Source organism: Neorhizobium sp. SOG26 (assembly GCF_003491345.1).
Taxonomy (GTDB): Bacteria; Pseudomonadota; Alphaproteobacteria; order Rhizobiales; family Rhizobiaceae; genus Neorhizobium; species Neorhizobium turbinariae.
The window spans coordinates 2,299,102-2,356,772 of the sequence record NZ_CP025512.1; the positions used below are offsets into that span (position 1 = coordinate 2,299,102).

Here is a 57,671-nt window from a genome sequence, read left to right on the forward strand (position 1 = left end):
ATCGGTTGCAGCGGATGACATGCCTACGCAGCCTCCCCGATCTTCACGCCCGTCGCCAGCTGGACGATTTCGTTCTCGTTCATGTGCTCCCCCGTAACCTCGCCAACGATCTGACCGGACCGCATCACGAGAATGCGGTCGCAGATGCCGATCAGTTCCGGCATTTCGGAGGACACGACGATGATCGAGCGGCCCTCCTCTGCCAGCTTGGCGATGAATTTGTAGATCTGTTCCTTGTTGCCGATATCGATGCCGCGGGTCGGCTCGTCGATGATGACGACCTTCGGATCGAGCAGCATCATCTTGGCGAGCAGCAGTTTCTGCTGGTTACCACCCGAAAGCTGCCCGGCGAGGATGGACTTGTTGCCGGTGCGGATGTCGAAATCGCGGATCGCCTGGTCGAGCGCCTGGGCTTCCTTCTTCGCATCGATCTGGAACATCCCGCTGAACTTGTTGAGCGAGGCGAGCGTCAGGTTGACGAGCAGGTCCTTGGCGAGAAGCAGGCCCTTGCCCTTGCGGTCTTCCGACAGATAGGCAACGCCGGCCTTGAGGCTTGTATGGACATCGGTGAAGCTGACGGGATGCCCGTTGAAGCGCACGCTGCCGCGCCCGGAGCGCAGGCCTACGATCCCTTCCATCAGTTCCGTGCGGCCGGCGCCCACGAGGCCGGCAAAGCCGAGAATTTCGCCGCGGCGAAGCTGGAAGGAAGCGTCATGGGCAAAGCCCGGTACATCAAAATGCTCGACCTCCAGCACGGTTTCGCGCACCGTCGCCGCCTGGCGATCGGGATAAAGCTTGGCGACATCGCGCCCGACCATCAGCCGCGCCATGTCGGACGGCTGCAGCTCGCTCGCTTCATGCGAGGCGACGAGCCGGCCATCGCGCAGCACCGTCACGCGGTCGGCGATTTCCTTCACCTCGGGCAGGCGGTGGGAAATGTAAAGGACACCGACTCCCTTGGCGCGGATGTCGTTGATCACCTTCAGCAGCGCCTCGGTCTCATGCGGCGTCAGCGAGGCGGTCGGCTCGTCGAAGATGACGAGGCGATGCGGCATGAGAAGCACGCGGGCAATCTGCACGAGCTGGCGCTGGGCAATCGAAAGGCTGGACACGATGGTGCGGGGGTCGAGATCGCCGCCGAGGCCGCGGATTGCCTTTTCCGCACCCTCGTTCATGGCGCGATCATCGAGCGAAAGCCCCTTCCGGATCTCGCGCCCCAGATAGATGTTCTGCGCCACCGTCAGGTCCGGCGCGAGAAGGATCTCCTGGTGCACCAGGACGATGCCGTGGTTCTCGGCGTCGACCGGCCCCGAGAAGCTTACAACCTCGCCATCCATGCGCATCTCGCCGCGGGTCGGCGGCTGGTTACCGGCAAGGATCTTCATCAGCGTGGACTTGCCGGCGCCGTTTTCACCGATGATGGCATGCACTTCGCCTGCACGCACGGTGATGTTGATGTCCTTCAGGACCTCAACCACGCCGAACGTCTTTGAAAGGCCCATCGCCTCCAGGAGCGGAGACCCGGCGGGAGCAGGAACGTCTTTCATCGTGGCTCACCCGCAACAGGGAAGGCGCGCGCGACGGCTCGCCCCGCGCAAACGTCACGGACAGACTCTGGCATATGAAAACGCACGCAAACTCCTCCCGGCCAAAAAGCTAGCGCAGTTTTTGAGGTACGTAAAGCAACAACTGGTCGTCCCTCCCCGCAAACCCTCACTTATCCGCAGGCGGGATGGGGAGACTGCGGGGTCTCCCGCAGCCTCCGTTTCCTGAACCGCTTAGACGTAGCGGTTGACGACGTTCTCCAGGTATTCCTGGCGGCCGGAGCGCGGCTCGGGATTGATGTTTTCCCGTTCCACCATGGCGGCGATGTCGTCCAGCTTGTATTCGCCACGCAGCATCTTCTGGGCTTCCGGGCTGTTCCAGCCGGCGTAACGCTCTTCGAGCGGCTTCGAGAGCGCGCCTTCCTCGACCATGCGGGCCGCAGCCTTCAGGCCGCGGGCGCAGCAATCCATGCCGCCGATATGGCCGATCAGCAGGTCCTGCGGATCGAGCGACTGGCGGCGCAGCTTGGCGTCGAAATTGGTGCCGCCGTTCTTGAAGCCGCCACCCTGCAGGATGTGGTAATAGGCGAGCGCCATTTCCGGGACGTTGTTGGGGAACTGGTCGGTATCCCAGCCGGACTGGTAGTCGTTGCGGTTCATGTCGATCGACCCGAAGATGCCAAATGCGTTGGCCATGGCGATCTCGTGCTCGAAGGAATGGCCGGCAAGGATGGCGTGGCCCTGCTCGATATTGACCTTCACTTCCTTGTCCAGCCCGTGCTTCTGCAGGAAGGCATAAACGGTCGCGACGTCGTAGTCATACTGGTGCTTGGTCGGCTCCTGCGGCTTCGGCTCGATCAGGATCGTGCCTTCAAAGCCGATCTTGTACTTGTATTCGACGACGAGGTTGAGGAAGCGGCCCATCTGGTCGAGCTCGCGCGACAGGTCGGTATTGAGAAGGGTCTCGTAGCCTTCCCGACCACCCCACAGCACGTAGTTGGAACCGCCGAGGCGCTTGGTGGCGTCCATGCAGGTCTTCACCGTCGCCGCGGAGAAAGCGAACACATCCGGATCCGGATTGGTGGAAGCGCCGGCCATGAAGCGGCGGTGCGAGAAGAGGTTCGCCGTACCCCAGAGAAGCTTCACGCCCGTCTCGGCCTGCTTCTTTTCAAAGTAGTCGACGATCTCGTTGAGGTTCTTCGTGTTTTCGGCAAATGTCTTGCCTTCGGGGCGAACGTCGGCGTCATGGAAGCAGTAGAAGGGTGCGCCGAGCAACTGGTAGAATTCGAAGGCGACATCTGCCTTCACCTTCGCCGCCGCCATGCTGTCCTCGAACCACGGGCGCTGGAAGGTCTGGCCACCGAAGGGGTCACCGCCCGGCCAGGTGAACGTGTGCCAATAAGCAACCGCAAAACGCAGATGGTCTTCCATCCGCTTGCCCGCGACGACTTCGTCCGGATTGTAGAAGCGGAAGGCGAGCGGATTGGTGCTGTCCGGGCCTTCGTATTTGATCTTCTGGATATCGCCAAAAAAGCCAGTGCTCATGATATTCCTCCTTAGATATCTGAAGTAGTTGGTCGCGGGTGTGGCCCCCTCATCCGCCTGCCGGCACCTTCTCCCCGCGGGGGAGAAGGTGGCCCCGAAGGGCCGGACGAGGGGGCTCCTAACTCAATGTCCAATCGTACGGATCGCGGGATAGGCGGCACGGTAGCGGGCATAGGCAGCCTCGTATGCCTCGCCATGGCTTGTCACCGGATCGATGGTTTCTTCCGTTTTCGGAGCCGAGCAGACGGCAACCGGATCGGCGCCCGTCGCCGCAATCAGTCCAAGGCGCGCTGCACCGAAGGCTGCACCGAAATCACCGTCGGCCGGAATATCGACCGGCACGCCGAGCGCCGTCGCAATCGACGCCAGCCAGTAGCGCGACCGCGAGCCGCCGCCGATGGCGGTGACGCGGGAAATCGACGTACCCGCAGACTTCAGCGCCTCGAGGTTGTCGCGAATTGCGAAGGTGACGCCTTCGAGCACCGCCTGGGTCAACACGACGCGGCTGCTTTCATGCCCCAGTCCGATGAACGAGCCGCGGATGACGGCGTCGTTGTGCGGTGTCCGTTCGCCGGAAAGATACGGCAGGAAGGTGACGCCGGTCGGCGCCTTCAGCGTATCGCCCAGTTCCTGCGCCAGCTCGGCGGCGGATTTGCCGGCGATATGCGAATACCAGTTGAGAGCATCCGTCGCGGACAGGATGACGCCCATCTGGTGCCAGGTCTTCGGCAGCGCATGGCAGAAGGCGTGGACCGCGCTCTCCGGCTTCGGCAGGTACGAGGCGTTGGCGGCAAACAGCACGCCCGAGGTGCCGAGCGACACGAAGGCATTCCCTTCGGCAACCGTACCCATGCCGCAGGCGGATGCGGCATTGTCGCCTGCCCCACCGGCCACGATGACATCGCCCGGGATGCCCCAGGCCGACTTCAGCTCACCACGCAGCATGCCCGCCTGCTCGGTACCTTCCACGAGCTTCGGCATCTGGTCTTCGGAAAGATCGGTTGCGGCGAGCAACTCGCTTGACCATTTGCGGGCGCCGGTATCGAGCCAGGAAGTGCCGGCCGAATCCGACATTTCGGAAATGTGCTCGCCCGTCAGCCAGAGGCGCAGGTAGTCCTTCGGCAGCAGCACCTTGGCCACCTTGGCAAAAATCTCCGGCTCGTTGTTCTTCACCCAGGCAAGCTTCGGCGCGGTGAAGCCGGGAAACACGATATTGCCGGTGAGTTTGCGGAAGATCGGGTTGGCATCGAGTTCCGCCGCCTCACGGAAGGAACGCGTGTCGTTCCACAGAATGCACGGCCGCAGGACCTTGTCATCGGCATCGAGCAGCGTGGCGCCATGCATCTGTCCGGACAGGCCGATCCCCTTCACGGCCGCGAGCTGCTGCGGGAACTTCGCCTTCAGCCCGGCGACTGCCTCTTCCGTCGCCCGGATCCAGTGTGCCGGATCCTGCTCCGACCAGCCGGAATGCGGGCGCGAGACGTCGAGCGAACCGCTGGCCGAGCCGATGATCTTCTGATCGCCGTCGATGAGCATGGCTTTGACACCGGACGTGCCGAGATCGAGACCAAGATACATGGTGTTTCTCCTAATCCTCCGCCTTCACGGCAGATTGTCCTTCAAGAATATGTCAATGCGGATGCGCTCCTGGGCCTCGATCACCGGCAGCCCGTCGGCCTTCGCTTTCAGCACGCGCACGGCGCTGCGCACCTCATGGCCCGCATCCTGGTTGAGAACGGCATCGATGATGCCCTCCCCGAGTGCGGCGCGGGTGGCGTCCGTCAGGTCATGGGCAACCACAACCGGCCGCGCCTCCAAAGGGACCTTGCGCAGCACGCGGAGCAAGCCGCGGTTACCGCCGCCGAGGCTGTAGATGCCGGCGATATCCGGCGTCACTTCGAATGCTTCGGAGACCTTTTCCTCGACGAGCGCGCTGTCGTCGCGGCCTTCGATTACTGGCAGAACGCGGAGATTGGGATAGGCTTCCGCCATGACCGCAAGAAACCCTTCAACGCGCTCGCGGTGGTCGCGCACCAGCATCGAGCCCGCCAGCACCGCGACCTTTGCCTCTCGGCCGCTCAGGAAGCGCCCCAGCAGGCTGCCGGCGGTGCGTCCGGCGGCAATGTTGTCGATGCCGGCATAATGATCACGCGACGAGGCCGGCAGGTCGGAGACCAGCGTTACCATCGGCACGCCCGCCTCGTTCAGCTTGGCGGCAATTTCCCTCACTTCCGGGGCGTCGATCGCCACGAAGGCGACGCCGTTCGGCTTGTCCGCCAGAACCTCTTCCAGTGCTGCCACGAGTGCATGCGGATCAAAATGCGGCACGGCGACAATGCGAATTTCGGTGCGTTCGGTCGAGGCGCGTTCGCTCGCCGCCACCACCTCGCGGCGCAACCCCTTCATGAAGGAGTTGTCGTAGTCCGGCAGGATGAAAACAAAGGAATAGGTGCGGCTCTTGGCAAGATTTGCGGCCGCCAGGTCGCGCACGAAACCGAGTGCGGCAATGGCCTCCTCCACCTTGCTGCGCGTCACCGCCCGCACCCCCGGACGTCCGTTCAGCACGCGATCGACGGTGGCGAGGCTGACGCCTGCGGATCGCGCGATGTCGTGGACTGTGGGCTTCATGCGTTCCTCCGCAGGAGGTGGTAGCGCAGAATCTGAGGTACGTAAATCAGAAAACTGGCCGGTTGGAACATTTGCAAAGAAAAAGGGCCGTCACTTGCGTGGCGGCCCTTCTCCGGCGGTGGAATGTGTTCTCGCGGTCAGTGGCCGCCGCCGCCCGCACCGGCGGGCCGAGCAGGCTTGGCGATCATGAAGACAAACAGGATCAGGCTGGCAAACAGCACTGTCAGCACCAGGAACACGTCCATGAAGGACAGGAGCCAGGCTTGCTGGGTGAGGATGCCGGAAAGCTTCTGGAGCGCCACTGCCGCGCCATCGAGCCCGAAGGAGTCGTAGTTCGCGCCGACGCTGTCGAGCCAGTTCATGGCGGCGGGGTTGCCGTAGTTCACGTGTTCTGAAAGCCGCGCATAATGCTGGTCGGAACGCTGGGTGAGCGCCGTGTTGATGATGGCAAGACCGACGGCGCCGCCAAGGTTACGGGTCAGGTTGAACAGGCCCGATGCACCCTGGATGCGATGCGGCGCAAGCGTGCCAAGCGCGATATTGCTGATCGGCACCATGCACATCATCATGCCGAAGCCGCGCAGCACCTGCGGCAGCAGGAGTTCATAAAAGTCCCAGTCTGCGGTGATCCCGGTCATCAGCCAGGTGCCGGCTGCAAACGCCGCAAAACCGATCGCCATCATCACCCGCAGGTCCATATTGTTCGACAGCTTGCCGACGATCGGCGCCGACACGAACATGGCGATGCCGGAAACGAACATGGTTTCGCCGATCATCAGCGAGTCATATCCCCGGATGCGCCCGAGATAGAGCGGGTAGAGATAGGTGAGGCCGTAAAGCCCGACGCCCATGATGAAGGAAAACAGCGAGCCGAAGGCAAAGTTGGCATTGCCGAAGGCGCGCAGTTCCACCACCGGGAACTCGACCTTGAACGCCCGCCAGAAGAAGACGACCGCGCCGAGCACGACGAAGACCGTCCCCATGACGATATGCTCGTCGCTGAACCAGTCCTTGTTGTTGCCTTCCTCCAGCACGTATTCGAGCGAGCCGAGGAAGACCGCCATGGAGGCCAGCCCCCACCAGTCGAACTTCTTGATGAGCTGCATCTGCGGCTTGTCAAAGTCGATCATCGTGAAGGTGACGGCCGTGACGATGACGCCCGGGATGATGTTGACCAGGAACAGCCAGTGCCAGGAAAAGGCGTGGCTGAGATAACCGCCGACCGTCGGGCCGATGGTGGGCGCAAGCGTTGCCACGAGACCGATCAGAGGCGAAACGATGCTGCGCTTGGATGGCGGGAAAATGGTGAAGGCTGCCGCGAAGACCGAAGGGATCATGCCACCGCCGATAAAGCCCTGAAGCGCGCGGTAGACGATCATTTCCTCGATGTTCGAGGCGGTAGCGCAGAGCGCGCTGGCGATCGTGAAGCCGGCGGCACAGATCGCAAACAGGTAGCGCGTCGAGATGATGCGGGCCAGGGTCCCCGACAGGGGGATCATGATGACTTCGGCGATCAGGTAGGAGGTCTGGACCCAGGCGATCTCATCCGAGCCGGCCGACAAGCCGGCCTGGATCTCGGCCAGCGATGCCGACACGATCTGGATGTCGAGGATCGACATGAACATGCCGAAGACCATCGCGAAGAACGCGATGAGCTTGCGGCGATCCATAGGTTGATCGTCGGGCATCGCCTGAGGCGCGCCCGCTACGGCCGTTGCCCCTGCCATGGCCGTTCTCCTTGGGTGTTAGTTCTGGGCCACGGCCGTGTTGCCGGGCGCCGTGCGCGTATCGACATCAACGACAACCGAGAGCCCTGCACGCAGGTGCTGACGTTCCAGGTCTTCCTTCGGGATCGAGATCCGCACCGGGACGCGCTGCACCACCTTGGTGAAGTTGCCGGTCGCATTTTCCGGCGGCAGCATGGAGAACACAGCGCCGGAGGCCGGAGCAATCGACTCCACCGTGCCGGTGATCGTGTGTTCCTCGTAGGCGTCGACATGGACGCGAACCTTGGAACCAGGCTGCAGATTGCCGATCTGCGTTTCCTTGTAATTGGCCTCGATATACAGCTCGCTCAGCGGAACCAGTGATGCGAGGCGCTTGCCCGCAGACACCAGATCGCCGGTCTGGACCGACAGGTTGCCGATCACGCCGTCATAAGGCGCCTTCAGCACCGTGAAGCCGAGGTCGCGCTGCGCCTGGTCACGTGCCAGTTCCTGGATGCGGATCGTATTGATCGCTTCGGCGCGCTGAGCCTTGAGGAGGCCGATATTGGCTTCGGCCGAGCTGACACCGGCCTGGCCGGCAACGAGGTTGGCCCGCGCCTGCTCCAATGCGACCTGCGCATTGTCGAGCGAGGCGGCGGTACCGACCGAGCTCTGCTGCAGGCTAGTGGCGCGCCTTTCATTGATCTCGGCGCCACGAACGGCGGCCTGAAGGGCACCTTCCTGCGCCTTCGCCTGGGCGAGTGCGGCTTCGGCGCCGGCGATCTGTGCATCGATGCGCGACACCGCAAGCTTGGCGGATTCGATTGCGGTCAGCGCCTTGCGCAGCGCCAGCTGGTAATCTTCGTCATCCAGCGTGACCAGCGGATCGCCTGCCTTCACCGCCTGGTTCTCGACCACGTTCACCTTGGCGACATAACCGGAAACCTTGGGAGAAATGACCGCAATGTCACCTTCCACATAGGCGTCGTCGGTGGAAACCATGAAGCGACCATCGGTCCACCAGCCATAGCCATACCAGCCGCCGGCACCCAGAACAGCAAGAGCGATAATGGGCAAGATGAAGCCGCGACGCTTCTTCTTTTCAGGGGCCTGATGCGCAGCGGGAGCCGCAACGGCGTCGGCTGCCGCCGGCTGCTCTTGCGCAGGCTCCTGCCGTGCCTCGGTCTCCGGACCAGCATTTTCCGTCTTTACAGCGCGAAGGGCGCTGGAATTATGAGAGGCCGTCATAGTCTCGATACCGTGTTTGGGAGCGTGATCAAATCGAACCGATCGGTTCAGTGACCTTGACATAGACCTTTCGATGCCACATATCAAGTCCAATCGAACCACGCGGTTCGAAAAGGTTAAAAAGGGCGCAACATGGCCAGCCAGAAAAGGAAACAAGAAAAAGCCGATCCCGTTCCAGCGGGGCGTTTCGCCGCGGGTGCGGATCCGGCCAAACGTGAGCAGATCATAGAAGGCGCCAAGGCTGTCTTCATGCGCCTCGGCTTCGATGCCGCCAGCATGAACGACATTACCCGCGAAGCAGGTGTCTCCAAGGGCACCATCTACGTCTACTTCGAAAACAAGGAAGCCCTGTTCGGCGCGATCGTCGCGCAGGAAAAGGAACGCATCACCCACCAGATGCGCGACATCCTCGCTGGCAGTGAGGAAGTCGAGGACGGTCTCTACCGGTTCGGCATGGGCTTCACGAGCCACATCACGGCTCCCCAGGTGATCGACGCGATGCGCACCGTGATCGGCGTCGTTGACCGGCTGCCGCGCCTCTGTCAGCACTTCTTCAATTCGCCTTCTCAGAACGTGCGAACCGTTCTGGAGGAATTCATCGAGCGCCATATCGAGCTCGGGAACCTGAAGGTGGACGACAAGGAGCTTGCAGCACGCCAGTTCATCGACATGTCGAGCGCGACCTTCTTCAAGGCGCGCCTGTTTGGCGACCTGCTGGACGTGCCGCCGGAACACGAACTTTCACGAGCAGTGAAGGGTGCGATACGCGTCTTTATGGCAGCATACGGCACGCATGACGCATCCGTGATCGCGAAAGTGCCCGAACCTGCCTGATTTCAGGCGGTCCAGGTACAACTTCATCTTGTTTTTCATCCTCCGCTTCCTAGATCGGGGCCGCATTTACGCGCTCTGATTGAGACAGGAGATATGGATGGACATTGCGGCGCTCGTAGCAGACCCGGCGGCCTGGGTAGCGCTCGTTACACTCGTGGTCATGGAAGTCGTGCTTGGCATCGACAACCTGATCTTCATTTCCATCCTGACGAACAAGTTGCCTCCCGAGCACCGGGAACGGGCACGCAAGATCGGCATCGGACTGGCGCTGATCATGCGCCTTGGCCTGCTGGGCACCGTCGCCTGGATCGTCAAGCTGACCAACCCGATCTTCGAGGCCTTCGGCCATGCCTTCTCCTGGAAGGACCTGATCCTGATCGCCGGCGGCCTGTTCCTCGTCTACAAGGCGACCAAGGAGATCCACCACTCGGTGGATGTGGTCGACCATAAGGAAGACCTGGTTGGCGCCGGCAAGGATGTCGCGCAGATGACATTCACCTCGGCGATCGGCCAGATCCTGGTCCTCGACCTCGTTTTCTCGATCGACAGCATCATCACCGCCGTCGGCATGACCCCTCACCTGCCGATCATGATCGTCGCGGTCGTGGCTGCCGTCACGGTGATGCTGGTGGCCGCAACACCGCTTGCCAACTTCATCGAGCGCAACCCGACCATCGTCATGCTGGCGCTCGCCTTCCTGCTGATGATCGGCGGCACGCTGATCGCCGAAGGGTTCGGCGTGCATGTGCCGAAGGGCTACATCTATGCGGCCATGGCGTTCTCCGCCGGCGTCGAAGCGCTCAACATGGTTGCACGCAACGCCCGGGCGAAGAAGAAGGCCGCGCAGGCGGCAAAGACGCTGCACTGAGATAGTGAGACGGTGGCGGCCGTTGCGTGACGGCCGCCACCGCTTTTTGACGCCAGCAACGTCCGTTTCCGGACATTCATCGGGCAAGCCTATCGACAGCGGAACTTCACGGGCAGATGGAAGTTGAAGAGCACTTCAACATGTTCGGCAGTTCTTGCCGATCCTGCCTGCCCGGAGCCGCATGACCCAGCCGCAGATTTTCGCCTTCGCCGTCATCGCTGCGATGATGGTCGTCTTCATCTGGGATCGCTTCCGTTATGACGTCGTCGCCTGTTGCGCCCTGATCGTGGCGGTGGTGCTTGGCGTCGTGCCGGCGGACAAGGCATTTTCCGGCTTTTCGGACGATATCGTCATCATCGTCGGCAGCGCGCTCGTGGTGAGCGCCGGCGTGGCGCGCTCGGGCATCGTCAACACCGCAATCAAGAAGTTCTTCCCGAACCTTGGCTCGGTCCACCTGCAGCTGGCGCTGCTGATGATCGTCGTTGCGGTCTTCTCCGCCTTCATCAAGAATATCGGCGCGCTGGCGATCATGATGCCGGTCGCTTTCCAGTTCGCCAAGAAGTCCGGCGTGTCACCTTCGAAATACCTGATGCCGATGTCGTTTTCGGCGCTGCTTGGCGGCCTGATGACGCAGATCGGCACCTCGCCCAATATTGTCGTGTCGCGGCTTCGCGAAGAGATGACCGGCACCTCCTTCACCATGTTCGACTTCACGCCGATGGGCGTGATCCTGACCCTTGTCGGCGTCACCTTCCTGATTTTCTTCCATTGGCTCGTCCCGAGCCGCACCAAGCAGAATTCCTCGATTGAGGATGCGATCGAGATCAAGAACTATACCTCCGAAGCCATGGTGCAGGCCGACTCCACGGTGCTGAATGGCCCGGTCAGCGAACTCCTGAAGCTCGGCGACGGCGAGGCGATCGCGACCGCCGTGCTACGCGGGACGGTGCGCATGTCGCCCTTCCCGGACCTCACCTTGCGGGAGAACGACATCGTGCTGCTCGAAGGCCCGTCCTCGGCGCTCGACCGCATCATCTCGTCCGGCAAGCTGAAGCTGTCCGGCAAGCCGCTCAAGCACAACGGCCAGCTTGCGGAAGACCTCATCTCGATCGAGGCGATCATCAGCCAGGACTCGCCGCTTAAAGGTCTGTCGGCGAAGGAGATGGCGCTTTCCTACACCCGCGGCGTCAACATCCTGGCGGTGAGCCGCCGCGGCGAACGCGTCAAGGAACGCCTGGGCTCGCTGACCCTCTCCGGCGGCGACGTGCTGGTGCTGCAGGGAACGCGTGAAAACCTTCCGCGGGTCATGCAGGACTTTGCCCTGCTGCCGCTCGCCCAGCAGGAAATCATGCTCGGCACGAAGCGCCGCGCCTTCATTCCGCTCATCATCCTGGCGCTCGCCATGGCAACGACCGCGGTCGGCCTGGCTCCGGTTGCCGTCGCCTTCTTTGCTGCGGCACTGGGAATGGTGGTCTTTCGGGTGATCCCGCTGGCCGATATCTACAAGTCCGTCGATGGGCCGATCCTGGTGATGCTGGCGGCGCTGATCCCGGTATCGGACTCGCTGAGGACGACCGGCGGCAGCGATTTGATCGCCGGCTGGCTCGGCGAAGCGGCGGCGAGCATGCCGGCCTGGGGCGCTCTTGGCCTGATCCTCGTCACCGCCATGGCCGTGACCCCGTTCCTCAACAATGCCGCGACCGTGCTGGTCATGGCGCCGATCGCCGCAAGCTTTGCGACCAATCTTGGCTTCAGGCCGGAAGCCTTCCTTATGGCCGTTGCGATCGGTGCCGGCTGCGACTTCCTCACCCCCGTCGGCCACCAGTGCAATACGCTGGTCTTCGGCCCCGGCGGCTACAAGTTCTCGGACTATCCGAGGCTCGGCCTGCCGCTGTCCTGCCTGATCGTGCTCGTCAGCATCCCCGCGCTGCTGTATGTGTGGCCCGTGAACTGACGGCGTGATTGGAGGGAGGGCTTCACCACCCGCCCCGCGACGACTTTTCCCACATAATCTTGACGCTTGCGCCTTATTATGGCCTAAGCCTGCGCCAATCCGCATTGTTGAAGACAGGCTGGCGCCATTGCGCCGCAGATAGAGCATTTTCCATGATTGCCACGAAACCCCGCGTCCGTATCGCACCGTCGCCCACCGGCGAGCCGCATGTCGGGACGGCCTATATCGCACTGTTCAACTACCTCTTCGCCAAGAAGCATGGCGGCGAGTTCATCCTGCGCATCGAAGACACCGACGCGACGCGTTCGACGCGCGAGTTCGAGGAAAAGGTCCTCGACGCGCTGCGCTGGACCGGCCTGTCCTGGGCGGAAGGCCCGGATATCGGCGGGCCCTACGGCCCCTACCGGCAGTCCGACCGCAAGGACATGTACCAACCTTACGCGCAGGAACTGCTCGACAAGGGCCATGCCTTCCGCTGCTTCTGCACGCCGGAGCGCCTCGAACAGATGCGCGAAGGCCAGCGCGCCGCCGGCAAGCCGCCGAAATACGATGGCCTCTGCCTCAACCTGACGGCTGAGGAAGTGACGGCCAAGATGGAAGCCGGCGAGACCTCGGTCATTCGCATGAAGATCCCGACCGAAGGTTCGTGCGACTTCACCGACGGCGTCTACGGCGACGTGTCGATCCCGTGGGACTCGGTGGACATGCAGGTGCTCATCAAGGGCGACGGCATGCCAACCTACCACATGGCGAACGTCATCGATGACCACCTGATGAAGATCACCCATGTGGCGCGTGGCGAGGAATGGCTGGCATCCGTGCCGAAGCACATCCTGCTTTACCGTTATTTCGGCTGGGAACAGCCGGTCTTCATGCACCTGTCGCTGATGCGCAATGCCGACAAGTCGAAGCTGTCGAAGCGCAAGAACCCGACCTCGATCTCCTATTACTCAGCGCTCGGCTACCTGCCGGAAGCGCTGATGAACTTCCTCGGCCTCTTCTTCATCCAGATGGCGGAAGGCGAGGAACTGCTCAGCATGGAAGAGCTGATCGAGAAGTTCGATGCCGACAACCTGTCCAAGGCCGGTGCGATCTTCGACATCCAGAAGCTCGACTGGCTGAACGGTCGCTGGATCCGTGAAAAGCTTTCGCCGGAAGAGTTCGTGTCCCGCACGCTCGAATGGGCGATGGAAAACAGCCGCCTGACGGAAGGCCTGAAGCATTCGCAGAGCCGCATTTCCAAGCTTGGCGAACTGCCGAACCTGGCCGGCTTCCTCCTTTCGAGCGATGTCGGCCTGACGCCGGCTTCCTTCGCGGGCCTGAAGACCAGCCCGGCGGAAACGCTGGAGATCATCAACACGGTTCAGGCCGATTTCGAAAAGATGATCGAGTGGAACGTCGAGTCGATCGACGCGGAACTGCGCAACGTCGCCGACAAGCTCGGCAAGAAGCTGCGCGTGGTAACCCCGCCGCTGTTTGTTGCCATGTCCGGTTCGTCACGGTCGCTGCCTCTGTTCGATTCGATGGCGATCCTCGGCCGCTCGGTCGTGCGCCAGCGGTTGAAGGTTGCCGCGACGGTCGTCGCCTCGATGGTCGGCGACGGGAAATAATGCCTGCGGAGGCAAGGCACTCCCTTCCCTCCGTCATTCCTGTGCTTGTCACAGGAACCCAGCTACGGCGCGTCTGCGCCGTAAGGAATGCATAAGGTCTCTCGCGCCCAAGAACTTGGGCGCACTGGATTCCTGTGACAAGCACGGGAATGACGGATACGGAGACGTTGGCCGCGCGGCACCGCCGCAACAGGATTTGAACGATGACCGAGAACACCACGACCGAAACCGCCCTCTCCTCCGATGCCACCCAGGTGCGCGCCCAGAAGCTTGCTATCCTGCGCGAAAAGATCGGCGACGTTTATCCGGCGCATTTTCACCGCACCATGACCAACGCGGAGCTGGCCGAGAAGTACAAGAACCTCGAGGCGGACGTCGAAACGCAGGATGTCGTGACGGTTGCCGGCCGTGTTTATTCCTCGCGCAACTCCGGCATGTTCATGGATATCCATGATGCCTCGGGCAAGGTGCAGATCTTCTCCCACAAGGACACCACGCCGGAAGAGGCACGCACTATGCTGCCGCTGATCGATCTCGGCGACATCATCGGCGTCACCGGCGTTGTACGCCGCACCAAGCGTGGCGAGCTGACGATCAACGCGCAGTCAATCATCATGCTGACGAAGTCGCTGCTGCCGATGCCGGAAAAGTGGCATGGTCTCTCCGACATCGAGCTGCGCTACCGCAAGCGGCACCTCGACATCATGACGAACGAGGAATCGAAGCTCCGCTTCCAGCAGCGCTCGCGCATTGTCTCCGGCATTCGCCGCTTCATGGAAGACGACGGCTTCATGGAAGTCGAAACGCCGATGCTGCATTCGGTTTATGGCGGCGCGACCGCCGAGCCGTTCAAGACGCACCACAACACGCTGAAGCTCGACATGTACCTGCGCATCGCGCCGGAACTGTTCCTGAAGCGCACGCTGGTATCGGGCCTCACCGACAAGGTCTTCGAGATCAACCGCAACTTCCGCAACGAGGGCGTGTCGACCCGGCACAATCCCGAGTTCACCATGATGGAATGCTACTGGGCCTATGCCGACTACGAGGACATCATGGACCTCGTGGAGCGCCTGTTTGCCCGGCTTGCCATGACCATCCACGGCACCACCGAGTTCAAGTTCGGCGACAAGGAACTGTCCTTCAAGGGCCCGTTCAAGCGTGTGCCGATGCCGGATGCCGTCAAGGAAGCGACGGGCATCGACTTTCTGGCGATCAAGACCGACGAGGAAGCCCGCGCCGCCGCCAAGGCTGCCGGCTTCGAGGTCGAGAAGGACTGGACCTGGGGCGAATGCCTTGCCTTCATCTTTGAGGAAAAGGTCGAGCCGACGCTCATCCAGCCGAGCCACGTCACGCATTTCCCGAAGGACATTTCGCCCTTCGCCAAGGAAGTGCCGGGCGAGCCGCGCCTCGTTGAGCGCTTCGAGACCTACTGCAATGCCTGGGAACTGGGCAACGCATTCTCCGAGCTCAATGATCCGGAAGAACAGCGCAAGCGCATGGTCGAGCAGCTAGAGCAGGCGCATGCGCGTGGCGAAAAGGACAAGCAACTGGACGACGAGTTCCTGGACGCGATCGACCAGGGCATGCCGCCGGCAGGCGGCCTCGGCATCGGCGTCGACCGGCTGGTGATGCTCTTGACCGACGCGCCGTCGATCCGCGACGTCATCCTCTTCCCGGCACGCCGGGCCAAGGCGGACTAGCTGTCCGATAAGTGAAACAAGAAAAGGCGGCTCAAGGGCCGCTTTTTTGTTTGTCTCTCAATGTGTGGGTGCAGGCTCTGCGGGATGTTCTGCGGCGGCTTCACCGCGCAGCTTCGCAAGCCAGGCAGCACCGGCGGCATCCGCCTCCGTTGACCCGTCCACCGGCTTGGGTGCAGCTTCGGCGTGTTCTACTTCCGGCTTTGGCGTGTCGGACTGCACGGCATCAGCCGCCGTCTGTTTCGACCAGCGTTTTCCGCCCTCGGCAGACGTGCGGGGTTCCGGCGCAGGCTCGGGTGCATGCGCGGCCTCGGCAGGTTCGTCTTCCGGTGCGGAATGCTCGGCGCCTTCCACAGCATGATCCTCCGCGGGCGCTTCTTGCCTGCCGCCAAAGAACATGCCGGTGATCGAGCTCAGGAAACCGCCGCTCTGCTTGGCAGCCACCTCTTCGCCATGGCCTTCGGCCGGCGCGTCATGGCCTGCCGCGGTGGGGGCCGCATCATGTCCGGAGGCTTCGCCATGGCCTTCCGTCTTGCCGTGTTCCTTGGCTTCGCCGTGCGCATCGCCGTTTGGCTTGGCGCCATGAGCGGACGCGGCTCCATGACCATCCGCGGGAATGGCGGACGGCGGATCGACGCAATCTGCAGTGTCGGTAAGGCGTGCGGTCATGCCTTCCACGTCTTCGAGCGGCAGGTCGATGCGCATGCCGTAGAACTCGCCGGATGGCGCCGCAGCGCCATCGACATAATAAGCGGAATAGGTCTGCGCCGTGACGCCATCGGGCGTCTTGGACGTATCCGGGATGTAGATCACCTGCGCGCCGATCATCCGGCCGCGCATCTGCGCCCGCGTCGTCGGGCCGCTCTTGTCGAGCATGGCCACCTGGACGAGGTGCGCCTTTTCCTTTTCCTGCACGGCCTTGGCAACACGAAGCGCGGTCTTCAGCCGCGCCATGCCGTCGCCTTGCCCGTCGGAAACAACGAATTTGCGGACCCAGTAACGCTTGTTGCGCTTGATCTTGACCGTCTCGATGGTGGTGCAGGAAAGGCCGTTAAGTTCCAGATAGGAAGGGCCGAGGATCTTGTCGGTGCCGACAAATACGGCCGCCGCGCCACTGCCCCCGCCAAGCACGACAATGCTGCCCATCACGACGAAGATGAGCTTCTTCGATAACCGGAACTTGAGACCCTTCACGTGCCGAGCTCCGGCATGAACAACTCCACGAACGCAAAAACCAACAAATGGAATATGGCCGCTAACATGGGTCATTGTTCTTGATGAAGGTTTAAGCCGCGCGCTGAATTTTGAACGACCGGGCCGTTGTTTCGGCAATAGTTCAGGCGGCACATAAAAAAGCCGAAGCCCGCGCAAGGGCGGGCTCCGACTTTCTCAATTCGTCAGCTTCAGGTCGCCTTATGCGGCCGCGCGCAGCAGTTCCTTGCGAACGAGTTCGCGGAGCGCCGTGAGGTCCTTGGAGAACAGGCGAATACCGTCCGACAGCTTTTCGGTCGCCATCTGGTCTTCGTTGAGCATCCAGCGGAAGGTCTTCTCGTCGATCGACTGCATCGGCTCGGCGGTGAAGGTTTCCGGGCTCAGCTTGCGCTCCAGCTTGCCTTCGGCCTTGTCCAGCTCGTCGAGCAGGTTCGGCGAAATCGTCAGGCGGTCACAGCCGGCAAGTGCTTCGATCTCGCCGACATTGCGGAAGGACGCGCCCATCACGATCGTCGAGATGCCGTTGGCCTTGTAGTAGTTGTAGATGTTGCGAACCGAGATGACGCCCGGATCCGTTTCAGCCGTGTAGTCCTGGCCAGTCGCCTTCTTGTGCCAGTCGAGGATTCGGCCGACGAAGGGCGAGATGAGGAAGACCTTGGCTTCGGCACATGCAATCGCCTGGGCCTGGCTGAAGAGAAGCGTCAGGTTGCAATCGATGCCTTCGGTCTGCAGCACTTCGGCAGCGCGGATGCCTTCCCAGGTCGATGCCAGCTTGATGAGGATGCGCTCGCGCTCGATGCCGAGCTCCTTGTAGGCGGCAATGATCTGGTGCGCCTTGGCGATCGAGGCTTCAGTGTCGAAGGACAGGTCGGCATCAACTTCGGTCGAAACGCGGCCAGGGACGATTTCGGCGAGACCGGCACCAACGCTGATCGCCAGGCGGTCGGCAACGGCTGCCACGATGGCATCGTCATTGCCGTTCTGCTTGCGGCCCCAGGAAACGGCTTCCTTGAACTTGTCGGCAAAGGCCGGCGAGCCGATCGCCTTCAGCACGATGGACGGATTGGTCGTGCAATCCACCGGCTTTAGCCGCGCGACGGCTTCAATGTCGCCGGTATCGGCGACGACTACAGTCATGGAACGAAGTTGCTCTAGTTTCGACGTCATCCGAATAAATCCTCATTGGGAAGCGTAAGCCTTGAACGCAGGCGGCTTCGATTGGCTCCTCAAGGGAGAGCCGCAGCGCGATGACTGACTATCACCGCTTCATGGTTAGCAAGTCAAGACATTTGTCTTCACGAATTGACATATGTTCCATCTCGAACAATATGCAAGAGACGATGGAATGAATATTAGGACGGCCCTTTGGCGAGACTGAGACGCGAGACCCATAATGCCTATTCCGACGCGGCCTCGATGCGGCTGCGCGCAGCATGGCTTTATTATAACCAGGGCCTGACGCAGAAGGACGTGGCCGAACGGCTGGGAATCAGCCGTTCCACGGTCATTCGCATGCTCGACGAGGCGATGAAGCGGTCAGAGGTGCAGATCTGGATCAGCGAGGGCATCGACAGCTGCCTCGACCTCAGCACCCGGCTGGAAAAGGCCTATGGGCTGGACGAGGCGCTGGTCGTGCCGGAGCCCAAGGACACGAGCGCGGAATCGATTGCAGCGGCTGTTGGCCTGGCGCTCGGGCAGTTCCTGACCGAATCGGTCCAGGACAACATGACGATCGGCGTCGGCTGGGGGCGCACCATGACCGCCTCGCTTTCAAGCTTCCGCCCGCAGCGCAAGGAGAACTGCAAGGTCGTCTCCCTGCTTGGCGGCATCGTCGCCGTGCACCAGACGAACCCGATCGATTATACGTGGCGTTTTGCCGGACAGCTGAACGCCGAATGCTACATGTTCCTCGCCCCCCTGCTTGTCGACTCGGTGAAGACAAAGCAGGCGCTGATCGAGAAATGCGGTCTGAAGGCGATCTACGACCTGGCGGAAAACCTCGACCTCGCGGTCGTCAGTTGCGGTGACATAGGTCCGCATTCCACATCACTTTCGGAAGGATTCATGTCAAAGGCGGAGCTGGAACGGCTGATCGCCGCCGGCTGCGTCTGCGACACGATGTTCAACTTCCTCGATGAGGACGGCCGTTCGGTCGATCACGCGCTGAACGACCGGGTGATGTCGGTTGATCTCGATACGCTGAAGAAGGCCAGGCACATCGTGCTTTCTTCGGGCGGCGCCCACCGGGCGGTGGCGATCCGCGCCACCATCCGCCGCATAGGCTGCAATACGCTGATTACCGACGAGACGGCGGCACGGGAATTGTTGCGGCTGGCGGAAGAGGCCTAAGACGCCTCAGGCATTCCCCGCTTCCCAGCCGAGGATCGCCCGCTTGCGGGTGAGCCCCCAGTGGTAACCGGTGAGCGCTCCGCTTTTGCCCAAAGCCCGGTGGCAGGGCACCACGAAGGAAATCGGGTTGGCACCGATCGCAGCACCCACCGCACGGCTTGCCGTTGGCTGGCCGATGTCGTTGGCGACATGCGAATAGGTCACCGCCTTGCCGAACGGGATCTTCAGCAGACTTTTCCAGACGCGCACCTGGAAGTCCGTGCCGATCAGCACGACCTTCAACGGCTGGTCCGCCGACCACTGCGAACGGTCGAAGATACGCCGGATGTAGGGAGCCGTTGCTTCCTGGTCATGCACGTATTGCGCATTTGGCCAGCGCCGCGCCATGTCCTCGAAGGCCGCGGTCTCGCCGCCAAGATCGGCAAAGGCGAGCCCGGAGAGGCCACGCTCCGTCGCCATCACCAGCGCCTGCCCAAAGGGTGACGGGTGGAAACCGTATCGGATCGTCAAGCCGCCGCCGCGTGCCTTCCATTCACCGGGAGACATCGCTTCGTGGGTCACGAAAAGGTCGTGCAGGCGGCCCGGACCGGAAAGCCCCAGTTCATAGGAAGCCTCGAGCAACGGCAGTTCCTCCTTGCCGAGCAGGCGCTTGGCATGGTCGAGCGTCACGGCCTGCAGGAAAGCTTTTGGTGACAGCCCCGCCCAGCGGGTGAAAAGTTTCTGCAGCTGCGTCGGCGACTGGCCGATCTCGGCGGCGATCGCCTCCAGCGTCGGCTGGTTGCGATAATCGAGCGTTACCAGTTCGATGACCTGGCGCACCGTCTCGTAGTCCGAACCCTCCGGCGTCACGTCGATCGCGGTTTCGGCGAGCCTGGCTTCGGTGATCTCTGCAAGCATGTTCATGGTCATTCTCCTCCGCGACAAAGTCATCAGCTCGCGCTGACCACCTTCATCGCCTGTTCGTGATGCCAAACATGCCCCTTCAGTGCCGCACGAACCACCCGTTTCTTGTGGCTTTGCGCGAGAAATTGTCAGATCCGGCGCTTTACCGTCGCAAGCGCGCCCATGAAGGCCTTGGCGAAGCTTTCGCGGTCATCCGGGTTGAGGAAGGAGCCGATGTCGGTCGCCCTGCCCTCGCCCGTAACATACATGCCGATGATGCCGAATTCATCGTGACGCCTGACGTCGAAACGCGCCCGGAACGGGTTGAACCGGTGCTCCACCATGCGGCCCGCCGGCGAGAACTTGCGGATGGAGAGGTCGGTGCGCGACACGACCACCTCTTCCCGCTGCCGCCCGGACCGATAGCTCATCTTCAGCGCGAGATAGAGGCCGAGGAAATCGAGCCCGAAGAAGAAGCCGATCGGATAGGCACCGGTTGCCAGGAAGAACACGCCGTAGCCGAGGCAGATGACGCCCGTCAGCACCAGCACGACGCGAAACCCGGTCTTGCCGAGCGAGCGATACGGCGTCAGTTCAGCCGCAAAGACAGGCGTGTCATTGGTGACGTCCACGTTGCGTTCCTTCATGGAGGCTGGCTATAGAGGTGCATATGGCAAGCCCCAAACCGAAATCCAGCACCAGCAGTTTGCAAAAGTCAAATCGCGCTCCGGCCAAGAAAGTCGTGCGCCGGCCGAAGCGCTTCAAGTCTGCCTATACGCCCGCCGAGATGGAAGAAATCTTCCGTCGCTTTTCCGTCCAGCGGCCGGAGCCGAAGGGCGAGCTGGAGCATGTAAACCCCTTCACGCTGGTGGTGGCGGTGGCGCTGTCGGCGCAGGCGACCGATGCCGGCGTGAACAAGGCGACGCGCGGCCTCTTCAAGGTGGCCGACACTCCGGAAAAGATGCTGGCGCTCGGCGAAGAAGGCGTCATCGAGCATATCAAGACAATCGGGCTTTATCGAAACAAGGCCAAGAACGTCATCGCGCTCTGTCGCATGCTGATCGACGAATTCGGATCACAAGTACCGCGAACGCGCGAAGAACTGACGCGGCTGCCGGGTGTGGGCCGCAAGACCGCCAACGTGGTCATGTCCATGGCCTTCGGTATTCCGACGCTTGCCGTCGACACGCATGTCTTCCGGCTCGGCAATCGGCTGCTGATGGCGCCGGGCAAGACACCGGATGAGGTGGAGGAGCAGTTCCTCAAGGTCATTCCGGAGCAATATCTCTTCCACGCTCACCACTGGCTGATCCTGCACGGGCGCTACACCTGCAAGGCGCGCCGCCCCGAATGCGAGCACTGCGTGATCGCCGATCTCTGCCGCTCGCCGGAGAAATCCTGCGACATCCCGGCGCCGCTGGTGGAGCTACCGCCGCAACTGATTGGCGCCGGCGCCGCCGTCGAGGGTGAATGACGGATCGCGCTTGCCGACCGCCTTGTGCAGGTGGACCATCAATCCTGCAGCAAACAGCGGCGTCAGCAGGTTGACGATCGGGATCGCCAGGAAGCAGGCGATCAGCAGCCCCGCGATGAACACTGTCGAAGAATGTTTGGAGCGGAAGGCGCGCGCCTCCTTCGGCGAGCGGAAACGCATCGCCGCGAACTCGAAGAATTCGCGGCCGAGCAGGTAACCGTTCACCAGGAAAAAGGCGATCAGGTTGACGCCCGGGATGAACAGCAAGAACAGCGCGATGATGTTGCCGACGATCACCACGCCCAAGAACTGGATGGAGCCGAGGATCGCCTGCCCAAGCGGCAGCGCCTTCCCCGGCGGATCGTCAGGGTAGTCGCGCTTCTCGACCACCTCCGCCACGTCATCGAGAAACAGGCCGGCAATCAGCGCGGTGATGGGCGCGATCAGCAATGCCAGCGCAAGCGCAAGCCCGAGGCCGGCGGCAATCGCCGCAAAAAGCGTGAGCCAACCGGCCCATTCCGGCAGGTCCGGAAAGAAGGCGGCAAACCATGGCCAGGCATAGAGGATGAAGATCTCGCGCAAGCCGAACCACAGGGCGACCAGCACAAGCAGCGTCAGCCCCAGCGTCTTCCAGAATGCCGCACGCGTTTCCTGCGCGAAAAGATTGACGAGTGAAAGACGGGCGGCCTCGAGGATCATGAACGGTCTCCGGTTGCCGCACAGATGTAGGATGGCGTAAAACCTGGGGCAAGTTGCCAGGCGTGATGACGGTGAGGAGGTCAGCACATGGAGAGACCAGCAAATGCAGCGACCGAGACTAACCCTTCCGTCAAGATCGACGAGCGTATCCGCGAACTCGGCGACTGGCGCGGCGAGACGCTTGCGAATGTTCGAAAGCTCATCCTTGCGGCAGAGCACGGCATCGTCGAGGAGTGGAAATGGCGAGGCGTTCCCGTCTGGGAAAAGGGCGGCATCATCTGCACCGGCGAAACCTACAAGGCGGTGGTGAAGCTGACTTTTGCCAAGGGCGCGGCGCTCGAGGACCCGGCCGGGCTTTTCAACGCCAGCCTTGAGGGAAATACGCGCCGCGCGATCGACCTCCATGAGGGCGAGCGGATCAATGGCGAGGCGCTCCAGGCTTTGGTGCGCGCGGCGATTGCGCTGAACACGGCGCCAAAACCGGGCAAGAAGAAGCAGGCTTGACGGGGGGTCTTGACGGGAACGTGGACGGCACTGCGCTCCGTCAGATTCTCCATTGTGCATCTGCGAAATGCCCTTAGACTACGACTGCTTTTGGCCAATTGCTTAACGAATAAGGGGACGTTGGGTATGAAGGGTATGTTCGCTCTGGGGATGATGTCGCGACGCGGCCTGATGGCGCTGGCCCTGGCCGGAACGGCCGTGTTCGCCGGCGCGCCGGCGTTCGCTACCCCGAAGACTGCGATCACGATTGGCATGGCCATCGAGCCGACCGGCCTCGATCCGACGGTCGCCGCACCGGTCGCGATCGGCCAGGTAACCTGGCAGAACATCTTCGAAGGTCTGACCACCATCGACAAGGATGGCAAGGTCCAGCCGCAGCTTGCCGAAAGCTGGGAGATTTCCGAAGACGGCAAGACCTATACCTTCAAGCTGCGCCAGGGCGTGACCTTCCACAACGGCGTTCCCTTCGACAGTTCGGTCGCGAAGTTCTCGATCGACCGAGCCCGCGGCGCCGACTCCGTCAACCCGCAGAAGCGCTACTTCGCCTCAATCGAAGCTGTCGAAACGCCGGATCCGTCGACCCTGGTGCTGAAGCTCAGCGAACCGGCCGGAAGCCTGCTCTACTGGCTGGGCTGGCCCGCCTCCAGCATGGTCGAGCCGAAGTCTGCTGTCGACAACAAGACGACCCCGATCGGCACCGGGCCGTTCAAGTTCGTCAGTTGGGCCAAGGGCTCCAAGGTGGACCTGACGAAAAACGCCGACTACTGGAACAAGTCTGTCTCGGTGAAGCTCGATAGTGCTGCCTTCCGCTTTATCGGCGATCCGCAGGCGCAGGCTGCCGCGCTTCGCGCCGGCGACGTCGATGCCTTCCCGGAATTCGGTGCGCCGGAACTCGTCAAATCCTTCGAGGGCGACAAGCGGCTCGCAACCGTCATCGGCAATACCGAACTCAAAGTCGTTGCCGGCATGAACAACAGCCGCAAGCCGTTTGACGACAAGCGCGTGCGCCAGGCGCTGATGATGGCGGTTGATCGCGCCACGGTGGTTGAAGGCGCATGGTCGGGCTACGGCACGCCGATCGGCAGCCACTACACGCCGAACGACCGCGGCTACAAGGACCTGACCGGCGTCTATCCCTACGATCCGGAAAAGGCCAAGGCGCTTTTAGCGGAAGCCGGTTATGCGAACGGCCTCACCTTCACGATCAAGGCGCCGCAGATGGCCTATGCGCAGCGCACCTCGCAGGTGCTGCAGGCGATGCTCGCGGAAATCGGCGTGACGATGAACATCGAGACCACGGAGTTTCCGGCCAAGTGGGTGGCGGACGTGCTGAAGGCCGCCGACTACGACATGACCATCGTGGCGCATGCCGAGCCGATGGACATCGATATCTATGCCCGCGATCCCTACTACTTCAACTACAAGAACCCCGCCTTCAATGATGTGCTGAAGGCGATCGAGGCAACGGCCGACCCGGCCGAGCAGGAACGGCTTTATGGTGAAGCTCAAGAGATCCTCGCCAATGACGTGCCGGCGCTGTTCCTGTTCGTCATGCCGAAGCTCGGTATCTGGGACGCCAAGGTCAAAGGCCTTTGGGAAAACGAGCCCATTCCTTCCAACGTCCTGACGGAGGTGCATTGGGAAGAGTGAAGCGCTTTGCCCCTCACCCTAGCCCGTTCGCCGTTCTGACAGGGAGAGGGAACCTCCCAGTCATTTCCCGCGTGCCATCCGGTGAGGGAGCGGCATCGCCCTTCTTCCCGCAAGCGGGGAGAAGGTGGCGGCAGTTAGATGCGAGGCGGACACAAACATGATCGCCATCCTCATCCGCCGCATCATCAGCCTCATCGTCACGCTGATCGTCGTGTCGCTGCTGATCTTCACGGTGATGGACCTGCTTCCGGGCGACCCGGCCTCGATCATGCTTGGCACTTCGGCGAGCCCCGACACGCTGGCGGCGCTCAGGACCCAGCTCGGGCTCGATCAACCGCTGCCGCTGCGTTACCTCGGCTGGCTCTCCGGCGTCTTTCAGGGCGACCTTGGCCAGTCCTATACCTATGGCGTACCGGTCGCAGGACTGATCGCGGAGCGGCTGGCGGTCACCATCCCGCTTGCCTTGATGGCGGTCCTCCTGTCGATCCTCATCGCCATCCCGCTCGGCGTACAGGCCGCGCGCCGCCATAACGGCCTGTTCGATTATGCCGTCGGCCTCCTCTCCTATGTCAGCATTGCAGTGCCCGCCTTCTGGGTCGGCCTGCTGCTCATCATCCTGTTTTCCTCCATGCTGGGCTGGATGCCGGCAGGCGGTTTCCCCGGATGGGACGCCGGCCTTCTTGCCGGGCTGCAGGCGCTGCTCCTGCCAGCCATTGCGCTCGCACTGCCGCAGGCCGGCGTGCTGACCCGCGTCGCCCGCGCTGCCGTGCTGGAGGTGATGAACGAGGATTACGTGCGCACCGCGCTTGCCAAGGGCGTCAGCGAACGCACCGCGATCTGGCGCCATGCGGTGCCGAATGCCGCGATCCCGGTGGTCACCATGCTTGGCCTGCAATTCACCTTCCTCATCGCCGGGGCGGTGCTGGTGGAGAATGTCTTCAACCTGCCGGGCCTTGGCCGGCTCGCCTACCAGGCGCTTTCCCAGCGCGACATCATCGTCATGCAGGACGTCGTGCTGTTCTTCTCCGCGCTGGTCATCCTCATGAATTTCCTGGTCGATCTCGTTTACCTGGTGATCGACCCGCGCCTGCGGGCGGATGCGCAATGATCCGCGCCCTGCACCGCCCCGTCCTGATCATCGGCTTCGTCATCACCGTGGCGCTGTTTGCGGTTGCCCTCCTGTCGCTGGTCTGGACGCCGCTGCCGCCAGCCAAGATGAACATCGTCCACAAGCTGAACGCGCCGCTGGAATTCGGCCTGCTCGGCACTGACCAGTTCGGCCGCGACGTTGCCTCCATGCTGATGGTGGGCGCCTGGAACTCGCTCTCGACATCGCTTCTCGCGGTAGCGCTCGGCGCCTGCGTCGGAACCGCGATCGGCGTCATCGTCGCCATGCGGCGCGGCTGGCTGGAAGTCTTCGTCATGCGCGGCTGTGACATCATTTTTGCCGTGCCGCCGATCCTTTCGGCCATGATGCTGGGGGCCTTCATCGGCTCCGGCCGCTTCACCGCCATCGTCGCGATCGGCACCTTCATGGTTCCGGTCTTCGCGCGGCTGACGCTGGGTGCGGCCCTGCAGATCTGGACGCGCGATTATGTGGCCGCGGCGGTCGGCATGGGGCGCTCCAAAAGCCGCATCACGCTCGTCCACATCCTGCCCAACATTTCCAACCAGATCATCGTGCAGGTCACCGTCCAGCTCGGGCTGGCCATCCTGACGGAAGCAGGGCTCTCCTTCCTGGGGCTCGGCATGCCGCCGCCAAATCCGACCTGGGGCCGCATGCTGGCGGATGCCCAGACTTATCTCGGCCAGGCGCCCTGGCTGGCGCTGATGCCGGGCCTTGCCATTGCCTTTGCCGTTTTGGGTCTCAACATGCTGGGTGACGGGCTGCGAGACCTGCTGGACCCTCGCAACGACGGCTGATCCTGATTTTCATGACGAGAAGAAGATATTGCCATGCATGACCTGTTGAAGTTGACGATCCGGGAAATCCTTGCGCTTTACGCATCGAAAACGCTCTCTCCGTCCGAATATTGGTCGGCGGTGGAGGCGCGCGTGGAGGCGTTCGAGCCGCATGTCCAGGCGCTGTATCTCTACAATCCCGAGAGCGCGCGACAGCAGGCGGCAGCCTCGACCGAGCGTTGGATGAAGGGCGAGACGCTTGGCCTGCTCGACGGCATCCCGGTGACGCTGAAGGAACTGATCGCCACCAAGGGCGACCCGGTGCCGTTGGGCACTGCCGCGGTCGAGCTTGTGCCTGCCGCCGAGGATGCCCCGGCCGCAGCGCGCCTGCGCGAAGACGGCGCGGTTATCTTTGCCAAGACCACCTGCCCGGACTACGGCATGTTGTCCTCGGGCCTTTCGAGCTTCCACCCCCTGAGCCGCAATCCATGGGACCTGACGCAAAACCCCGGCGGCTCCAGTGCGGGTGCGGCGGCTGCCGGCGCTGCCGGTTATGGCCTCCTCCATATCGGCACCGATATCGGCGGATCTGTCCGCCTCCCCGCCGGCTGGACCGGCCTCTTTGGCTTCAAGCCGAGCCACGGCCGCATCCCGGTCGATCCGTTCTACGTCGGCCGCTGCGCTGGCCCGATGACGCGCACGGTGGAGGACGCGGCAATCTCCATGGCGACCCTGTCGCGGCCCGACTGGCGGGACGGGACGTCGCTGCCCCCGAACGACTTCGACTGGATGGATTTCGAAATCGACCTCAAGGGCATGAAGATCGGGCTGATGCTGGAGGCTGGCATCGGCCTGCCGGTCGAGGCCGAGGTGCGCGATGCCGTCACCGTGGCCGCCAGGCGTTTCGAGGAGGCCGGCGCCGAGATCATCCCCGTCGAGCCGATCATGACACGCGTCATGCTGGACGGGCTCGATAACTTCTGGCGGGCACGCTTCTGGGGCGACATCGAGAAGATGCCGGAGGAACGGCGGGCACTCATCCTGCCCTACATCCACCAATGGGCTGAAGGCGGCACCTATATCTCCGGCGTCGAGGCGGTGCGTGGCTTCAACCAGACGATCGAGATGCGGAAGGCCGCCGGCGCCCTGTTCACCCGCGTCGACGCCGTTCTGTCGCCCACTAACCCCATCGTATCCTATCCCGCAGACTGGGCCTCGCCCACCAATGATCCGTCGAAGCCATTTGAGCACATCGGCTTCACCGTGCCATGGAACATGTCGGAGCAGCCGGCGGCCTCGATCAACTGCGGCTTCTCCTCTTCCGGTATGCCGATCGGCCTGCAGATCGTCGGGCCGCGGTTTGGGGATCTCGTGGTGCTGAAGCTGTCGCGCGCTTTCGAGCAATGGACGGGCGGCATCACCCGCTGGCCAGAACCCCCGACAGCGTAGCGAGTTGTTTCGCGCACACGGGAACCTTCACGGTTTTGCCGCGTTTACCGCCCGCAGCACCGAACGCGAGCCGTTGACGCTTGCGGAGGTGGACGGGGACAAGAGGCATTCTCACATACAGTGGATCCTGATCCATCTCCCTCGGCCGCTCGGTGCAGATGATTTCTGAAAGCCGCCGCTTTCGCGGTGCGCTCTAACGCCCGATCCAAAGGAGACAGACATGCCTACGACGACGACCGGTAGCCAGAGCGATTTCAACCGCAATCGGACCGATGGCTCGGCCAGCGACATCGAGGCACAGCTCCAGCAGCTTCGCGAAGACATCCGCAACCTTGCCCGCAGCGTCGCCGCAGCCGGCAACGAGAAGGCAGATGAAGTGAAGGGCAAGGCTCGCCGCGCCGCAAGCGATGCCGCCGATGCCTCGCTGCAGATGGTGGATGCTGCCCGCGAGCAGGCAAAGTCGCTGGAGCGCGACCTCGAGCGCCAGATCCGCAGCAACCCGCTGCAGTCTGTTGCGATCGCTGCCGGCGTTGGCTTCCTTTTCGCGCTGATCACCCGCCGCTAACATCATAGGACGGCTGACATGCTCACAGGATTGGGGCCGGTTCTGGCTTCGTTTGCCGCAGTCGACATCGCGACATTCACCCGCAAGCTGAAACGCAACGCGCTGCTTTATTCGGTCGCGTTGCTGTTTCTGCTAACGGCCTATGTTCTGGCGGTTGCAGCACTTGCCATTTATCTCGGCCAGACACTGGGCCTGCCGATCGCGCTCCTTTCCGTGGCCGGCGGCGCATTCTTTCTGGCGCTCATCCTGATGATCTGGGCCTCTGCCGCCAACCGCGCCGAAGAACGCCGCAAGCGTGAAGCCGCTTCGGCCAACAGCAGCAAGGCCTTGATGATGACGGCCGCACTCTCTGCACTGCCGGCGGTGATCAAGTCGAAGCCGCTGCTGCTTTTGTCTGCTGCGGGTGGACTTGGCTTCCTGATGATGAAGACGATGGGCACCAAGCGCCGCTACGAAGACCCCACCGACTACTGATCGAAACAAGATTGCTTATCTTGATCGGCCGCTTGTTCGTCAGGCGGCCGATTTCTTTTGTGCCGGCTCCAGGACGGTACGCCCTGCCCTATGGTCTGCGGCTCTCAGCGACACCTCAGCTTGGCATCCGGCAAAACAAAAGCCGCCCGATGGTCATCGGACGGCTTTTGTTTTGGTGAGGCGGAAGCGATCAGCTCCCGAAAGCACGTGCAGTGATTGCTGCGTCACCCGCGTCCGGGCCGTAGTCGCTCTCGCCGGAAACGCCAAGCAGTTCCTGAAGCCTGGTGCGTGCACGCGACACGCGGCTCTTGATGGTGCCGACGGCGCATCCGCAAATCGCGGCCGCTTCCTCGTAGGCAAAGCCCGCAGCGCCAACCAGGACAATCGCTTCACGCTGGTCATCCGGCAGCTTGTCGAGCGCCTTGCGGAAATCCTGCAAGTCGAGGCGACCATATTGTTCCGGGTGCACCGAGAACCGCTCGCTGAACAGGCCATCGCTGTCCTGCACTTCGCGGCCACGCTTGCGCATCTGGCTGTAGAATTCGTTGCGAAGGATGGTGAAGAGCCAGGCGCGCATATTGGTGCCGGCGGTGAAGCTGGACTGGTTGGCCCAGGCCTTCATGATCGTGTCTTGCACAAGGTCATCCGCCTTGTCGTGTCGTCCGGTCAGGGACACGGCGAAGGCACGCAGGTTGGGCAGAGACGAAAGGAGGTCCCGCTTGAAGCCGCGGTCGTCGATCTCTTCCTCCTGGCTCATTTTGCATTCACCGACTTTGCGTTCTTTTCCGCCTGTTCAAGACGTTCAAGAAGATCAAGGAAACGATCGGGGATGCCTTCTTCCTGCACGGCGTCGTAAAACTCGCGCAGTTTTCTAGAAATCGATGCGTTCGGCTGCACCGCTCCCGGTTTGACTTCACTCGATTGTAGAACTGTCATATCATTCGGGTTTCTGTTCTCTTCGTCACTCATCACGCGGGCAGCCTGTTACGATATCGTCCGCGGATAATACGCGACGAGAAAAAAAGTTCCCACCTTGCGGAACATTTTTTTGGTACCCACGTTCACTACAGGTCAATTGCCCGTCTGGGCACCAGGGGAGATTTTGTATGTCACTTACCACACGCGTTGCGTCTCACCTTCCATATCTGCGCCGCTACGCTCGAGCTGTCACCGGATCACAAACTTCGGGAGATGCCTACGTTGCGGCTGTCTTGGAAGCTCTGATCGCAGACGTGTCCATTTTTCCGGAGTCGTCGAAGGATCGCGTCTCGCTCTACAAACTGTTCGTCGCAATTTTTGGTTCCACGAACATCGAGATCCGCCCGATCGAGTCGCCGTTTGCCTGGGAACAGCGCGCTGCGGCCAATCTTTCGGCTCTTCCCTCTCAGGCGCGCCACGCATTCCTGCTGATCTCCGTTGAAGGCTTCACCATTGAAGAAACCGCGGAAGTACTGGATGTCAGCGTTGCCGAAGTGAACCGCCTGCTCGATGAAGCCACCCGCGAAATTTCGCGCCAGGTCGCAACCGACATCATGATCATCGAGGACGAGCCGCTGATCGCGCTCGACATCGAACAGATGGTGCAGGACCTCGGCCACCGCGTCACCGGCATTGCCCGCACCCACAAGGAAGCGGTGGCACTGTTCAACTCGTCGAACCCCAAGATGGTGCTCGCCGATATCCAGCTCGCCGACGGCAGCTCGGGCATCGACGCGGTCAACGAGATCCTGAAGTCGTCGAGTGTACCGGTGATCTTCATCACCGCCTTCCCGGAGCGGCTGCTCACCGGCGAGCGTCCGGAGCCGGCCTTCCTGGTCACCAAGCCGTTCAACCCGGACATGGTGAAGGCGCTGATCAGCCAGGCGCTGTTCTTCAACGAGGCAGTGAAGGCGGCTGCATAAGACGATCTTCCACAGATGAAGAAATGACCGGCAGGAACAAACGGCAACTGCGTGATGTTGTGGGTATTCAAACGGAGATACCTATGACGTCGAATGCATCTGCCGCTTTTTCTGCCGGATCTCGGTTCGCTTCGCTGCTGGCCCGACCGGCTGTGACGGAGCCATTGGCACGACTTTCTTTACCTTGTCAGGCACATACTGTCGGATCCCGGCACATGTGATGCCCCGAAGAAACGGATGCTCGCACATTTCGGATGCCGTATATTCGAGGCGTCCGGCGGTCCAAGAAGCAACCAGGCGGAGTGAATGAATTGGTGCATCCCCTGACATGGCAGCAAGCTGGTCAGAGTGATGACAAGCTACGCGAGTTCTTCATGCCGGCCCTGGTCGACCTTGGGGCGAGCATCATCATCCAGAACGCCGACCGCGACTATCTGTTCGTCACCAACCTTCCCGAGATCTGGGCGGTGGAGCACAAATCCACTCCGAGTGACCTCAGCCTGTTTGGCGAGGAGGTTGCCGCGCGCCTGGCTGCGCTGAAGGCCGACATCCGGGAGGCGGGCAACAAGGGCCATATCGAAATCATCGTCGGAACAGAACAGGTCTACGAGTTCCGCGTCCAGGCCGTCGAATTCGCCAAGGGCGGCGTGCATCTCGTCACCACCATCATCGACCGCTCCGAGGAGCGCCATCGCGAACGGCTGCTGCGCGCGCTTCTCCGCGAAGTCAGCCACCGGTCAAAGAACCTGCTGGCGATCATCCAGAGCATTGCGCTGCAGACCGCGCGCTATTCCGGATCGCTGGAGCTTTTCCTGCACAAGTTCCGCGGGCGGCTTTATTCGCTCTCGCAGAGCCAGGACCTGATTACCGATTCCAGCTGGCGCGGCGCCTATTTCTTTGAACTGGTGCAGCAGCAGACGGAGAAATACCTGCCGGAGAACAAGCACCTGGTGCGCGTTCACGGCGACAACCTGCTGCTGACTCCGAATGCCTCGTTGCATCTCGGCCTTGCCCTGCACGAGCTCATCGTCAACGCCGTCAGCCACGGCTCGCTGTTGCGCAGCGGCCGGGTGATCAACGTCACCTGCACGCGCACGCAGATCAATGATCACGACATGCTTGAAATGGTGTGGGACGAGGTGCTCGACGAGGGCAGCGAGCCGGACCAGCATGACGAGGCGCTGAAGGCGCATTTCGGCAGCACGGTGCTTGAGCGCGTCGTTCCCGCTTCGGTGAACGGCAAGGCCACCTATGTGATCTCCAAGGAGCGCATCAGCTACCGCCTCACCTTCCCGCTGGAAACCGGCGCAGAATAGACGCACCGCATCTGCAAGTGTGCAAGCATCACCGTGGTGCGGATCTGCGGTTAAACGAATGTCGTGAGGAAACAGATGCCCAAAACTGAGCTGGGTCGGTTCCGATTTTGCGGAGCCGACCCAGTTCGTCTCTTCGAGGGGGATTGAAGAGTATGTCCGAAGGCTTTGTAGGGCGGGGGACGGGGGGTCGCCTTCGAACACTCACATAACGGGCCGCTCGGACTTTGGTTCCGCTCCGTTGCAATTATTTTTGGGTGTCGGCGAGAAAAATGAAATGGCGGCACAAGGCCGCCATTTCCAAGCGTTTCCGGCGTGAGCCTCAGTGTTTGAGAGCCCGTGGATCCAGCGCATCGCGGATCGCGTCACCCATATAATTGACGCTGAGCACGGTGAGCGAGATCGCCAGACCGGGCCACAAGACGCGCGACGGCGTCAGTTGCAGGAAGTTTGCGCCATCGAACAACAGGCGCCCCCAGGTCGGGAAGTCGGACGGGAAGCCGAGCCCGAGGAAGCTGAGCGCCGATTCCGTGATGATCGCCGAGGCGATACCGAGCGTCGCCGACACCATGATCGAGCTCAACACGTTGGGCAGGATATGCCTCAGGATGATCCGGTATTCCCGCATGCCGCTCGATTTGGCCGCCAGGATGAATTCCTGGCTTTTCACCGCCAGCACGTCGCCGCGCACAATTCGAGCGGTATGCATCCAGCTTGTGATGCCGATCACCCCCACGATCAGGATGAAGATGCCGGTCTCGGGGCCAAATGCTGCGCGAAGCGTATCGCGAAACAACATCAGGATCACCAGGAGCAGCGGCAGCAGCGGCAAGGCGAGAAAGAGGTCGGTCAACCGCATCAGCGGACCATCCAGCCTGCGGAAGTAACCCGACAGCACGCCCACAAGCGTGCCGAGCACCAGCGCAAGCAGCATGGCCGTGATGCCGACCGCAAGCGAGATCCGCCCGCCGGCCAGTACCTGTGCCAGCATGTCCTTGCCGAGATTGTCGGTCCCGAACGGATGCGCCAGCGACGGCCACTGGTTCTTGTCCTTGATATTGATGGCGTTTGGCGCCACGCGATGGATGTAAGGCCCGACAAAGACGGCAAGCACGATGAAGGTGAAGACGATCAGCCCGGCCACCCCGCCCTTGTGGGAGCGGAACTGGCGCCAGATGTCGGCAAAGGCCGATCGGGCAGGCGTGGCCGCTTTCGCCGGCGGCGCATCGGCAATGGTCGCATCAGTCATAACGGATCCTCGGATCAAGAATGCCGTAGAGTACGTCGGCGATGAGGTTGAAGAACACGATCAGCACGGCGAAGATGAAGGTCAGCGTCTGTACAAGCGGAATATCCGCCCCCTGCACTGCCGTGATCAGCAACTGGCCGAGCCCGTTCACCCGGAAGATCTGTTCGGTGATGATGGCGCCCGAGAAGATGGTGGGCACGCCCAGCGCGATGACGGTGACCACCGGGATCAGGCTGTTGCGCAGCACATGCACCAGCAGAACCGCCTTTTCCTTCACGCCCTTGGCACGCGCCGTGCGCACATAGTCCTGATGCAGGTTGTCCAGCATCGAGGCACGCACGAAACGGGTGATCTGCGAGGCGTTGTAGAGTGCCAGCACGGTCACCGGCAGGGCCATCTGCTTCACCTGCTGGATGAAGCTCGACACGTCCGTCACCACCAGGTTCGTGTCGTACACCGACGGGAACCACTGCAGGTAGGACGAGAAGATGACGATCAGCAGCACGCCGGTGAAGAAGGTCGGGACGGAATAACCGACCATCGCCAGGAAGGTACCGATCTGGTCGAAGATCGAATACTGGCGATAAGCGGAAATCACCCCGATCGGGATCGCCAGCAACACGCCGAAGAGATAGGCGAGCCCAACAACCCACAGCGTCTGCGGCAGGCGCTGCACGATGAGGTCGACCACCGGGCTACGCGTCGCCCAGGACAGGACGCGCATGCGGTCGCCATCGCCGAACTGCCAGCCGGTCAGTCTTTCGAGAATATTGAGCGGTTCGTTGATGAAGAACTGCTGTAGCCAGTAGAGGTAGCGGATGAAGAAGGGCTGGTCGAGACCAAGCGAGGCCCTGATCTGTTCGCGAACTTCCGGCGGAATGGTCAGGGGCAGGTCGCCCGTCGGATCATTGGGAGCGAGATCCAGGAGGGCGAAAATCACGAAGCTGATGATCAGCAGGGTCGGGATTGCAAACAGCAATCGCCGCAGAGTGTATGTGAACATGCAATGTCTCCGAGCTGGCGCGGGAGAAAAACCAGCGACCGGGCCCGCCTTAAAAGGCAGGCCCGGTCTGTGGCGTTACTTCTTGCGCGACCAGTCGGCGACGTTCCACAGTTCGGAGTCCCAGGCATTCATCTTCACGCCTTCCAGCGTGACGGAATGCGAGGAGATCTGACCGCGGTAGATGAGCGGGATATGGGCGCCCTCTTCCGTCAGCATGTCGTTGAGCTGCTTGGCGAGCTCTTCACGCTTGGAAATGTCCGCGGTTTTGGAAAGCTCGTTGACGAGCTTGTCGTATTCCGGGTTGCAGTAGCGCGGAATGTTCTGGCCCTGCCAGCCGTTCTCCGGACCCGGAACCTTGTCGCAAAGCCATTCGGCCAGGTACTTTTCAGGATCGGTGCCGTCGAAGTTGTTGGTGTACATTTCAACGTCGGCATAGAACTTCTGGAAGGTATCCGGGCTTGCCGGGTCGCCGCCGAAGAAGACGGAAGCCGAAGCATTGCGCAGTTCGGCGTCAACGCCGATCTCGGCCCACATCGCCTTCACCAGTTCCTGGGTCGCCTGGCGAACCGAGTTGGTGGAGGTGGTGTAGAGGAAGGAAAGACGAACGCCGTCCTTGGCGCGGATGCCATCCGGGCCCTTCTTCCAGCCTGCATCTTCGAGCAGCTTGTTGGCGCCCTCGATGTCCTGCTTCAGGCACCAGCTGTCGTTCTTGGTGGAAGCATAGGCCGGCGGGCCGGGGACGATGTTGCAGGTCGGCTTGCCAGCTTCGCCGTAACCGGCCTCATCGATGATGTCGCGGTCGATCGCGAGCGAAAGCGCGCGGCGAACGGCAGGATCAGACAGGGACGGGTGCGGACCGGCTTCCTTGGTGGAGCGCTTCGCGCCGAGTGCCGGATCGGCATTGTAGTGGTTGAGGTTGATACGCTCGACCTGTGTGCCGAAGGCGGTGACCAGCGTGCCCTTGCCGGCCTTCATCATGGTTGCAAGCACTTCCGGCTCGACCTGCATGTTCCAGGCGTAGTCGTATTCGCCGGTTTCAAGAACCGCACGGGCAGCAGAGGCCGCATCGCCGCCGCCCTTCAGCGTCACGCTTGCAAAGGCGGGCTTGGCCGGATCACGGTAGTTTTCGTTGGCCGTCAGGGTGATCACGTCGTTCGGCTTGAAGTCCTTGACGACGAAGGGGCCGGTGCCGACCGGCTTGAAGTTGGCGTCCGTGCAGCCCGGGGCCTTGGCACCAACGCAGTTTTCGAACTGCTTCTTCTGGATGATCGGCGACTGGGCGCCGACAAACGCGCTGTAGGGGTAAGGCTTCGGCTCGGTGAAGGTGATCTTGATCGTCTGCGGATCCGGAGCCTCGACGCTCTTGACGCCTTCATACTGGGCTGCCTGGGCGCAGCCGCCGTCCGGCGCTGTGCAGTACTTCCAGGTGAAGATCGCGTCTTCCGCGGTGAACGGCGTGCCGTCCGACCACTTCACGTCCGGCTTGATCTTCCAGGTCATGCTCAGGAGGTCCTGGGCGACCCCACCATTCTCGAGCGTCGGGATCTCGGTCACCAGCGTCGGAACCAGTTCGCCCTTCTCGTCGTAGCGCGCCAGCGGCTCGATCACCATCGAGGACGCGTAGACTTCCTTGGTGCCCCCCGACAGGTACGGGTTCATGGTGGAAACCGCCTGCCAGAAGAGGATCTTGAGATCCCCGTCCGTTCCGCGTTCTGCCTGCGCGGCAGTGCCGCCCAAGGCAAGCGCGGCGACGGTGCCGGCCAGAAGAAGCTTGAGGTTTTTCATGCTGATATTCCCCTTTATCGTTCTCTTGTGAGTTGTGTGCATGGCGCCCGGACCTGCCGGTATATGCGCGTGCCGCCGCTGCAACGTCTCATTCCTCAACATATTGACGTTGCAGATTTATTCCCTGTTCTTTCTCCCTAGACTTAGCCTCAAGAACAAGTTCTGTCCTGCTCGTCTTGTGCGAGCTTGAACAAATTTTGAGCCATCTAAGCATAGGCCTATTTTACGTTCAAGACGGAAAATTGAAGCTTGCAAAGTCGCCGTTTCGCAGCGCAGTATCTCATCCGACCACTGTTCGAACACGAGAAAAACAACGGGGAATTTTGGCATGCCGGTCATCAATCGCGTCGCAGAAATGCAGGATCAGGTTGCAGAGTGGAGGCGCCACCTGCATGAAAATCCGGAGCTGCTTTACGACGTTCACCAGACCTCCGCTTTCGTCGCCGAGAAGCTCAAGTCCTTCGGCTGCGATGTGGTGGAAACCGGCATCGGCCGCACCGGGGTGGTGGCCATCGTCAAGGGCAATCGCGGCGAAGGGCCGGTAATCGGTTTCCGCGCCGACATGGACGCCCTGCCGATCTTCGAAACCTCCGGAAAGCCCTGGGCATCCAAGACTCCGGGCAAGGCCCATTCCTGCGGCCACGATGGCCATACCGCGATGCTTCTGGGCGCTGCGCAGTACCTCGCCGAAACCCGCAACTTCAAGGGTTCCGTGGCGCTGATCTTCCAGCCCGCCGAAGAAGGCGGCGCCGGCGCGCTTGCCATGATCAATGATGGCATGATGGAAAAGTTCGGCATCAGCCAGGTCTACGGCATGCACAACGAACCGCAGCTTCCGGTCGGCAGCTTCGCGATCCGCAAGGGCGGCATCATGGCCGCGGCTGATACGTTCGAGATCACCATCAACGGCCGCGGCAGCCACGCCGCCCAGCCGCACAAGTCGGTCGACCCGGTTCTCGTTTCCTCGCACGTCATCCTGGCGCTGCAGTCGGTTGTTTCTCGCGAAACCGATCCGCTGAAGTCGCTCGTGGTGACGGTGGCCTCGATCCACGGCGGCGAGGCAAGCAATGTCATCCCGGCTTCGGTGAAGATGACCGGCACGGTGCGCACGCTGCTTCCCGAAACCCGTGATTACGCCGAAAAGCGCCTGAAGGAAGTGGCCGAAGCGACTGCCACCGCCCACGGCGCCACCGCAAGCGTGGTCTACGGCCGCGGTTACCCCGTCACATTCAACCACGACCAGGAAACCGATTTCGCTGTCGAGATCGCCTCCAAGGTGGCCGGTCCGAAGGCCGTCGAAACCGGCATGGCGCCGCATATGGGCGCGGAAGATTTCTCCTATATGCTGGAGAAGCGTCCGGGCGCCTTCATCTTCATCGGCAACGGCGACACCGCCAACCTTCACAACGCCGCATACGACTTCAACGACGAAGCGATCCCTTATGGCGTGAGCTACTGGGTGACGCTCGCTGAAACCGCCCTCGCGGCCTGAGCCAGGAAGGAGAGGCCCATGTTGCTTTCCGGCACGTCCATGGAAGAAGGCGGCGGCTCGGTAACCCCCGTCCTTTCCGTCCGCAACCTGTCCACCTCCTTCCGCGTCAACGACGAGTGGCGCACCGTGGTGCGCAACATCTCGTTTGATGTCGCGCCGCGCGAAACGGTGGCGATCGTCGGCGAATCAGGTTCAGGCAAGTCCGTCACTTCGCTGTCGATCATGCGCCTCCTGCCGAAGAACTCGAGCCGCATCGAGGGTCAGGTGTTCCTGAACGGTCGCGAACTGCTGGGGCTTCAGGAAGAACAGATGCGCCGGGTGCGCGGCAACGAGATCTCGATGATCTTCCAGGAGCCGATGACCTCGCTCAACCCGATCTTCCCGATCGGCAAGCAGATCGCCGAGGCTCTGACGGTCCACAAGAACATCTCCACCGCCGAAGCCAAGGCGGAAGTCATCCGGCTTCTCGAAAAGGTTCGTATCCCGAACGCCAAGAACCGATTCGACGAATATCCGCACCAGTTCTCAGGCGGCATGCGCCAGCGCGTAATGATCGCCATGGCGCTCGCTTCCAAGCCGAAGCTGCTGATCGCCGACGAGCCGACCACGGCGCTCGACGTGACGATCCAGGGCCAGATCCTCGACCTCATCAAGACGCTGCAGGAAGAGGAAGGCATGTCCGTCCTCTTCATCACCCATGACATGGGCGTGGTGGCCGAGGTGGCGGACCGCACCATCGTGATGTTCCGCGGCGATGCGGTGGAAACCGGCCCGACCTACGAGATCTTCAATCACGGCAAGCATCCTTACACACGCGCCCTCCTCTCGGCCGTGCCGCGGCTCGGTTCGATGAGCGAACGCAAGCTGCCGCTGCGTTTCCCGCTCATCGACGTGAAGACCGGCGAGCAGCAGGTGCTGGAGGATGTCACCGATACGGTCGCCAAGACCAAGACGCCGATCCTCGACGTCAAGGACCTGACGACGCGATTCGACATCCATTCCGGTCTGTTCGGCCGCAAGTCTGGCGCCGTCCACGCGGTGGAAAAGGTCTCGTTCAACCTCTTCGAGGGTGAAACCTTGTCGCTCGTTGGCGAATCAGGCTGCGGCAAATCCACCACCGGACGCTCGGTTACACGGCTGATCACGCCGACCAGCGGCGAAGTGCGCGTCGACGGTTTCGAGGTCATGAAGCTCGACCAGCCGTCGCTTCGCAAGATGCGCCGTTCGATCCAGATGGTGTTCCAGGACCCGTTCGCCTCGCTCAACCCGCGCATGAGCATTGGCTCGGCGGTGATGGAGCCTTTCATCGAACACGGGCTGGGCACAAAGGCGCAGGCGCGCGACAAGGCAGCTGCGCTTCTCGAAAAAGTCGGCCTTTCCGCCGATATGATGAAGCGCTTCCCGCACGAGTTTTCCGGCGGCCAGCGGCAGCGCATCGCAATCGCCCGGGCGCTGATGCTCGACCCCAAGGTGATCGTGGCTGACGAAGCGGTCTCGGCGCTCGACGTTTCGATCAAGGCACAGGTCTGCAACCTGCTTCTCGACCTGCAGCAGAGCCTCAACCTCGCCTTCCTGTTCATCTCGCACGACATCGCCGTCGTGGAACGGGTGAGCCATCGGGTGGCGGTGATGTACCTGGGCGAGATTGTCGAAATCGGCCCACGCGCGGCGGTGTTCGAAAACCCGCAGCACCCCTATACCAAGAAGCTGATGGCCGCCGTTCCGGTGCCGGATCCCTCCCGCCGGCGCATCAAACGAAACATGTCGACCGACGAGATCAAGAGCCCGATCCGTCCGGTGGGTTATGTCCCGCCGGCACGCGAATACCGCGAGGTTTCGCCCGGCCACGTCGTGCAGGTGGCGTAAGCGCTCCCGGCTCTCCGATTCGCCGGGGAGCCTTCTTCCTGTCGGGATGCGCTGATAAGCGAGAAACGTGAGATCCGGCAGCGGATGCGGGAAGCCGCGTGTCTTCAGCTGATCGAGGACAATCCCCTAATCTGAGAATCCAGCCCAAGGGCTGGATCCCGGCCTCCAGGGTGGCGCAGATGGCGCGCCATGACGTCATGGCGCAGGTGGTGGCTGATGCGCTTCGACAATCTTGGGTTCACCCGCCTCGCCGTTTGACAGCCTCTCCGAAATCGTGGCAGCAAACGCGCAGAGGAGAATTCTGCCATGGCAAAACGGTCCGATGCCCAGGGACGGCTTGACGATGCGGCAAGGGCCGGCTGGCTCTACTACGTCGCCGGCCGAACGCAGGACGAGATCGCCGCGGCCATGGGCATCTCGCGCCAGTCGGCGCAACGGCTCGTGTCGCTCGCGATGGCCGAACGGCTGATCAAGGTCCGCCTCGACCACCCGATTTCCGCCTGCCTTGAACTTGCCGATGCGCTGCGCGAAAAATATGGGCTGAAGCATGTGGAAGTCGTGCCGAGCGACCCCGCGGGCATGTCGAGCACGGTCGGAATTGCCGAGGCAGGCGCTGCCGAGATTGAACGCTGGCTGAAGCGCCCCGACCCGATCATCATCGCGATCGGCACGGGCCGCACCCTGAAGGCCGCCGTCGACCAGCTGCCGCCGATGGAATGCCCGCAGCACCGCATCGTCTCGCTCACCGGCAATATCGGGCCGGATGGGTCGGCCGCCTTCTACAACGTCATCTTCTCGATGGCCGACGCGATCAAGGCGCGGCATTTCCCGATGCCCCTGCCCGTTCTCTGCTCATCTCCGGAGGAGCGCGAAACCCTGCACGACCAGGCGCTGGTGCGCTCGACGCTGGCGCTCGGCGCGCAGGCCGATGTCACCTTTGTCGGCATTGGCGAACTCGGTGTCGACGGCCCCCTTTGCGTCGATGGCTTCCTCGCCAAGAGCGAGATGCAGAAGCTCATCAAGGAAGGGGCCGCCGGCGAGATCTGCGGCTGGGTCTATGACCAGCAGGGCGTGCTTCTTGCCAACTCCGTCAACGATCGCGTCGCAAGCGTGCCGATCCCGTCGCGCGAGACTTCCTCGGTCATCGGCATCGCCCAGGGCCGCAAGAAAATCCCCGCACTTGCCGCTGCCTTGAAGGGTCAGCTCATCAACGGCGTCATCACCGACGAAGCCACCGCTGCGCAACTGCTCAAGCACTGAGCAAAAATTCTTCTTCAACATCATCATCTTAGCCGCGTGCGCCGCAGCGCAGCGACGAATCCCCGTTGACTTTTACGCCGAGTGCACGAGTATTTGCCCACGAGCAAAGCGAATGCTCGATATTCATCTTCTCGGGAGGAAGATATGACATTGAAGACGATTTTGCTGGGCGCATGCTCGGCCATGGCCGTTGCCGGCTTTTTCTCCACCCAGGCCTCCGCTGAAACCCTCACCATCGCGACCGTCAACAACGGCGACATGGTGCGCATGCAGGGCCTGACCTCGGAATTCACCAAGGCCAACCCGGACATCGAGATCAACTGGGTCGTGCTCGAAGAAAACGTCCTGCGCGAACGCGTCACGACCGACATCGCCACCAAGGGCGGCCAGTACGACATCCTCACCATCGGCAACTACGAAGTGCCGATCTGGGCAAAGCAGGGCTGGCTCCTGGAGCTGGACAAGCTCGGCGACAACTACGACGTTGATGACATGCTGCCGGCGATCCGCGGCGGCCTCACCGTCGAAGACAAGCTTTATGCGGCACCGTTCTACGGCGAGTCGGCGATGATCATGTATCGCACCGACCTGTTCGAGAAGGCTGGCCTGAAGATGCCGGAAAACCCGACCTGGGATTTCATCGGTGATGCAGCGCGCAAGATCACGGACCGCTCGACCGGCGTCAACGGCATCTGCCTGCGCGGCAAGGCTGGCTGGGGCGAGAACATGGCCTTCATCACCGCCATGACCAACTCGTTTGGCGGCCGCTGGTTCGACGAGCAGTGGAACCCGCAGTTCGACCAGCCGGAATGGAAGGAAGCGCTGCAGTTCTACGTCGACCTGATGAAGGACGCCGGCCCGCAGGGCGCTTCCTCCAACGGCTTCAACGAGAACCTGACGCTCTTCCAGCAGGGCAAGTGCGGCATGTGGATGGACGCCACCGTTGCGGCTTCCTTCGTGTCCGATCCGAAGAACTCGACGGTCGCCGACAAGGTCGGTTACGCGATCTTCCCGAGCAAGGAAGGCGTCGACAACCACGGCAACTGGCTGTGGTCGTGGAACCTTGCTGTTCCGGCATCCTCCACCAAGGCTGATGCGGCACAGAAGTTCATCTCCTGGGCTACCAGCAAGGAATACACCGAGCTCGTTGCATCCAAGGAAGGCTGGACCGCTGTTCCTCCGGGCACCCGCACCTCGCTCTACAACAACGAAAACTACAAGAAGGAAGCTGCCTTCGCAGCCCCGACGCTCGCTGCCATGCAGGCTGCGGATATCACCAAGCCGACCGTGAAGCCGGTGCCCTACACCGGTGGCCAGTTCGTGGCGATCCCTGAGTTCCAGGCGATCGGCACCAATGTCGGCCAGCTCTTCTCGGCCGTCATCGCCGGCCAGTCGACGGTGGAAGACGCGCTTGCCCAGGCACAGACGGCAACCAGCCGCGAAATGCGCCGCGCCGGTTATCCGAAGTAAGCGATCCGGATCGTGATCCCTCCTCTCCCCGTTCGCGGGGAGAGGAACGAGGCCCGACCAAGGGCTTCCAAGAGTGCGGCAAGCACCCTTCCCGGATGGGGAGACGGCAAAGGCCGCCCTGCAACGGCAAACACCTCGCTCAAACAAGATCAAGAATGACGGCTCGGGGAGGGCATCGATATGGCAACGCATAACACCAAGACGTTGGCGCGCCTGATGATGGCGCCTTCCGTCTTGCTTCTCCTGGTCTGGATGATCGTGCCGCTGGCGATGACGCTGTGGTTCTCGTTCCAGAACTACAACCTGCTCAGCCCCGCGAACGTGAACTTCGCAGGCTTCCTCAACTACGAATTCTTCTACACCGACCCTGCCTTCTTCCAGTCCATCTGGAACACGCTGGTCATTGTCTGCGGCGTGCTGTTCATCACCGTCGTCGGCGGCATCGCGATCGCGCTCCTGCTCGACCAGCCGATCTTCGGCCAGGGCATCGTCCGCATCCTGGTCATCTCGCCGTTCTTCGTCATGCCGCCGGTCGCGGCGCTGATCTGGAAGAACATGATCATGCATCCGGGCTACGGCGTTTTTGCAGACATTGCCAACCTTCTCGGCCAGCAGCCGATCGACTGGTTTGCGCAATACCCGCTGTTTTCGATCGTCATCATTGTCGCCTGGCAGTGGCTGCCGTTTGCGACGCTCATCCTGCTCACCGCGCTGCAATCGCTCGACGGCGAGCAGAAGGAAGCGGCCGAAATGGACGGGGCGAACTTCTTCAACCGCTTCATCTACCTCGTGCTCCCGCATCTGGCCCGCGCGGTGACCGTTGTCATCCTGATCCAGACCATCTTCCTGCTGGGCGTCTATGCGGAGATCCTCGTCACCACCAATGGCGGCCCGGGTTACGCCTCCACCAACCTCGCCTTCCTGATCTATCGCACCGCGCTTCTTGGCTATGACGTCGGCGGCGCATCGGCAGGCGGCATCATCGCAGTCGTGCTCGCCAACATCATCGCCATCTTCCTGATGCGCGCCGTTGGCCGGAACCTGGATTGATAGGAGAAGACAATGGCTCGTGCCGTCACCACCAGACACAAGGTCACCGCGACCGTCTTCGCCTGGATCGTCGCGCTCATCATCTTCTTTCCGATCCTCTACACGCTCGTCACGAGCCTGAAGACGGAACCGGAAGCGATAGCGGGCTTCAGCCTCATCCCGTCCGGCACCTTCGAAAACTACATCACGGTGCAGACCCGCAGCGACTACCTGAAGCCGTTCACCAACTCGGTGATCCTTTCCGTTGGTTCCACCATCCTCGCGCTCATCATCGCGATCCCCTCCGCCTGGGCGATGGCGTTCTCGCCGACCAAGCGCACCAAGGACATCCTGATGTGGATGCTCTCCACCAAGATGATGCCCGCGGTGGCCGTGCTCGTGCCGATCTACCTGCTGTTTCGCGATTTCGGCCTGCTCGACAGCCGCATCGGCCTCACTGTCATGCTGACCCTGATCAACCTGCCGATCGTGGTGTGGATGCTCTACACATACTTTCGCGAAATCCCGGGCGAGATCCTGGAAGCCGCGCGCATGGATGGTGCAGGCCTGTGGCAGGAGATCGTCTATGTCCTGACGCCGATGGCGGTGCCGGGCATTGCCTCGACGCTCCTCCTCAACATCATCCTCGCCTGGAACGAAAGCTTCTGGACGATCCGGCTGACGACCACCAATGCAGCGCCGCTGACGGCCTTCATCGCATCCTTCTCCAGCCCGCAGGGCCTGTTCTGGGCGAAGCTCTCGGCAGCTTCCACCATGGCGATCGCCCCGATCCTCATTCTCGGCTGGTTCTCACAGAAACAACTCGTTCGCGGCCTCACCTTTGGCGCGGTTAAGTAAGGAACAGGGACATGGGCAGCATCACGCTCCGGCAAGTGTCGAAGGTTTTCGGCGAAGCCAAGGTCATCCCCTCGATCGACCTTGAGATCAATGATGGCGAATTTGTCGTGTTTGTCGGCCCCTCGGGCTGTGGCAAGTCCACGCTTCTGCGGCTCATCGCCGGGCTCGAAGATGTCTCGGGCGGCCAGATCCTGATCGACGGCAAGGATGTGACGCAGGCGGCACCGGCCCAGCGCGGCCTTGCCATGGTTTTCCAGTCCTACGCGCTCTACCCGCATATGAGTGTCAGGAAGAACATCGCCTTCCCGCTGAAGATGGCCAAGATGGACCAGGCCGCGATCGACCGTAAGGTTGAGGCAGCCGCCAAGGTGCTGAACCTCACCGACTACCTGGAGCGCCGCCCCTCGCAGCTCTCCGGCGGGCAACGCCAGCGTGTTGCGATCGGCCGCGCGATTGTTCGCGAACCATCCGCCTTCCTGTTTGACGAACCGCTTTCGAACCTCGATGCGGCACTGCGCGGCACGATGCGACTGGAGATCAGCGACCTGCATCATCAGCTCAAGACGACGATGATCTACGTCACCCACGACCAGGTCGAGGCCATGACCATGGCTGACAAGATCGTGGTTCTGAACCGCGGCAATATCGAGCAGGTTGGCTCGCCGCTGGAGCTCTACAAGACGCCGCGCAACCTCTTCGTCGCGGGCTTCATCGGTTCCCCGCGCATGAATTTTATCGACGGCGCTTACGCCCAGTCGAAGAACGCCAAGACCGCGGGCATCCGGCCGGAACATCTTCTGCTTTCAAGGGACAACGGCACATGGCGCGGCACCGTGAAGGTCGCTGAGCACCTGGGTGCCGATACCTTCCTGCATCTGGATGTCGATGGCATCGGCCAGGTCACCGCGCGCTGCGACGGCGAGTTCCGTGCCCACCACGGCGATGTGGTCTACCTGACCCCGGACGAAAGCAAGCTGCACCGCTTCGACGACAAGGGAATGGCGCTCCAAGCCTGATCGGCGCGCCGCACTGGAGTAAAGACAATGACTGTGAAGCTTTCGCTGGCGAGCTTGAATGACGCTGCGGCTACCGCTGCCGTGCCGGCTTATGACCCGAAGAGCCTGACGCCCGGCATCGTGCATTTCGGCGTCGGCAATTTCCACCGCGCCCACCAGGCAGTGTATCTTGACGACCTGTTCAACACCGGCAAGGCGCATGACTGGGCGATCATCGGCGCGGGCGTCATGCCATCCGATGCCGCGATGCGCGACAAGCTGAAGGCGCAGGATTTCCTCACCACCGTTGTCGAGCAGGACAACAACAAGACGGCAGCCCGCGTCACCGCGCCGATGATCGACATCATTGCGCCCGACCACAAGGCGGCGCTCGTTGCAAAGCTCGCCGATCCGGCAATCCGCATCGTCTCGATGACGATCACCGAAGGCGGTTACTTCATCGATGCCGCCGGCAACTTTAATCCGAAGCACCCCGCCATGGTCGAGGATGGCGCCAACCCGACCAACCCGAAGACGGTCTTCGGCCTCATCATCGCCGGCCTGCGCCTGCGGCGCGAGCGCGGCATCGCGCCCTTCACCGTCATGTCCTGCGACAACATTCCCGGCAACGGGCATGTGACGGAGAACACGCTGGTTGGGCTCGCCAGGCTCTCCGATCCGGATTTCGCCCAGTGGATCCACGACAACGTCGCATTCCCGAACTCGATGGTGGACCGCATCACGCCCGCCACCGGGCCACGCGAACTCGATATCCTGCGCCAGGACTTCAACATCGACGACAACTGGCCGGTGTTCTGCGAAGAGTTCAAGCAGTGGGTGATGGAGGACAACTTTCCTGCCGGTCGCCCGCGCCTGGAAGAGGTCGGCGTCCAGTTCGTGCCGGATGTCGCACCTTATGAGTTGATGAAGATCCGCATCCTGAACGGCGGCCATGCAGCAATCGCCTATCCGGGCGAACTCCTCGACATCCACTTCGTGCACGAGGCGATGGAGCACCCGCTGATCCGCGCCTTCCTCGCCAAGCTCGAGAAGGAAGAGATCATCCCGATCGTGCCGCCGGTGCCGGACACAAAGCTCGACGAATATTTCGACCTGATCGAGCGCCGCTTCCTCAACCCGAAGATCGGCGACACCATTCCGCGGCTCGCGCAGGACGGTTCCAACCGCCAGCCGAAGTTCATCCTGCCCTCGACCCGCGACCGGCTGGCGCAGGGCAAGGACATCGTCGGCCTGTCGCTCGTCTCGGCTTTGTGGTGCCGTTATTTCGCCGGCACATCCGACAGCGGTCGCCAGATCGTCTTCAACGATGCAAGCGCGGAAAAACTGCACGAGGCAGCGCTCAAAGCCAAGGATAACCCCGAGGCCTTCCTTGCCTTCGATGAGATCTTCGGCGAGGTTTCGTCGTCCGCCCTGTTCCGGGAGCGTTTTGCGCATGCGCTGAAGACGCTCTGGACGGAAGGCACGGCAAAGACGCTGCAGCTTTACCTGGCTGACCAGCTCGTCAGATAAGGGAAGCGTTCGGCGTGGCTAGCAGCGGACATCTGGTGATCTTCGATTGCGACGGGGTACTCGTCGATAGCGAGCCGGTGTCCGTGCGCGTCCTCGTCAACGCCTTGCGCCGCAAGGGCGTGGATATGGATGAAGCGGAGGCATACCGCCGCTTCCTCGGCCGCAGCCTGGCCACCGTGACCAAGACGATGAGCGAAGAGTTCGGCATCGAGGCCGATGAAGCATTCCTCGATGACATGCGCCACGACCTCTACCGCGAGTTCCGCGCCGAGCTCAAGCCCGTCACAGGCATTTCCGAGGCTCTGGACGCGCTCGATGTGCCACGTTGCGTCGCCTCGTCGAGCCAGCCGGAACGCATCCGTTTGTCGCTTTCCGTTACCGGCCTGCTCGACCGGCTGGAGCCGCACATCTTTTCGGCCTCCATGGTCGCCAAGGGCAAGCCGGCGCCTGACCTTTTCCTGCATGCGGCGGAAAACATGGGTGCCGACCCCGCCCATTGCATCGTCGTCGAAGACAGCCCTGCCGGCATCGAGGCCGCCAAGCGTGCGGGGATGACAGTCTTTGCCTTTACCGGCGCCTCGCATGCCTGCGTTCCGGGCTACCGCGAACGCATCGAAGCCCTGTCCCCCCATGTCGTGTTTGACGCCATGGCGGATTTGCTCCACCTTGTGCAAAAGCATATGGAAGGCGGGAACAAAAGCATGCCGCAGCAGGCCTGACGGCTCTGGCGGCATCGGCGGATTGTCCGAGGGACGGGAAACAAGACTGAATGCGTGATCACCTCGTTGCGGTCGATGTCGGCACGGCCAGCGCCCGCGCCGGCGTCTTCGATGGCAAGGGGCAGTTGCTTGCCAAGGCCAAACACCCGATCCGGATGTTCCGTCCCAAGGAAAATCACGCCGAACATGATTCCGAAGATATCTGGGCCGCTGTCTGTCGCGCTGTGACAGACGCGATGGCTGACGCCGGCTTAAGGCCCGACCAGGTCGCCGCCATCGGTTTCGACGCCACCTGCTCGCTCGTCGTCCGCGATCGTGACGGCCTGCCTCTCACCGTCTCCACGACCGGCAAAGCGAACCAGGACACGATCGTCTGGCTGGATCACCGTGCGATCCGCGAGGCGGACGAACTTTCGGCGGCCGAACACGAGGTCCTGCAGTTTTCCGGCGGATCACTGTCGCCGGAAATGCAGATCCCCAAGCTGATGTGGCTGAAGCGCGCCCTGCCCCAGAGCTGGGGCCAAGCCGGTTATTTCTTCGACCTCGCCGACTTCCTCACCTGGAAGGCCACGGGTTCGCCCGCGCGTTCCCGCTGCACCCTGACGGCCAAGTGGAATTACCTCGCCCACCAGGCGCCGGGATGGCGTGATGATTATCTGGCGCAGGCGGGGCTCGACGACCTGCTCCACAAGGGCACCCTACCTGTCGAAACCATCGCTTGCGGCGCAACCATCGGCCGGTTGAGCGCGCAGGCGGCGAGCGAACTCGGTCTGGACACTCAGGTCGCTGTAGCGCCCGGCATGATCGATGCCTATGCCGGCGCCTTTGGTGCCCTTGGCGGCGCATCCGGTGACCGTCTTGAATCGAGCGTCGCGCTGATCGGCGGCACGTCGAGTTGCATCGTCGCCTTTGCCAGGGATCCCAAGCCGGGCCGCAGTCTCTGGGGACCGTATTTCGAAGCCGTGCTGCCGGAACATTGGCTCGTCGAGGGCGGGCAGTCAGCCGCGGGCGCCCTGCTCGACCACATGGTGCTGATGCATGCAGCAGGCGGCGAACCGACTGCCGAACTGCACGAGCGGATCATTGCCCGCGTGCGGGAACTGCAGGCTGAGACAGACGGCGACATCGCCCCTGACCTGGCGATCCTGCCGGACTTCCATGGCAACCGCTCGCCGCTTGCTGACCCGCGCGCCACCGGCGTCATCAGCGGTCTGACACTAGACACTTCCTTCGATGGGCTCTGCCGCCTTTACTGGCGCACCTGCGTTTCAGTCGCGCTCGGCATCCGCCACATCCTGGATGCGATGGCGGGTTACGGCTATCGGTTCCAGACGCTGCATGTCACCGGCGGGCATGTGAACAACCCGCTGCTGCTCGAGCTCTATGCCGATGTCACGGGTTGCCGGGTGGTGATCCCGGAAACGCGGGACGCCGTGCTTCTCGGAACCGCCATGGCGGCAGCCGTCGCCGGCGGCGTGCATCCGTCGTTGTTCGAGGCAGGCCAGGTGATGGATCGCGGCGGCCAGGAGCGGCAGCCGGATCGGGGCCGCAAGGCGCAATACGACCGTGACTATCGCCGGTTCCTGGCAATGGTTCGCCACCGCGAGGAGTTGCGGGCTTTGGCCTAACGCGGCTAACCGACGCGGCGGAAACCTTCGCTCGCAACCAGCAGCTGGCGGGTATATTCGGCGGAAAATTCACGCCGCTTCAGCGCTTCCACCGGCACCGTCTCGACCACCTCGCCCTGGCGCATCACCGCAAGCCGACCGCACATATGGCTGATGACGCCAAGGTCGTGGCTCACCATGATGAAGGTCAGGTTGCGGTCGCGCCTCGCCTGTTCGAGCAGGTTGAGGATTTCCGCCTGGATCGAGGCATCAAGTGCCGACGTCGGCTCATCGAGCAGCAGGATCTTCGGCTCCAGGATAAGCGCCCGTGCGATCGCGATGCGCTGGCGCTGCCCGCCGGAAAGCTGGTGCGAATATCGGAAGCGGAAGCCCGAGCCCAGCCCCACCTCGTCCAGCGCCCGGTTGATGCGCGTCTCGACATCCGTATAGCCGTGGATCGCCAGCGGTTCGAGCAGCAGCCGGTCGACCGTCTGGCGCGGATGCAGGGAACCATAAGGATCCTGGAACACCATCTGGACGGTGCGATAGAAATCCTTGTCGCGGGCGCGGTTGGAATAGTCGCGCCCGTTGACCGTCAGCCTCCCCTGCTGGAAGGGTACGAGCCCGGCGATCGCCCGCAGCAGCGTCGATTTACCTGAACCGGATTCCCCGACGATGCCAAAGGACTCGCCTTCCGCGACATCAACGCTCACACTGTTCAGCGCCTTGAACTCGTGGAAGGACACGGTCATGTCGCGGGTGGAAACAGCAGAACTCATAGCGCCCACTCCGGCTTGCGGTCGAGCACCGGCAACGGATGCCGGTCGGAATCGATGGTCGGCAGGCAGTTGAGCAGGCCGCGCGTGTAAGGATGCTGCGCATCGGCCAGATTGGCGGAGGGCAGCTCCTCGACGATCCGCCCGCCATACATCACCAGCACGCGGTCGCAGAAGGACGACACAAGCCGCAGGTCATGCGAGATGAAGATCAGGCCCATGCCGCGGTCGGCCACCAGCTTGTCGAGAATGCTGAGGACTTCCAGCTGCACCGTCACGTCGAGCGCCGATGTCGGCTCGTCGGCAATCAACAATTCCGGGCCACAGACCAGCATCATGGCGATCATAGCCCGCTGCCCCATGCCGCCCGAAACCTCGTGCGGATAAAGGTTGAAGACGCGCTGCGGATCGCGAATCTGCACCGCCTCCAGCATCGCAAGCGCCCGCTCCCGGGCTTCCGTCGCCGACACCTTTTCATGCGTCTTCAGCGTTTCGACGATCTGGCGACCGATGGTCATCACCGGATTGAGCGAATATTTCGGGTCCTGCAGGATCATCGCCACCCGTTTGCCGCGCAGGTCGCGCCGCTCGCCAGCTGGCATGGTAAGGAGGCTACGGCCGCCGAAAGAAAGCGTCTTGGCGGTGATCCGCGCATGCCCCGGCGTCAGCCCCATGATGGCGCGCCCGGTCTGCGATTTGCCCGAACCGGATTCGCCGACGATGCCCAGCCTTTCGCGGCCGAGCGTGAAGGAAACGCCGCGCACCGCCTGCACCTCGCCCGTCCGTGTCGGGAAGGTGACGCGAAGATCTTCGGCGGAAAGAAGCGGAGGAACCGAACCCATCATCATTGGCCGGCCTCCTTCGGATCAAGCGCATCGCGAAGCCCGTCGCCGAGCAGGTTGAAGCCGAGGCTGACGATCAGGATCGCAAAACCGGGCATCGCGGCGACCCACCACTGGTCGAGAATGAAGCGGCGACCGGACGCGATCATTGCGCCCCATTCCGGCAGCGGCGGCTGCGCGCCAAGCCCGAGGAAACCGAGACCGGCAGCCGTCAAGATGATGCCGGCCATATCGAGCGTGACACGCACGATCAGCGAAGAGGTGCACAGCGGGATGACATGGCGAAGCACGATGCGGAAAGGCGAGGCACCCATCAACTTCACCGCCGCAATGAATTCCGAATTGCGGAAGGTCAGCGTTTCGGCGCGTGCGATACGTGCATAAGGCGGCCAGGAGGTGACGGCGATCGCGAGGATCGCGTTTTCGATGCCGGGGCCGAGCGCGGCGACGAGCGCAAGCGCCAGCACCAGCTTCGGGAAGGCAAGAAAAATGTCGGTAATCCGCATCAGCACCGCATCGACCCAGCCACCGGCATAACCTGACACCGTACCGACGATAAGCCCGATCGGCGCTGCAATCACCGCCACGAGCACGACGACAAGCAGTGTCAGCCGCGAGCCATGCAGCAGCCGCGAAAGGATATCGCGGCCCTGGTCATCGGTTCCGAGCAGGTAACCTTCCGACCCCGGCGGCAGCAGGCGCGCGTTGCGCAGGTCGCCGACAACCGGATCATGCGGCGCAAGCACGCCGGCAAAGGCTGCCACGAAGAGGAGCAGGATCAGGATCGCGAGACCCAGCAGCGCCAGCCGGTTTTCGGCAAACCGGCGCCAGACGATATAGGCCCGTCCGAGCCGGGCCTGGCGGCGCGAAGTCGGCCGGTCCGAGAGGAGCCAGGCACGGCTATAGGGCTTCAAGGTGGTGGTATCCGCGTTGCTCATCGGCTGCGCGTCCTAGGATCCAGTGTCCGATAAAGAAGATCGGAGAAGATGTTGATGCCGACGAAGACCGCCCCGATCACCAGCGTTCCGCCAAGCACCGCGTTCATGTCCGCATTCTGCAGCGAATTGGTGATGTAGAGGCCAAGTCCGGGCCAGGAGAAGATGGTTTCGGTCAGGACCGAGCCTTCCAGCAATCCCGCATAGGAAAGCGCGATGACGGTCACCAGCGGCACGGCGGCATTGCGCAGCGCGTGGAACCAGATGATCCGGGTTTCGGAGAGACCCTTGGCGCGGGCTGCGACGACGTATTCCTGGCTAAGCTCCGTCAGCATGAAGGAGCGGGTCATGCGGCTGATATAGGCGAGCGAGAAATACCCGAGCAGCGCGCCCGGAAGGGCGATGTGGCGGAACAGGTCCCAGACGACGTCCCACTGCCGCTGCACGATGGCATCGAACAGGAAGAAGCCGGTCATCGGCGTGAATGTGTATTCGTAGACCACGTCGATGCGGCCGGGATAGGCCACGAGGCGCAGTTGCGCGTAGAACACCACAAGCGCCAGCAGCCCCAGCCAGAAGATCGGCACCGAATAGCCGATCAGGCCGATGATGCGCACGATCTGGTCCGCGATCGAGCCGCGTTTGACGGCCGCCAGGACGCCGAGCGGGATGCCGAGGATCGAGCCGATCAGCGTGCCGATCGTGGCGAGCTCGATCGTCGCGGGAAACACGCGGCGAATGTCCTCCAGCACCGGATTGGTGGTGAGAACGGAGGTGCCGAAATTGCCGGTCAGCGCCTGCTTCACGTAAAAGAAAAACTGCTGGTAGAGCGGCAGGTTGAGGCCAAGCTCGATGCGGGTGCGCTCAACCACATGCGCCGGTGCGCGATCGCCCACAATGGCCAAGACCGGGTCAATGGGAATGACCCGGCCAATGAAGAAAGTCACCACGAGCAAGCCGAAGATCGTCGTCAGTGCTGTGACGGCGAAACGCAGAAAGCCCATGGCGGCGGATGATGCGCGGCGTCGATTGCGCCGCGTCACCACCGATGAGTCCGAAAGAGTCAAAGATACGCTCCGGGTTTCTATTCCTTCGAAACCGTAGACAGAAGGTTCGTGTCGAAGCTCGGGCCAAGCTTGTAACCCTTGACGTCAGCGCGTACCGCAGCGACTTCCGTCTGCTGGAATACGATCACGAACGGTCCGGTTTCCAGCACCTGCTTCTGCAGGTCCTGGTACATGGCACCGCGCTTGTCGGCATCACGCTCCAGAAGGGCTGCCGCCGTCTGCTTCGTCAGCTCCGGAATGTCCCAGGCATTACGCCAGGTGAGCGGCTTGGCCGCAGCGTCGTCGGCATTGTTCGGGTTGGCCGCAAACGTATCGGCGTTCGAATGCGGATCCCAATAGTCCGTGCCCCACTGGCCGATATAGATGTCGTGGTTGCGGGCGCGATACTTGGTCAGCGTCTGCTTGCCGTCCCCGGGGATGATGCTGAGCTTGACGCCGGCCTGGGCGAACGTCTGCTGCACGCTTTCGGCAATGCCCGTCACCGGCTGCGTGTTGCGCACGTCCATTGTCACTTCGAAGCCGTCCTTGAGCCCTGCCTTTTCGAGCAGTTCCTTGGCCTTGGCCACATCGAGCTTGTACGGGTTGCTGTCGAGCGAACCGAGCATGCCCTTCGGCAGGAAGGTCTGGTGGATTTCGCCGATGCCCTTGATCAGGGTCGCGCCGATCGCGTCGTAGTCGACGAGATACTTCAGCGCCTCGCGAACTTCAGGCTTTGCCAGCGTCTCGTTCTTCTGGTTGAGGCTGAAGTAATAGACGGTGCCCTTCGGCGCGCTGTCGGTGGTGATGTCCTTGTTCTTGGAGATCGCTTCCAGATCACCCGGCTCAAGGTTACGGGCAATGTCGATATCGCCGTTCTCGAGCGCCAGCCGCTGGCCCGAGCTTTCCTTCATGTGGCGATAGATGGCGCGCTTTACCTTCGCCTTCTCGCCGTAATAGTTGTCGTTGCGCTCCAGGACGAGGATTTCGTTGGCGCGCCACTGCATCATCTTGAACGGGCCGGAACCGGCATAGTTGGTCTTCAGCCAGCCGTTGCCGAAGTCGCCGTCGGTCACATGCTGCTCAACGAGCGCCTTGTCGACCACCGAAGCGACGTTAGCCGTCAGGCAGTTCAGCACGAAGCTCGGAGCATAGGGCTTGTCGACCGTGAATACGAAGGTCGACGGGTCGGTCGCCTTGGCCTTTTCGGTCACGTTTTCGGCGGTCAGGCCGAACTGGGTGAGGATGAAGGCCGGCGACTTGTCGAGCTTCACCGCGCGCTCGAACGAATAGGCGACGTCTTCGGCCGTGATCGGGTTGCCGGACGCGAACTTGAGGTCCGGCTTGATCTTGAACGTGTAGGTCAGCGCATCGTCGGAAACCGTCCAACTCTCGGCGATACCAGGCGAAACCTTGGAGGTGTCGGAGATGTCGAGGTTGACGAGGTTGTCGTAGGTATTGCCCGTGATCTCGCCTGCGGAGATCTCGAAGGCCTCACCCGGATCGAGCGAGATGATGTCGTCGATTGCCCAGGCAAGCACGACCGTATCCTTCGGCGTGGCGGCATAGGCCTGAGGAGCGGCCGCCACCATGATCGACAGCGCAGCGGCGGTCGTCAGGAGCCGGAATCGTCCCGTTAATGTGTGGAGCATGGTCTGAATTCCCCTTTTGGTTCTTTGGACCCATGGGGAAATCCGCACCTTATTCGTGCCAGGCTTTCCCCAAGACTCTGAGCCAGTTATCCCGGCAAAGCTTCCTTAGTTCGTCCGTACCGTAACCATCACTTTTGAGGGCTGCAACCAGAATTTGATTACCAGAAGCATCCTGAATCTCTTCGGGAATTGAAGCTCCGTCGAAGTCGGATCCAAGCGCCACGTGATCGATGCCCATGCGTTCCACCATGTAGTTCACGTGGCGGATCATGTCCGAAATCGGCGTGGCGACATTGTCGCGTCCGTCGTCGCGCAGCATGGTGACGGCATAGTTCAGTCCGACAATCCCGCCGCTTTCCTTCACGGCATCGAGCTGCTTGTCGGTGAGGTTGCGGGCGACCTGCGTCAGCGCATGCGCGTTGGAATGGCTGGCGATCAGCGGCTGGTCGGTGGTCTTGGCGACATCCCAGAAACCCCTTTCGGTGATGTGCGCAAGATCGATCGCAATGCCGAGCCGGTTGCAGGCCTTCACCAGTTCAAAGCCACGGTCGGTGAGACCCGGTCCGGTATCGGGCGACATCGGGAAGGCGAACGGCACGCCGTGACCGAAAATGTTGTGGCGGCTCCAGACCGGTCCGAGCGAACGCAGGCCAGCGGCATAGAAGGTTTCGAGGTTGTCCAGATCGTCGTCGATCGCCTCGCAGCCTTCCATGTGGAGAACGGCTGCGAAGATTCCCTCGTGCATGGCGCTGCGGATGTCAGCCGTCGAACGGCAGATCCGCCAGCCGCCTGCCTGCTCCAGCCGATAGGCGATAGCCGCTTTTTCGAGCGCAATCGTCAGCGACGGCAGGTGGTCGAGCGGCGCCGACAGAGGCGTTACGTAGTGGCCGTTCGCGTCCGGCTCCTTCAGAACCAGATCGCCGGACGGGATGTAGATGGCGCAAAGCCCGCCGGCCAAGCCACCCTTCTTCGCCCGCGGCCCGTCGATATGGCCGTTGGTCGTTCCCTCGATAAACTCGGCAATCGGGTCACCGCCGTCCTTGGCAGTCCGCCAGAGCCGCAGAAGGACATCGTTATGGCCGTCGAACACCAGTTCCATGCGTTATTCCCGATTGTATGAGATTTCCCTGAGGTGAGTGGCGCCGATCCTAATCGACGCGACTCCATCTGCAAGACCAAAACGGCATGGCGCCGTCATCAGGCAGTCCAGGTACCCTCGCCTGCCCTCGACAAGAGTGGCGTCCTGAATACGCCGACGACGCGCGAGCGCCATTCCGGCCCGACCTGGTCGAGCTTGTCGTGCCAGCGCTCCGACTGCAGCATCGCCGCGCCGACCACCACGGGTTCGATGCCGAGCGACCGCATCAGCGACAGGCCCGACACGATCGAGGTGCCGCTCGAGATCACGTCATCCACCAGCGCCACGCGCTTGCCCTGGATCAGCGGCAGCATGCGCGGATCGACATAAAGGCGTTTCTGCTGCTCGGGCGTGGTAATCGATGAGAGTGGCACGGAAAGCTCTTCCTCGTACCAGAACTTGCGCGAGGTACCGAGCGGCACATAACGCGCAAATCCGAGATAGCGGGCGACCGCCGCGGCAAGCGTCAGCCCCAGCGTCGGCAGGCCGACGATCACTTCCGGTCGAAATGCAGCAAGCTTGGGCGCAAGGCTGGCGGCCAGCGCATCCTGAACATCGAAGCTCGCCTGGTTGATGATGAGCGAGGCCAGCGCATGCTCACCGTCCGCCAGCGGCCGGATCGGCAGGCGGATCTGCCTGCCGTCGTCCAACACGGCCGGATAAAAACCGGAAAAGGGTCCGGAGGTCGCGAATGTATCGGCCGGATGAACCTCCTGCCAGAATTCATGCGGCTGCATCGGCTTCCCCTATTCGAGCACGTCCAGGATCGGCGTTTCCATCACCTTGCCGGTCACCACGTCAACAATGCCGCGATCGGTTTGGTGCGGGCCGAGGTTGCAGGCAAGGGTTGCCCCGAAGCAGGCCTTGAAGATGAGGTAAGGCGGCTGCCACTCGACGACCTTGTCCATGGCCGAACGGATGGCGCGGAAGCCTTCCGCGACCTTTTCCATCGGCGCGTCCGACACCAGCCCCGAAAGCGGCAGCGGAAGAAGCTCCACCACCTTGCCGCCGATGACGACGGCCATGCCGCCGCCCGCCTTAATCACGGCATTGGCGGCCGCCGCCATGTCGACGGGATCGGAGCCGAAGACCGTGAGGTTGTGGCTGTCATGGGCCAGCGTGGTGGCGAACGCACCCTTCCACGTGCCCCAGCCGGTCAGGAACCCAAGACGGGTGCGGGTGTCGGCGCGGCCGTGGCGGTGGGTCACGGCGATCAACGTCGTGCCCTCCGGGGGTACCACAAAACCATCGACGACATCCGCATCCGTTTGCCCCCACTGAGTGAATCGCGGACGATCGATCGTCGCGATCCGAACCTTCTTGCCGCTGCTCCTGAGTTTGAAGTCCTCAGGCGTCAGCGGCACAAGCTTGACCGAACCTTCGAGCAGCGAAGGGTCGGTCGCGCGCAGTTCCACGGTCATCTCGCCGGACCTGGCGATCGGCGTGCCACTGGCGATCACCTGGCGCGCACGGAAATCCTCAAGGTCCTCGAAGAGAACGATATCGGCGCGACGTCCGGCGGCAATGAGGCCAAGATCGGCGCGGCCGATGCGCACCGCGGCATTCAGCGTCGCCGCCTGCAGCGCCCATTCTGGCTTCATGCCGTAACGCACCAGCCGGCGCACGACATCATCGAGCGCACCGCCCGCAACGAGGTCATCCGGGAAGACGTCGTCGGTGCAAAGCGTCACGGTCGGTGGCAGATGGCCGAGCCGGTTCAGCGTTTCGACGAATTCCGGCAGAAGGTGGTCATGCGAGCCGCGGAGCTCGATCGTCAGGCCCGCCCGCAGCTTCTCCATCAGGTCATCGCCCGACACGAGCTCATGGTCGGAGGTGATGCCGGCGGTCATGAAGGCGGCAAGGTTCGGTCCTGTCAGGCCGCGGGCATGGCCGCAGACCAGCTTTTCGGAGACGAGCGCCGCCTGCACGATGTCGCTGATGCGACGTTCGCGGGAAATTACGCCGCGCATGTTCATGACTTCGGCAAGCCCGCCGATCTTCGGCCAGAACAACATCTCCTCGATGATCGCAGCATCGAAATCTGCCCCGGCAACTTCCAGGCCCGGTGCCGAGGGCACGCAGGACGGCGCCAGCACAACGGCGCGAAGCGGCAGCGGCTTTACCGCTTCCAGTGCCCAGGCGACCCCCTCCACGCCGTGCACGTTGCCGAATTCATGCGGATCCCAGACCACGGTGGTTACGCCGCGCGGCAGCACCGCGCCGGCATAGGTCGCCGGCGTCACCATCGAGCTTTCGACATGCATGTGCGTATCGATGAGGCCAGGCGACAGGAAGGTACCGGTGGCATCGATGATCTCGGCCGCATCGGACCGTGAACCGGCTTCATGGACGCTCGCAATCAGCGGCCCGACCAGCCCGACATCGGCCGCCCGTCGTTCGCCGGTCACGAC

51 protein-coding genes (2 of these 51 only partly in view) are annotated in these 57,671 nt (G+C 62.2%); 26 read left to right on the forward strand and 25 right to left on the reverse strand.

Annotation, left to right across the window (positions count from 1 at the left end):
* The 7 genes from CYG48_RS11445 to CYG48_RS11475 form a co-directional block, all read right to left on the reverse strand.
* On the reverse strand, positions 1–21 hold the 5' portion of the coding sequence (locus CYG48_RS11445; RefSeq protein ID WP_118850504.1) for an ABC transporter permease. It extends 993 nt beyond the left edge of the window; 21 of the gene's 1,014 nt are visible here — the first part of the coding sequence; its start codon is at positions 19–21; the stop codon falls past the left edge of the window.
* A 2-nt stretch (positions 22–23) separates the two neighbouring features.
* Positions 24–1,547, reverse strand: coding sequence for a sugar ABC transporter ATP-binding protein (locus CYG48_RS11450; RefSeq protein ID WP_118850505.1), 1,524 nt, complete (start codon positions 1,545–1,547; stop codon positions 24–26).
* A 231-nt stretch (positions 1,548–1,778) separates the two neighbouring features.
* Positions 1,779–3,089 (reverse strand): xylose isomerase, encoded by a 1,311-nt coding sequence (gene xylA, locus CYG48_RS11455; RefSeq protein ID WP_118850506.1) that lies wholly within the window; start codon positions 3,087–3,089, stop codon positions 1,779–1,781.
* Positions 3,090–3,212: 123 nt separating this feature from the next.
* Positions 3,213–4,667, reverse strand: a complete 1,455-nt coding sequence (gene xylB / locus CYG48_RS11460) for a xylulokinase (RefSeq protein ID WP_118850507.1) — start codon at positions 4,665–4,667, stop codon at positions 3,213–3,215.
* 24 nt (positions 4,668–4,691) lie between these two features.
* Complete coding sequence (locus tag CYG48_RS11465; protein WP_118850508.1) at positions 4,692–5,717, reverse strand: LacI family DNA-binding transcriptional regulator; 1,026 nt, start codon at positions 5,715–5,717, stop codon at positions 4,692–4,694.
* A 137-nt stretch (positions 5,718–5,854) separates the two neighbouring features.
* Positions 5,855–7,444: a DHA2 family efflux MFS transporter permease subunit gene (locus tag CYG48_RS11470; protein ID WP_118850509.1), complete on the reverse strand. Its 1,590-nt coding sequence runs from the start codon at positions 7,442–7,444 to the stop codon at positions 5,855–5,857.
* A gap of 18 nt (positions 7,445–7,462) precedes the next feature.
* The gene (locus tag CYG48_RS11475) at positions 7,463–8,671 is read right to left on the reverse strand and encodes an HlyD family secretion protein (protein ID WP_118850510.1); all 1,209 of its coding nucleotides are present in this window, start codon (positions 8,669–8,671) and stop codon (positions 7,463–7,465) included.
* 132 nt (positions 8,672–8,803) lie between these two features.
* Here CYG48_RS11475 and CYG48_RS11480 point away from each other — a divergent pair, with 132 nt between their 5' ends.
* From CYG48_RS11480 to lysS, 5 genes are all read left to right on the forward strand, one after another.
* The gene (locus CYG48_RS11480; RefSeq protein WP_118850511.1) at positions 8,804–9,505 is read left to right on the forward strand and encodes a TetR/AcrR family transcriptional regulator; all 702 of its coding nucleotides are present in this window, start codon (positions 8,804–8,806) and stop codon (positions 9,503–9,505) included.
* A gap of 97 nt (positions 9,506–9,602) precedes the next feature.
* Positions 9,603–10,373 carry a TerC family protein gene (locus CYG48_RS11485; RefSeq protein ID WP_118850512.1) on the forward strand — a complete coding sequence of 257 codons (771 nt, stop codon included), beginning with the start codon at positions 9,603–9,605 and terminating at the stop codon, positions 10,371–10,373.
* Positions 10,374–10,536: 163 nt separating this feature from the next.
* On the forward strand, positions 10,537–12,327 hold the full coding sequence (locus CYG48_RS11490) for an SLC13 family permease (RefSeq protein ID WP_256371651.1): 1,791 nt from the start codon (positions 10,537–10,539) through the stop codon (positions 12,325–12,327).
* A 152-nt stretch (positions 12,328–12,479) separates the two neighbouring features.
* On the forward strand, positions 12,480–13,937 hold the full coding sequence (gene gltX / locus CYG48_RS11495) for a glutamate--tRNA ligase (RefSeq protein ID WP_118850513.1): 1,458 nt from the start codon (positions 12,480–12,482) through the stop codon (positions 13,935–13,937).
* 203 nt (positions 13,938–14,140) lie between these two features.
* Positions 14,141–15,640, forward strand: coding sequence for a lysine--tRNA ligase (lysS, locus tag CYG48_RS11500; protein ID WP_118850514.1), 1,500 nt, complete (start codon positions 14,141–14,143; stop codon positions 15,638–15,640).
* Between the two features lie 57 nt (positions 15,641–15,697).
* Here lysS and CYG48_RS11505 read toward each other — a convergent pair whose 3' ends face one another.
* On the reverse strand, positions 15,698–16,831 hold the full coding sequence (locus CYG48_RS11505) for a hypothetical protein (protein ID WP_118850515.1): 1,134 nt from the start codon (positions 16,829–16,831) through the stop codon (positions 15,698–15,700).
* Between the two features lie 219 nt (positions 16,832–17,050).
* A complete protein-coding gene (tal, locus tag CYG48_RS11510) occupies positions 17,051–18,016 on the reverse strand; it encodes a transaldolase (protein WP_118850516.1) in 966 nt (321 codons plus the stop codon).
* Positions 18,017–18,265: 249 nt separating this feature from the next.
* Between tal and CYG48_RS11515 the strand changes: the two genes are divergently transcribed.
* Entirely contained in the window at positions 18,266–19,198 is a 933-nt protein-coding gene (locus tag CYG48_RS11515) for a sugar-binding transcriptional regulator (protein WP_445304337.1), read from the forward strand.
* A gap of 6 nt (positions 19,199–19,204) precedes the next feature.
* On the opposite strand, the gene CYG48_RS11520 is transcribed toward CYG48_RS11515, so the two are convergent.
* A complete protein-coding gene (locus CYG48_RS11520; protein ID WP_118851616.1) occupies positions 19,205–20,101 on the reverse strand; it encodes a methylated-DNA--[protein]-cysteine S-methyltransferase in 897 nt (298 codons plus the stop codon).
* Between the two features lie 128 nt (positions 20,102–20,229).
* On the reverse strand, positions 20,230–20,727 hold the full coding sequence (locus tag CYG48_RS11525; RefSeq protein ID WP_199925127.1) for a DUF2244 domain-containing protein: 498 nt from the start codon (positions 20,725–20,727) through the stop codon (positions 20,230–20,232).
* Between the two features lie 23 nt (positions 20,728–20,750).
* Here CYG48_RS11525 and nth point away from each other — a divergent pair, with 23 nt between their 5' ends.
* Entirely contained in the window at positions 20,751–21,554 is an 804-nt protein-coding gene (gene nth / locus CYG48_RS11530) for an endonuclease III (protein ID WP_118850518.1), read from the forward strand.
* On the opposite strand, the gene CYG48_RS11535 is transcribed toward nth, so the two are convergent.
* Entirely contained in the window at positions 21,507–22,253 is a 747-nt protein-coding gene (locus CYG48_RS11535) for a sulfate transporter family protein (RefSeq protein ID WP_118850519.1), read from the reverse strand. The genes nth and CYG48_RS11535 overlap by 48 nt on opposite strands.
* Positions 22,254–22,340: 87 nt before the next feature.
* Here CYG48_RS11535 and CYG48_RS11540 point away from each other — a divergent pair, with 87 nt between their 5' ends.
* From CYG48_RS11540 to CYG48_RS11570, 7 genes are all read left to right on the forward strand, one after another.
* On the forward strand, positions 22,341–22,757 hold the full coding sequence (locus CYG48_RS11540; protein WP_118850520.1) for a DUF1801 domain-containing protein: 417 nt from the start codon (positions 22,341–22,343) through the stop codon (positions 22,755–22,757).
* A 126-nt stretch (positions 22,758–22,883) separates the two neighbouring features.
* On the forward strand, positions 22,884–24,407 hold the full coding sequence (locus tag CYG48_RS11545; protein ID WP_118850521.1) for an ABC transporter substrate-binding protein: 1,524 nt from the start codon (positions 22,884–22,886) through the stop codon (positions 24,405–24,407).
* Between the two features lie 157 nt (positions 24,408–24,564).
* On the forward strand, positions 24,565–25,515 hold the full coding sequence (locus CYG48_RS11550; RefSeq protein WP_118850522.1) for an ABC transporter permease: 951 nt from the start codon (positions 24,565–24,567) through the stop codon (positions 25,513–25,515).
* Positions 25,512–26,330: an ABC transporter permease gene (locus CYG48_RS11555; RefSeq protein ID WP_199925128.1), complete on the forward strand. Its 819-nt coding sequence runs from the start codon at positions 25,512–25,514 to the stop codon at positions 26,328–26,330. Before CYG48_RS11550 ends, CYG48_RS11555 begins: the two co-directional genes overlap by 4 nt.
* 33 nt (positions 26,331–26,363) lie before the next feature.
* Positions 26,364–27,758, forward strand: coding sequence for an amidase (locus CYG48_RS11560; RefSeq protein WP_118850523.1), 1,395 nt, complete (start codon positions 26,364–26,366; stop codon positions 27,756–27,758).
* Positions 27,759–27,978: 220 nt separating this feature from the next.
* Positions 27,979–28,323 (forward strand): DUF883 family protein, encoded by a 345-nt coding sequence (locus CYG48_RS11565; RefSeq protein ID WP_118850524.1) that lies wholly within the window; start codon positions 27,979–27,981, stop codon positions 28,321–28,323.
* A gap of 18 nt (positions 28,324–28,341) precedes the next feature.
* On the forward strand, positions 28,342–28,797 hold the full coding sequence (locus CYG48_RS11570; protein WP_150132716.1) for a hypothetical protein: 456 nt from the start codon (positions 28,342–28,344) through the stop codon (positions 28,795–28,797).
* Positions 28,798–28,987: 190 nt separating this feature from the next.
* Here CYG48_RS11570 and CYG48_RS11575 read toward each other — a convergent pair whose 3' ends face one another.
* Both CYG48_RS11575 and CYG48_RS11580 read right to left on the reverse strand, forming a co-directional pair.
* Positions 28,988–29,554, reverse strand: coding sequence for an RNA polymerase sigma factor (locus CYG48_RS11575; protein ID WP_118850526.1), 567 nt, complete (start codon positions 29,552–29,554; stop codon positions 28,988–28,990).
* The gene (locus CYG48_RS11580) at positions 29,551–29,733 is read right to left on the reverse strand and encodes a NepR family anti-sigma factor (RefSeq protein WP_199925290.1); all 183 of its coding nucleotides are present in this window, start codon (positions 29,731–29,733) and stop codon (positions 29,551–29,553) included. The genes CYG48_RS11575 and CYG48_RS11580 overlap by 4 nt, the downstream gene beginning before the upstream one ends.
* 170 nt (positions 29,734–29,903) lie before the next feature.
* On the opposite strand from CYG48_RS11580, the gene CYG48_RS11585 reads away from it, so the two are divergent.
* Positions 29,904–30,698, forward strand: coding sequence for a response regulator (locus tag CYG48_RS11585; RefSeq protein WP_118850528.1), 795 nt, complete (start codon positions 29,904–29,906; stop codon positions 30,696–30,698).
* A 374-nt stretch (positions 30,699–31,072) separates the two neighbouring features.
* On the forward strand, positions 31,073–32,014 hold the full coding sequence (locus CYG48_RS11590; RefSeq protein ID WP_245450332.1) for a sensor histidine kinase: 942 nt from the start codon (positions 31,073–31,075) through the stop codon (positions 32,012–32,014).
* 319 nt (positions 32,015–32,333) lie between these two features.
* Here CYG48_RS11590 and CYG48_RS11595 read toward each other — a convergent pair whose 3' ends face one another.
* From CYG48_RS11595 to CYG48_RS11605, 3 genes are all read right to left on the reverse strand, one after another.
* Positions 32,334–33,260 (reverse strand): ABC transporter permease, encoded by a 927-nt coding sequence (locus CYG48_RS11595; RefSeq protein WP_118850529.1) that lies wholly within the window; start codon positions 33,258–33,260, stop codon positions 32,334–32,336.
* Positions 33,253–34,263: an ABC transporter permease gene (locus tag CYG48_RS11600; RefSeq protein WP_118850530.1), complete on the reverse strand. Its 1,011-nt coding sequence runs from the start codon at positions 34,261–34,263 to the stop codon at positions 33,253–33,255. Before CYG48_RS11600 ends, CYG48_RS11595 begins: the two co-directional genes overlap by 8 nt.
* Positions 34,264–34,338: 75 nt before the next feature.
* Positions 34,339–36,048 (reverse strand): peptide ABC transporter substrate-binding protein, encoded by a 1,710-nt coding sequence (locus CYG48_RS11605; protein ID WP_118850531.1) that lies wholly within the window; start codon positions 36,046–36,048, stop codon positions 34,339–34,341.
* A gap of 328 nt (positions 36,049–36,376) precedes the next feature.
* On the opposite strand from CYG48_RS11605, the gene CYG48_RS11610 reads away from it, so the two are divergent.
* The 10 genes from CYG48_RS11610 to CYG48_RS11655 all read left to right on the forward strand — a co-directional run bounded on the left by CYG48_RS11610 (position 36,377) and on the right by CYG48_RS11655 (position 48,895).
* The gene (locus CYG48_RS11610; RefSeq protein WP_118850532.1) at positions 36,377–37,540 is read left to right on the forward strand and encodes a M20 aminoacylase family protein; all 1,164 of its coding nucleotides are present in this window, start codon (positions 36,377–36,379) and stop codon (positions 37,538–37,540) included.
* Positions 37,541–37,558: 18 nt separating this feature from the next.
* Positions 37,559–39,406, forward strand: coding sequence for an ABC transporter ATP-binding protein (locus tag CYG48_RS11615; RefSeq protein ID WP_118850533.1), 1,848 nt, complete (start codon positions 37,559–37,561; stop codon positions 39,404–39,406).
* 306 nt (positions 39,407–39,712) lie between these two features.
* Positions 39,713–40,666 carry a sugar-binding transcriptional regulator gene (locus CYG48_RS11620; protein WP_118850534.1) on the forward strand — a complete coding sequence of 318 codons (954 nt, stop codon included), beginning with the start codon at positions 39,713–39,715 and terminating at the stop codon, positions 40,664–40,666.
* A gap of 144 nt (positions 40,667–40,810) precedes the next feature.
* Positions 40,811–42,136, forward strand: a complete 1,326-nt coding sequence (locus CYG48_RS11625; RefSeq protein ID WP_118850535.1) for an ABC transporter substrate-binding protein — start codon at positions 40,811–40,813, stop codon at positions 42,134–42,136.
* A 180-nt stretch (positions 42,137–42,316) separates the two neighbouring features.
* The gene (locus tag CYG48_RS11630; protein ID WP_118850536.1) at positions 42,317–43,186 is read left to right on the forward strand and encodes a carbohydrate ABC transporter permease; all 870 of its coding nucleotides are present in this window, start codon (positions 42,317–42,319) and stop codon (positions 43,184–43,186) included.
* Positions 43,187–43,198: 12 nt separating this feature from the next.
* Positions 43,199–44,023, forward strand: coding sequence for a carbohydrate ABC transporter permease (locus CYG48_RS11635; RefSeq protein WP_118850537.1), 825 nt, complete (start codon positions 43,199–43,201; stop codon positions 44,021–44,023).
* An 11-nt stretch (positions 44,024–44,034) separates the two neighbouring features.
* Complete coding sequence (locus CYG48_RS11640) at positions 44,035–45,039, forward strand: ABC transporter ATP-binding protein (RefSeq protein WP_118850538.1); 1,005 nt, start codon at positions 44,035–44,037, stop codon at positions 45,037–45,039.
* 27 nt (positions 45,040–45,066) lie between these two features.
* Positions 45,067–46,548 (forward strand): mannitol dehydrogenase family protein, encoded by a 1,482-nt coding sequence (locus CYG48_RS11645; RefSeq protein ID WP_118850539.1) that lies wholly within the window; start codon positions 45,067–45,069, stop codon positions 46,546–46,548.
* Between the two features lie 14 nt (positions 46,549–46,562).
* Entirely contained in the window at positions 46,563–47,267 is a 705-nt protein-coding gene (locus CYG48_RS11650) for an HAD family hydrolase (RefSeq protein WP_245450333.1), read from the forward strand.
* Positions 47,268–47,317: 50 nt separating this feature from the next.
* Entirely contained in the window at positions 47,318–48,895 is a 1,578-nt protein-coding gene (locus tag CYG48_RS11655; protein WP_118850541.1) for an FGGY-family carbohydrate kinase, read from the forward strand.
* 5 nt (positions 48,896–48,900) lie between these two features.
* Here the strand turns inward: CYG48_RS11655 and CYG48_RS11660 are convergent, their stop codons facing one another.
* The 8 genes from CYG48_RS11660 to CYG48_RS22510 all read right to left on the reverse strand — a co-directional run.
* Entirely contained in the window at positions 48,901–49,653 is a 753-nt protein-coding gene (locus tag CYG48_RS11660) for an ABC transporter ATP-binding protein (RefSeq protein WP_118850542.1), read from the reverse strand.
* A complete protein-coding gene (locus CYG48_RS11665; protein ID WP_118851620.1) occupies positions 49,650–50,492 on the reverse strand; it encodes an ABC transporter ATP-binding protein in 843 nt (280 codons plus the stop codon). The genes CYG48_RS11660 and CYG48_RS11665 overlap by 4 nt, the downstream gene beginning before the upstream one ends.
* 2 nt (positions 50,493–50,494) lie before the next feature.
* Entirely contained in the window at positions 50,495–51,430 is a 936-nt protein-coding gene (locus tag CYG48_RS11670; protein ID WP_118850543.1) for an ABC transporter permease, read from the reverse strand.
* Positions 51,427–52,431 (reverse strand): ABC transporter permease, encoded by a 1,005-nt coding sequence (locus CYG48_RS11675; RefSeq protein WP_445304338.1) that lies wholly within the window; start codon positions 52,429–52,431, stop codon positions 51,427–51,429. Before CYG48_RS11675 ends, CYG48_RS11670 begins: the two co-directional genes overlap by 4 nt.
* An 80-nt stretch (positions 52,432–52,511) precedes the next feature.
* Entirely contained in the window at positions 52,512–54,122 is a 1,611-nt protein-coding gene (locus CYG48_RS11680; protein WP_118850545.1) for an ABC transporter substrate-binding protein, read from the reverse strand.
* 49 nt (positions 54,123–54,171) lie between these two features.
* The gene (locus CYG48_RS11685; protein WP_118850546.1) at positions 54,172–55,221 is read right to left on the reverse strand and encodes a dipeptidase; all 1,050 of its coding nucleotides are present in this window, start codon (positions 55,219–55,221) and stop codon (positions 54,172–54,174) included.
* A 98-nt stretch (positions 55,222–55,319) separates the two neighbouring features.
* Entirely contained in the window at positions 55,320–55,997 is a 678-nt protein-coding gene (locus CYG48_RS22505) for a phosphoribosyltransferase (protein ID WP_199925129.1), read from the reverse strand.
* A 9-nt stretch (positions 55,998–56,006) separates the two neighbouring features.
* Positions 56,007–57,671, reverse strand: partial view of an adenine deaminase gene (locus tag CYG48_RS22510; RefSeq protein ID WP_245450334.1) — the 3' portion only. Its footprint extends 123 nt past the window's final position; only the last 1,665 of its 1,788 coding nucleotides appear in the window; its start codon lies off the right edge, out of view; the stop codon is at positions 56,007–56,009.

Coding starts and splice junctions, on each gene's coding strand:
- CYG48_RS11450 (WP_118850505.1), bottom strand. CDS start 1,547: ATGAAAGACGTTCCTGCTCCCGCCGGGTCTCCGCTCCTGGAGGCGATG.
- xylA (WP_118850506.1), bottom strand. CDS start 3,089: ATGAGCACTGGCTTTTTTGGCGATATCCAGAAGATCAAATACGAAGGC.
- xylB (WP_118850507.1), bottom strand. CDS start 4,667: ATGTATCTTGGTCTCGATCTCGGCACGTCCGGTGTCAAAGCCATGCTC.
- CYG48_RS11465 (WP_118850508.1), bottom strand. CDS start 5,717: ATGAAGCCCACAGTCCACGACATCGCGCGATCCGCAGGCGTCAGCCTC.
- CYG48_RS11470 (WP_118850509.1), bottom strand. CDS start 7,444: ATGGCAGGGGCAACGGCCGTAGCGGGCGCGCCTCAGGCGATGCCCGAC.
- CYG48_RS11475 (WP_118850510.1), bottom strand. CDS start 8,671: ATGACGGCCTCTCATAATTCCAGCGCCCTTCGCGCTGTAAAGACGGAA.
- CYG48_RS11480 (WP_118850511.1), top strand. CDS start 8,804: ATGGCCAGCCAGAAAAGGAAACAAGAAAAAGCCGATCCCGTTCCAGCG.
- CYG48_RS11485 (WP_118850512.1), top strand. CDS start 9,603: ATGGACATTGCGGCGCTCGTAGCAGACCCGGCGGCCTGGGTAGCGCTC.
- gltX (WP_118850513.1), top strand. CDS start 12,480: ATGATTGCCACGAAACCCCGCGTCCGTATCGCACCGTCGCCCACCGGC.
- lysS (WP_118850514.1), top strand. CDS start 14,141: ATGACCGAGAACACCACGACCGAAACCGCCCTCTCCTCCGATGCCACC.
- tal (WP_118850516.1), bottom strand. CDS start 18,016: ATGACGTCGAAACTAGAGCAACTTCGTTCCATGACTGTAGTCGTCGCC.
- CYG48_RS11515 (WP_445304337.1), top strand. CDS start 18,266: ATGCGGCTGCGCGCAGCATGGCTTTATTATAACCAGGGCCTGACGCAG.
- CYG48_RS11520 (WP_118851616.1), bottom strand. CDS start 20,101: ATGAACATGCTTGCAGAGATCACCGAAGCCAGGCTCGCCGAAACCGCG.
- CYG48_RS11525 (WP_199925127.1), bottom strand. CDS start 20,727: ATGAAGGAACGCAACGTGGACGTCACCAATGACACGCCTGTCTTTGCG.
- nth (WP_118850518.1), top strand. CDS start 20,751: ATGGCAAGCCCCAAACCGAAATCCAGCACCAGCAGTTTGCAAAAGTCA.
- CYG48_RS11535 (WP_118850519.1), bottom strand. CDS start 22,253: ATGATCCTCGAGGCCGCCCGTCTTTCACTCGTCAATCTTTTCGCGCAG.
- CYG48_RS11540 (WP_118850520.1), top strand. CDS start 22,341: ATGGAGAGACCAGCAAATGCAGCGACCGAGACTAACCCTTCCGTCAAG.
- CYG48_RS11545 (WP_118850521.1), top strand. CDS start 22,884: ATGAAGGGTATGTTCGCTCTGGGGATGATGTCGCGACGCGGCCTGATG.
- CYG48_RS11550 (WP_118850522.1), top strand. CDS start 24,565: ATGATCGCCATCCTCATCCGCCGCATCATCAGCCTCATCGTCACGCTG.
- CYG48_RS11555 (WP_199925128.1), top strand. CDS start 25,512: ATGATCCGCGCCCTGCACCGCCCCGTCCTGATCATCGGCTTCGTCATC.
- CYG48_RS11560 (WP_118850523.1), top strand. CDS start 26,364: ATGCATGACCTGTTGAAGTTGACGATCCGGGAAATCCTTGCGCTTTAC.
- CYG48_RS11565 (WP_118850524.1), top strand. CDS start 27,979: ATGCCTACGACGACGACCGGTAGCCAGAGCGATTTCAACCGCAATCGG.
- CYG48_RS11570 (WP_150132716.1), top strand. CDS start 28,342: ATGCTCACAGGATTGGGGCCGGTTCTGGCTTCGTTTGCCGCAGTCGAC.
- CYG48_RS11575 (WP_118850526.1), bottom strand. CDS start 29,554: ATGAGCCAGGAGGAAGAGATCGACGACCGCGGCTTCAAGCGGGACCTC.
- CYG48_RS11580 (WP_199925290.1), bottom strand. CDS start 29,733: ATGACAGTTCTACAATCGAGTGAAGTCAAACCGGGAGCGGTGCAGCCG.
- CYG48_RS11585 (WP_118850528.1), top strand. CDS start 29,904: ATGTCACTTACCACACGCGTTGCGTCTCACCTTCCATATCTGCGCCGC.
- CYG48_RS11590 (WP_245450332.1), top strand. CDS start 31,073: ATGCCGGCCCTGGTCGACCTTGGGGCGAGCATCATCATCCAGAACGCC.
- CYG48_RS11595 (WP_118850529.1), bottom strand. CDS start 33,260: ATGACTGATGCGACCATTGCCGATGCGCCGCCGGCGAAAGCGGCCACG.
- CYG48_RS11600 (WP_118850530.1), bottom strand. CDS start 34,263: ATGTTCACATACACTCTGCGGCGATTGCTGTTTGCAATCCCGACCCTG.
- CYG48_RS11605 (WP_118850531.1), bottom strand. CDS start 36,048: ATGAAAAACCTCAAGCTTCTTCTGGCCGGCACCGTCGCCGCGCTTGCC.
- CYG48_RS11610 (WP_118850532.1), top strand. CDS start 36,377: ATGCCGGTCATCAATCGCGTCGCAGAAATGCAGGATCAGGTTGCAGAG.
- CYG48_RS11615 (WP_118850533.1), top strand. CDS start 37,559: ATGTTGCTTTCCGGCACGTCCATGGAAGAAGGCGGCGGCTCGGTAACC.
- CYG48_RS11620 (WP_118850534.1), top strand. CDS start 39,713: ATGGCAAAACGGTCCGATGCCCAGGGACGGCTTGACGATGCGGCAAGG.
- CYG48_RS11625 (WP_118850535.1), top strand. CDS start 40,811: ATGACATTGAAGACGATTTTGCTGGGCGCATGCTCGGCCATGGCCGTT.
- CYG48_RS11630 (WP_118850536.1), top strand. CDS start 42,317: ATGGCAACGCATAACACCAAGACGTTGGCGCGCCTGATGATGGCGCCT.
- CYG48_RS11635 (WP_118850537.1), top strand. CDS start 43,199: ATGGCTCGTGCCGTCACCACCAGACACAAGGTCACCGCGACCGTCTTC.
- CYG48_RS11640 (WP_118850538.1), top strand. CDS start 44,035: ATGGGCAGCATCACGCTCCGGCAAGTGTCGAAGGTTTTCGGCGAAGCC.
- CYG48_RS11645 (WP_118850539.1), top strand. CDS start 45,067: ATGACTGTGAAGCTTTCGCTGGCGAGCTTGAATGACGCTGCGGCTACC.
- CYG48_RS11655 (WP_118850541.1), top strand. CDS start 47,318: ATGCGTGATCACCTCGTTGCGGTCGATGTCGGCACGGCCAGCGCCCGC.
- CYG48_RS11660 (WP_118850542.1), bottom strand. CDS start 49,653: ATGAGTTCTGCTGTTTCCACCCGCGACATGACCGTGTCCTTCCACGAG.
- CYG48_RS11665 (WP_118851620.1), bottom strand. CDS start 50,492: ATGGGTTCGGTTCCTCCGCTTCTTTCCGCCGAAGATCTTCGCGTCACC.
- CYG48_RS11670 (WP_118850543.1), bottom strand. CDS start 51,430: ATGAGCAACGCGGATACCACCACCTTGAAGCCCTATAGCCGTGCCTGG.
- CYG48_RS11675 (WP_445304338.1), bottom strand. CDS start 52,431: ATGGGCTTTCTGCGTTTCGCCGTCACAGCACTGACGACGATCTTCGGC.
- CYG48_RS11680 (WP_118850545.1), bottom strand. CDS start 54,122: ATGCTCCACACATTAACGGGACGATTCCGGCTCCTGACGACCGCCGCT.
- CYG48_RS11685 (WP_118850546.1), bottom strand. CDS start 55,221: ATGGAACTGGTGTTCGACGGCCATAACGATGTCCTTCTGCGGCTCTGG.
- CYG48_RS22505 (WP_199925129.1), bottom strand. CDS start 55,997: ATGCAGCCGCATGAATTCTGGCAGGAGGTTCATCCGGCCGATACATTC.